Source organism: Lactobacillus sp. JM1 (genome assembly GCF_009834385.1).
In the GTDB taxonomy this organism is placed as follows: domain Bacteria; phylum Bacillota; class Bacilli; order Lactobacillales; family Lactobacillaceae; genus Lactobacillus; species Lactobacillus paragasseri.
In genome coordinates, this window is sequence record NZ_CP044412.1 from 863,116 (window position 1) to 920,786 (window position 57,671).

At 34.7% G+C, this 57,671-nt stretch carries 58 protein-coding genes (2 of these 58 only partly in view); 49 read left to right on the forward strand and 9 right to left on the reverse strand.

Annotation, left to right across the window (positions count from 1 at the left end):
- The 3 genes from F3I00_RS04450 to F3I00_RS04460 all read left to right on the forward strand — a co-directional run.
- A protein-coding gene (locus F3I00_RS04450; RefSeq protein WP_159311011.1) for an ABC-F family ATP-binding cassette domain-containing protein crosses the window boundary here: on the forward strand, positions 1-541 show its 3' portion. It extends 1,082 nt beyond the left edge of the window; only the last 541 of its 1,623 coding nucleotides appear in the window; its start codon lies beyond the left edge, outside the window; its stop codon occupies positions 539-541.
- Between the two features lie 99 nt (positions 542-640).
- A complete protein-coding gene (bsh, locus tag F3I00_RS04455) occupies positions 641-1,621 on the forward strand; it encodes a choloylglycine hydrolase (RefSeq protein ID WP_020806888.1) in 981 nt (326 codons plus the stop codon).
- 183 nt (positions 1,622-1,804) lie between these two features.
- Positions 1,805-2,854 carry an IS30-like element ISLga1 family transposase gene (locus tag F3I00_RS04460; protein WP_024272995.1) on the forward strand — a complete coding sequence of 350 codons (1,050 nt, stop codon included), beginning with the start codon at positions 1,805-1,807 and terminating at the stop codon, positions 2,852-2,854.
- Positions 2,855-2,872: 18 nt separating this feature from the next.
- Here the strand turns inward: F3I00_RS04460 and F3I00_RS04465 are convergent, their stop codons facing one another.
- The 3 genes from F3I00_RS04465 to F3I00_RS04475 form a co-directional block, all read right to left on the reverse strand.
- The gene (locus F3I00_RS04465; RefSeq protein WP_024273052.1) at positions 2,873-3,274 is read right to left on the reverse strand and encodes a helix-turn-helix domain-containing protein; all 402 of its coding nucleotides are present in this window, start codon (positions 3,272-3,274) and stop codon (positions 2,873-2,875) included.
- A gap of 229 nt (positions 3,275-3,503) precedes the next feature.
- Positions 3,504-4,355 (reverse strand): DNA/RNA non-specific endonuclease, encoded by an 852-nt coding sequence (locus tag F3I00_RS04470; RefSeq protein ID WP_020807341.1) that lies wholly within the window; start codon positions 4,353-4,355, stop codon positions 3,504-3,506.
- Positions 4,355-5,095: a hypothetical protein gene (locus F3I00_RS04475; protein WP_035425588.1), complete on the reverse strand. Its 741-nt coding sequence runs from the start codon at positions 5,093-5,095 to the stop codon at positions 4,355-4,357. The genes F3I00_RS04470 and F3I00_RS04475 overlap by 1 nt, the downstream gene beginning before the upstream one ends.
- 392 nt (positions 5,096-5,487) lie before the next feature.
- Between F3I00_RS04475 and F3I00_RS04480 the strand changes: the two genes are divergently transcribed.
- The 10 genes from F3I00_RS04480 (at position 5,488) to F3I00_RS04525 (ending at position 18,867) form a co-directional block, all read left to right on the forward strand.
- Positions 5,488-6,342, forward strand: a complete 855-nt coding sequence (locus F3I00_RS04480; protein ID WP_020807339.1) for a MetQ/NlpA family ABC transporter substrate-binding protein — start codon at positions 5,488-5,490, stop codon at positions 6,340-6,342.
- A gap of 16 nt (positions 6,343-6,358) precedes the next feature.
- Positions 6,359-7,408, forward strand: coding sequence for a methionine ABC transporter ATP-binding protein (locus F3I00_RS04485; protein ID WP_020807338.1), 1,050 nt, complete (start codon positions 6,359-6,361; stop codon positions 7,406-7,408).
- A complete protein-coding gene (locus F3I00_RS04490) occupies positions 7,401-8,102 on the forward strand; it encodes a methionine ABC transporter permease (RefSeq protein WP_003647450.1) in 702 nt (233 codons plus the stop codon). Before F3I00_RS04485 ends, F3I00_RS04490 begins: the two co-directional genes overlap by 8 nt.
- Before the next feature lie 138 nt (positions 8,103-8,240).
- Positions 8,241-9,647: a class II fumarate hydratase gene (locus tag F3I00_RS04495; protein WP_020807337.1), complete on the forward strand. Its 1,407-nt coding sequence runs from the start codon at positions 8,241-8,243 to the stop codon at positions 9,645-9,647.
- A 14-nt stretch (positions 9,648-9,661) separates the two neighbouring features.
- Complete coding sequence (locus F3I00_RS04500) at positions 9,662-11,035, forward strand: flavocytochrome c (RefSeq protein ID WP_159311012.1); 1,374 nt, start codon at positions 9,662-9,664, stop codon at positions 11,033-11,035.
- Positions 11,036-11,115: 80 nt separating this feature from the next.
- A complete protein-coding gene (locus tag F3I00_RS04505; protein WP_020807335.1) occupies positions 11,116-12,042 on the forward strand; it encodes an L-lactate dehydrogenase in 927 nt (308 codons plus the stop codon).
- A gap of 119 nt (positions 12,043-12,161) precedes the next feature.
- Positions 12,162-13,538, forward strand: coding sequence for a threonine/serine exporter ThrE family protein (locus F3I00_RS04510; RefSeq protein WP_020807334.1), 1,377 nt, complete (start codon positions 12,162-12,164; stop codon positions 13,536-13,538).
- Positions 13,539-13,637: 99 nt separating this feature from the next.
- Positions 13,638-14,654 carry an asparaginase gene (locus F3I00_RS04515; RefSeq protein WP_020807333.1) on the forward strand — a complete coding sequence of 339 codons (1,017 nt, stop codon included), beginning with the start codon at positions 13,638-13,640 and terminating at the stop codon, positions 14,652-14,654.
- 14 nt (positions 14,655-14,668) lie between these two features.
- Positions 14,669-17,095, forward strand: a complete 2,427-nt coding sequence (locus F3I00_RS04520; protein WP_159311013.1) for a cation-translocating P-type ATPase — start codon at positions 14,669-14,671, stop codon at positions 17,093-17,095.
- Positions 17,096-17,175: 80 nt separating this feature from the next.
- Positions 17,176-18,867: a hypothetical protein gene (locus F3I00_RS04525; protein ID WP_020807331.1), complete on the forward strand. Its 1,692-nt coding sequence runs from the start codon at positions 17,176-17,178 to the stop codon at positions 18,865-18,867.
- Positions 18,868-18,918: 51 nt separating this feature from the next.
- Here F3I00_RS04525 and ybaK read toward each other — a convergent pair whose 3' ends face one another.
- Positions 18,919-19,422, reverse strand: coding sequence for a Cys-tRNA(Pro) deacylase (gene ybaK / locus F3I00_RS04530; protein ID WP_020807330.1), 504 nt, complete (start codon positions 19,420-19,422; stop codon positions 18,919-18,921).
- Positions 19,423-19,483: 61 nt separating this feature from the next.
- On the opposite strand from ybaK, the gene prmA reads away from it, so the two are divergent.
- The 6 genes from prmA (at position 19,484) to aspS (ending at position 26,974) form a co-directional block, all read left to right on the forward strand.
- Positions 19,484-20,431: a 50S ribosomal protein L11 methyltransferase gene (gene prmA, locus F3I00_RS04535; RefSeq protein ID WP_020807329.1), complete on the forward strand. Its 948-nt coding sequence runs from the start codon at positions 19,484-19,486 to the stop codon at positions 20,429-20,431.
- Between the two features lie 30 nt (positions 20,432-20,461).
- A complete protein-coding gene (locus tag F3I00_RS04540; protein ID WP_003648989.1) occupies positions 20,462-20,842 on the forward strand; it encodes a hypothetical protein in 381 nt (126 codons plus the stop codon).
- Positions 20,843-20,859: 17 nt separating this feature from the next.
- Positions 20,860-23,112, forward strand: coding sequence for a bifunctional (p)ppGpp synthetase/guanosine-3',5'-bis(diphosphate) 3'-pyrophosphohydrolase (locus F3I00_RS04545; protein ID WP_020807328.1), 2,253 nt, complete (start codon positions 20,860-20,862; stop codon positions 23,110-23,112).
- Positions 23,112-23,549 (forward strand): D-aminoacyl-tRNA deacylase, encoded by a 438-nt coding sequence (dtd, locus tag F3I00_RS04550; protein WP_020807327.1) that lies wholly within the window; start codon positions 23,112-23,114, stop codon positions 23,547-23,549. The genes F3I00_RS04545 and dtd overlap by 1 nt, the downstream gene beginning before the upstream one ends.
- 279 nt (positions 23,550-23,828) lie before the next feature.
- The gene (gene hisS / locus F3I00_RS04555; protein WP_020807326.1) at positions 23,829-25,115 is read left to right on the forward strand and encodes a histidine--tRNA ligase; all 1,287 of its coding nucleotides are present in this window, start codon (positions 23,829-23,831) and stop codon (positions 25,113-25,115) included.
- Between the two features lie 5 nt (positions 25,116-25,120).
- Positions 25,121-26,974: an aspartate--tRNA ligase gene (aspS, locus tag F3I00_RS04560; protein ID WP_003648985.1), complete on the forward strand. Its 1,854-nt coding sequence runs from the start codon at positions 25,121-25,123 to the stop codon at positions 26,972-26,974.
- Between the two features lie 178 nt (positions 26,975-27,152).
- Here aspS and F3I00_RS04565 read toward each other — a convergent pair whose 3' ends face one another.
- Positions 27,153-28,337, reverse strand: coding sequence for an aminotransferase class I/II-fold pyridoxal phosphate-dependent enzyme (locus tag F3I00_RS04565; protein ID WP_020807325.1), 1,185 nt, complete (start codon positions 28,335-28,337; stop codon positions 27,153-27,155).
- A gap of 106 nt (positions 28,338-28,443) precedes the next feature.
- On the opposite strand from F3I00_RS04565, the gene msrB reads away from it, so the two are divergent.
- From msrB to F3I00_RS04585, 4 genes are all read left to right on the forward strand, one after another.
- Positions 28,444-28,875, forward strand: coding sequence for a peptide-methionine (R)-S-oxide reductase MsrB (gene msrB, locus F3I00_RS04570; protein WP_020807324.1), 432 nt, complete (start codon positions 28,444-28,446; stop codon positions 28,873-28,875).
- A gap of 3 nt (positions 28,876-28,878) precedes the next feature.
- Positions 28,879-29,640, forward strand: a complete 762-nt coding sequence (locus F3I00_RS04575; protein WP_020807323.1) for an SGNH/GDSL hydrolase family protein — start codon at positions 28,879-28,881, stop codon at positions 29,638-29,640.
- Positions 29,641-29,785: 145 nt separating this feature from the next.
- The gene (gene msrA / locus F3I00_RS04580; protein ID WP_020807322.1) at positions 29,786-30,343 is read left to right on the forward strand and encodes a peptide-methionine (S)-S-oxide reductase MsrA; all 558 of its coding nucleotides are present in this window, start codon (positions 29,786-29,788) and stop codon (positions 30,341-30,343) included.
- Positions 30,344-30,438: 95 nt separating this feature from the next.
- Complete coding sequence (locus tag F3I00_RS04585; protein WP_003647178.1) at positions 30,439-31,317, forward strand: YitT family protein; 879 nt, start codon at positions 30,439-30,441, stop codon at positions 31,315-31,317.
- A gap of 72 nt (positions 31,318-31,389) precedes the next feature.
- Here the strand turns inward: F3I00_RS04585 and F3I00_RS04590 are convergent, their stop codons facing one another.
- On the reverse strand, positions 31,390-32,232 hold the full coding sequence (locus F3I00_RS04590) for a pyruvate, water dikinase regulatory protein (protein WP_020807321.1): 843 nt from the start codon (positions 32,230-32,232) through the stop codon (positions 31,390-31,392).
- A 151-nt stretch (positions 32,233-32,383) separates the two neighbouring features.
- Between F3I00_RS04590 and rpsU the strand changes: the two genes are divergently transcribed.
- From rpsU to F3I00_RS04695, 21 genes are all read left to right on the forward strand, one after another.
- Positions 32,384-32,560 carry a 30S ribosomal protein S21 gene (gene rpsU, locus F3I00_RS04595; protein ID WP_003647180.1) on the forward strand — a complete coding sequence of 59 codons (177 nt, stop codon included), beginning with the start codon at positions 32,384-32,386 and terminating at the stop codon, positions 32,558-32,560.
- Between the two features lie 103 nt (positions 32,561-32,663).
- Positions 32,664-33,107 carry a GatB/YqeY domain-containing protein gene (locus F3I00_RS04600; RefSeq protein WP_020807320.1) on the forward strand — a complete coding sequence of 148 codons (444 nt, stop codon included), beginning with the start codon at positions 32,664-32,666 and terminating at the stop codon, positions 33,105-33,107.
- A gap of 81 nt (positions 33,108-33,188) precedes the next feature.
- Positions 33,189-34,097: a PhoH family protein gene (locus tag F3I00_RS04605; RefSeq protein ID WP_223225661.1), complete on the forward strand. Its 909-nt coding sequence runs from the start codon at positions 33,189-33,191 to the stop codon at positions 34,095-34,097.
- Between the two features lie 3 nt (positions 34,098-34,100).
- The gene (gene ybeY, locus F3I00_RS04610; protein WP_020807319.1) at positions 34,101-34,628 is read left to right on the forward strand and encodes an rRNA maturation RNase YbeY; all 528 of its coding nucleotides are present in this window, start codon (positions 34,101-34,103) and stop codon (positions 34,626-34,628) included.
- Positions 34,629-34,651: 23 nt separating this feature from the next.
- Entirely contained in the window at positions 34,652-35,563 is a 912-nt protein-coding gene (era, locus tag F3I00_RS04615) for a GTPase Era (protein ID WP_081275677.1), read from the forward strand.
- The gene (gene recO / locus F3I00_RS04620; RefSeq protein WP_065169751.1) at positions 35,564-36,316 is read left to right on the forward strand and encodes a DNA repair protein RecO; all 753 of its coding nucleotides are present in this window, start codon (positions 35,564-35,566) and stop codon (positions 36,314-36,316) included. It begins immediately after the preceding gene.
- A 294-nt stretch (positions 36,317-36,610) separates the two neighbouring features.
- A complete protein-coding gene (gene glyQ / locus F3I00_RS04625; protein WP_003648974.1) occupies positions 36,611-37,528 on the forward strand; it encodes a glycine--tRNA ligase subunit alpha in 918 nt (305 codons plus the stop codon).
- The gene (gene glyS, locus F3I00_RS04630) at positions 37,521-39,593 is read left to right on the forward strand and encodes a glycine--tRNA ligase subunit beta (protein WP_003648973.1); all 2,073 of its coding nucleotides are present in this window, start codon (positions 37,521-37,523) and stop codon (positions 39,591-39,593) included. The genes glyQ and glyS overlap by 8 nt, the downstream gene beginning before the upstream one ends.
- Positions 39,594-39,616: 23 nt before the next feature.
- Positions 39,617-41,431: a DNA primase gene (dnaG, locus tag F3I00_RS04635; RefSeq protein WP_020807316.1), complete on the forward strand. Its 1,815-nt coding sequence runs from the start codon at positions 39,617-39,619 to the stop codon at positions 41,429-41,431.
- 15 nt (positions 41,432-41,446) lie between these two features.
- Positions 41,447-42,568, forward strand: a complete 1,122-nt coding sequence (rpoD, locus tag F3I00_RS04640; RefSeq protein ID WP_003647189.1) for an RNA polymerase sigma factor RpoD — start codon at positions 41,447-41,449, stop codon at positions 42,566-42,568.
- A 172-nt stretch (positions 42,569-42,740) separates the two neighbouring features.
- Positions 42,741-43,400, forward strand: coding sequence for an amino acid ABC transporter permease (locus tag F3I00_RS04645; protein ID WP_159311014.1), 660 nt, complete (start codon positions 42,741-42,743; stop codon positions 43,398-43,400).
- Entirely contained in the window at positions 43,381-44,058 is a 678-nt protein-coding gene (locus F3I00_RS04650; RefSeq protein ID WP_020807314.1) for an amino acid ABC transporter permease, read from the forward strand. Before F3I00_RS04645 ends, F3I00_RS04650 begins: the two co-directional genes overlap by 20 nt.
- Before the next feature lie 3 nt (positions 44,059-44,061).
- Positions 44,062-44,802: an amino acid ABC transporter ATP-binding protein gene (locus F3I00_RS04655; RefSeq protein ID WP_020807313.1), complete on the forward strand. Its 741-nt coding sequence runs from the start codon at positions 44,062-44,064 to the stop codon at positions 44,800-44,802.
- Between the two features lie 11 nt (positions 44,803-44,813).
- Complete coding sequence (locus tag F3I00_RS04660) at positions 44,814-45,665, forward strand: transporter substrate-binding domain-containing protein (RefSeq protein WP_020807312.1); 852 nt, start codon at positions 44,814-44,816, stop codon at positions 45,663-45,665.
- Between the two features lie 85 nt (positions 45,666-45,750).
- A complete protein-coding gene (locus F3I00_RS04665; RefSeq protein WP_035425595.1) occupies positions 45,751-46,464 on the forward strand; it encodes a class I SAM-dependent methyltransferase in 714 nt (237 codons plus the stop codon).
- Positions 46,461-47,258: a Nif3-like dinuclear metal center hexameric protein gene (locus tag F3I00_RS04670; RefSeq protein ID WP_020807310.1), complete on the forward strand. Its 798-nt coding sequence runs from the start codon at positions 46,461-46,463 to the stop codon at positions 47,256-47,258. The genes F3I00_RS04665 and F3I00_RS04670 overlap by 4 nt, the downstream gene beginning before the upstream one ends.
- Positions 47,259-47,269: 11 nt before the next feature.
- Positions 47,270-48,517, forward strand: coding sequence for a peptidase T (gene pepT, locus F3I00_RS04675; RefSeq protein ID WP_020807309.1), 1,248 nt, complete (start codon positions 47,270-47,272; stop codon positions 48,515-48,517).
- 312 nt (positions 48,518-48,829) lie between these two features.
- Positions 48,830-49,198: a GntR family transcriptional regulator gene (locus F3I00_RS04680; RefSeq protein ID WP_003648968.1), complete on the forward strand. Its 369-nt coding sequence runs from the start codon at positions 48,830-48,832 to the stop codon at positions 49,196-49,198.
- A 1-nt stretch (position 49,199) separates the two neighbouring features.
- Entirely contained in the window at positions 49,200-49,907 is a 708-nt protein-coding gene (locus tag F3I00_RS04685) for an ABC transporter ATP-binding protein (protein ID WP_003648967.1), read from the forward strand.
- A 2-nt stretch (positions 49,908-49,909) separates the two neighbouring features.
- Positions 49,910-50,728 carry a hypothetical protein gene (locus F3I00_RS04690; RefSeq protein ID WP_020807308.1) on the forward strand — a complete coding sequence of 273 codons (819 nt, stop codon included), beginning with the start codon at positions 49,910-49,912 and terminating at the stop codon, positions 50,726-50,728.
- A 9-nt stretch (positions 50,729-50,737) separates the two neighbouring features.
- Positions 50,738-51,574 (forward strand): hypothetical protein, encoded by an 837-nt coding sequence (locus F3I00_RS04695; RefSeq protein ID WP_020807307.1) that lies wholly within the window; start codon positions 50,738-50,740, stop codon positions 51,572-51,574.
- A gap of 71 nt (positions 51,575-51,645) precedes the next feature.
- Here the strand turns inward: F3I00_RS04695 and F3I00_RS04700 are convergent, their stop codons facing one another.
- Entirely contained in the window at positions 51,646-51,831 is a 186-nt protein-coding gene (locus F3I00_RS04700) for an LBP_cg2779 family protein (protein WP_003648964.1), read from the reverse strand.
- A 27-nt stretch (positions 51,832-51,858) separates the two neighbouring features.
- Positions 51,859-52,431, reverse strand: coding sequence for a signal peptidase I (gene lepB / locus F3I00_RS04705; RefSeq protein ID WP_159311015.1), 573 nt, complete (start codon positions 52,429-52,431; stop codon positions 51,859-51,861).
- 90 nt (positions 52,432-52,521) lie between these two features.
- On the opposite strand from lepB, the gene F3I00_RS04710 reads away from it, so the two are divergent.
- Genes F3I00_RS04710 through F3I00_RS04720 form a run of 3 tightly spaced genes read left to right on the forward strand, consistent with a single transcriptional unit; the run spans position 52,522 to position 55,618 of the window.
- Entirely contained in the window at positions 52,522-53,250 is a 729-nt protein-coding gene (locus F3I00_RS04710) for a hypothetical protein (RefSeq protein ID WP_020807305.1), read from the forward strand.
- Positions 53,250-54,227 carry a hypothetical protein gene (locus F3I00_RS04715; RefSeq protein ID WP_159311016.1) on the forward strand — a complete coding sequence of 326 codons (978 nt, stop codon included), beginning with the start codon at positions 53,250-53,252 and terminating at the stop codon, positions 54,225-54,227. Before F3I00_RS04710 ends, F3I00_RS04715 begins: the two co-directional genes overlap by 1 nt.
- Positions 54,227-55,618, forward strand: a complete 1,392-nt coding sequence (locus F3I00_RS04720) for an RsmB/NOP family class I SAM-dependent RNA methyltransferase (RefSeq protein ID WP_020807303.1) — start codon at positions 54,227-54,229, stop codon at positions 55,616-55,618. Before F3I00_RS04715 ends, F3I00_RS04720 begins: the two co-directional genes overlap by 1 nt.
- 29 nt (positions 55,619-55,647) lie before the next feature.
- Here F3I00_RS04720 and F3I00_RS04725 read toward each other — a convergent pair whose 3' ends face one another.
- Entirely contained in the window at positions 55,648-55,974 is a 327-nt protein-coding gene (locus F3I00_RS04725; RefSeq protein ID WP_159311017.1) for a heavy metal-binding domain-containing protein, read from the reverse strand.
- A 129-nt stretch (positions 55,975-56,103) separates the two neighbouring features.
- Here F3I00_RS04725 and F3I00_RS04730 point away from each other — a divergent pair, with 129 nt between their 5' ends.
- Together F3I00_RS04730 and yidA are read left to right on the forward strand one after the other, a co-directional pair.
- Entirely contained in the window at positions 56,104-57,132 is a 1,029-nt protein-coding gene (locus F3I00_RS04730; RefSeq protein WP_020807302.1) for a YdcF family protein, read from the forward strand.
- 4 nt (positions 57,133-57,136) lie between these two features.
- Positions 57,137-57,671, forward strand: partial view of a sugar-phosphatase gene (gene yidA / locus F3I00_RS04735; protein ID WP_020807301.1) — the 5' portion only. The gene runs 287 nt beyond the window's last position; 535 of the gene's 822 nt are visible here — the first part of the coding sequence; its start codon is at positions 57,137-57,139; its stop codon lies off the right edge, out of view.

The window sequence follows — 57,671 nt, forward strand, 5'->3', positions numbered from 1 at the left end:
AATGGATATTATTGCTGGTAAAATAAAACCAGAAACTGGCACTGTGACATGGGGACAAACAACTGCTTTTAACTATATGTCTCGTGATTTGAACGCTAACTTTAACAATGATGAACTAACGATTTTAGATTGGCTACGTCAATATACTACTAAAGAACAGGATGATAATACTTTCCTGCGCGGCTTCTTAGGTCGAATGCTCTTTTCTGGAGAAGAAATTGAGAAGAAAATTAAGGTGCTTTCCGGTGGAGAAAAGGTGCGTTGCCAACTGTCTAGGATGATGTTAGAACCAGCTAATGTATTGGTAATGGATGATCCGACAAATCACTTGGACTTAGAGTCAATTACTTCTCTTAATGATGCATTGAAAGATTATCAAGGATCAATTCTGTTTACTTCCCATGATCATGAATTTATTCAAACGATTGCTGATCATATTGTAGAAGTTGGACCTAAAGGAATTGTTAGTCGAGCTGATACGAGTTATGATGAATTTCTAAACAGTCCAACAATTCAAGAACAAGTAGAAAATATTTATTAAAATATAAGAAAAAAGGAATTTTATTGTGAAAATTCCTTTTTATTTTGTCAAAAAAGAGTACTATAAAACTTGTGAGCTTTTTTAAGGAGGATTTGTAAAATGTGTACCTCAATTATTTATGATTCAAACGGTCAACATTATTTTGGGCGTAATTTAGATTTAGAAATTTCTTTTGGTGAACACCCAGTAATTACACCGAGAAATTATGTGTTCAAATATCGGAAGTTACCTAATAGAAAGGCAACCTATGCTATGATTGGGATGGCAATCGTTAAAGATAACTATCCTTTATATTTTGATGCAGCTAATGAGAAAGGGTTAGGAATTGCTGGACTTAATTTTGATGGTCCATGTCACTATTTCCCCGAATCAGCAGAAAAAGAAAATATGACTCCATTTGAATTAATCCCATATTTATTGAGTCAATATGCTTCAGTTGATGAGGTAAAAGATGCATTAGAAAATGTTAATTTGGTTGATATTAATTTTTCTAAAAAATTACAATTATCACCGCTACATTGGTTAATTGCTGATAAGACTGGTAAGTCAATTGTTGTAGAATCAACTGTAAGTGGCTTACATGTCTATGACAATCCAGTTCATGTTTTGACTAATAACCCGGAATTTCCAAGTCAATTAACCAATTTAGCAAATTACGCTAATATTTCTCCTGCACAACCTAAAAATACTGTGGTTCCTGATGCTGATATTAATCTTTATAGTAGAGGTTTAGGTACACATCACTTACCTGGAGGAATGGATTCAGCCAGTCGATTTGTTAAAGTTGCCTTTGTTCGAGCTCATGCACCTGAAGGCAAGGATGAGGCAAGTAGTATAACAAATTATTTCCATATTCTTCATTCTGTCGAACAACCAAAAGGAACAGATGAAGTAGGTCCAAATTCATATGAATATACTATTTACTCTGATGGAACTAATTTGGAGACTGGAACTTTCTATTATACCAACTATGAAAATAATCAAATTAATGCTATTAAATTAAGCAATGAAAATTTAGATAGTGACAAGTTAATTGATTATGAATTGCTTGAAAAGCAACATATTAACTATCAAAATTAAATTTTAAAAAGAAAAAACTTTGACAGATAGAATACAATTGTAATTCTAAATGTCAAAGTTTTTTATTTATCTTCTTTACGTTGATTGTAAAATCAAATTGAACACTTTAGAAAAATAAAAAGTCCATTCGGACCTGTTTGATAGAATGTTAATAACCACAAAAACTTTCTATTGGAGGTCAAAATGGACTCTTTACATTCTACCATGAATCGGCACGTTAAAGGAAAGCATTTATCATTTGAAGAGCGAGTTATTATTCAATTGCGTTTGAAAGATGGCTGCTCTTTGCGTGCAATTGCTCGTGAACTCAACTGTTCTCCTTCTACTATCAGTTATGAGGTTAAACGTGGCACTGTAAAACTGTATCATGGTAAAGTCAAAAGATACAAGGCTACTCAAGGACATGATGTATATCAAGCTCATCGTAAAAATTGTGGGCGTAAATCAGACTTTCTCAAAAAAAATCAATTTATTCACTATGTCCACAAACATTTCTTTAAAGACGGTTGGTCGCTTGATGTTTGCAGTAATCGTGCCACTGTTGCTGGCGAATTCTCTAGCAGCGATGTTGTCTGCACCAAAACTCTTTATAATTACGTTGATAAGGGCTTATTAGGCATTTATAATTACGACTTGCCTGAGAAGCTTAAACGCAATACCAAGCTTCATCGTGTTCGCAAAAACAAGAAAAAGCTTGGCAGAAGTATTGAAGAACGTCCAAAAGAAATTAGTGAACGTAATGAATTCGGTCATTGGGAATGCGATTTGGTCCTTGGACATAAGACTAAAGATGATGAAGTGCTGTTAACCTTATCTGAGCGCATGAGTCGTGAATTCTTAATTATTCGTATTCCCGACAAGACTTCTATCAGTGTCATGCAGGCCTTTAAAGAACTCCAAAGACAATACAGTGAACACTGGAATGATATTTTTAAAACTATTACCACTGATAATGGTTCAGAATTTGCGGATCTTTCCAACCTAGAAGAAGCATCCAATACACTGGTTTACTATGCCCATCCTTACACTTCTTGTGATAAGGGAACAGTTGAAAGACACAATGGTCTTATTCGCAGATTCATTCCTAAAGGAGAAGCAATAGCTAACTATTCTTTACAAAATATCATTGACATTGAAACCTGGTGCAACTCATTGCCAAGAAAGATCTTAGCTTATCATACACCAGATGAAATCTTTGAAAGAGAATTAGATCGAATCTATCAAGCAGCTTAACCAAAAGTGTTCAATTTATTATTGCAATTTACGTTTATCTTCTTTAGCAAAAGTATTAATTATAGTAATAAAACTCTTAGCTAAAGCTTCTTCCTGAGCGACAGGAAGCTTTTTCATGTCATTTGTAAGTTTGTCAAGAAAAACACGGTCATTACTTAACTTGTTTACAAATGTCTGTGATTTGGGAGTTTTTGAGGATTCATCAATTAAAGTAATTACGGATGTTTGTAGTGCTTTTGCAATCGCATCTAATTTTTGAATACTGATATTTTGGTTACCTGTTCTTTCAATCTTAGAGATGAAATTTACTGATAGACTACTGAATTCCGCAAGGTCCTCTTGAGTCATTCTCAAACTCCTGCGTCTTTTTTTGATCGCAGCTCCTAAGTTGTCTATCACTTCAATCACAATTCCTTTCACACAGATTTCTGCCTGCGCTTTTTAGAATAAAGTTAAACTGTAATTAAATGAAGAATTTATAATATTATCTTCCTTCATTTAGTATATTCATACACCAAAACCTGCTGGACAAACGCTAACCATATTGGTGTTATGAGCTATTAAAATTAATTTAAACTTAGGAAATTTGAGAGAGGCGAAAAGCAGTATAACAAATATCAAAATTTTAATGTAGTTATTTTATTAAATTTTAAGAAATTTTGCTGTTTCCAGTATTATAATCCAGGGTTACTCCATCTTGTACATTAAAAATATAAACATGAAAATGAACGTCATTTGAATTAATAGATTGTCCTTCCATTTCAACTCCGCGAGCGAGTAATTCATTATTTCTAAAAATTGGTGTTACTCGGTAGCGGACATAATTGGTCGGCGAAGATTTTAAGTAAGTGGCTACTTCATTTTCATACATTAGCATGTCAGGATCATTTAAGTGTCTAGTTCCTGTCATTAAGTTTTTCCAATTATTGTTTTGGCCAGTTAATTGGTAGCCAATTAAGTGTGAACGATTAAAGAGCCAATGATGATTTATCTTTTTATTATGCCAGCCAGTTGGGTTAACATGAAGCGCTTCTCTTTTAGTCTTGGGCATTAATGATTTGTTTAAAAGTGCATTAGCTGCTGTTACTCGATTTTGAGAATCAAGATCACCATATTTTTGCCAAGCGCCCTGGCTGGTATCCAAGTCTTCCTTTGAAAAATCAGGATTATTGTTATTAACATTAACAACGCTTTTACCTTCGTAATTGAGAGTAGACAATTTTTGTTTACTTAAAGACTCAACAGCATTGGGATTTGTGTAATGCTTTAATTGTTTTTGAAGATCAGCTATTTTTTTATCTAGAGAACTAATTTTCTTTTCAACTTTATGATTTTTATTTTTTAAACGACTAGCTTCTTTTTGATCACTATAGTCATACTTGTATTTTTTAACAATCTTAATAGCACTAGCTGAACTTATCTGAGAGGTATATGTTTGACCAGCTCCTAATGAAAACAAGAGGGCAGCGGCTAAAAATTGAGTAATTTTTTTATTTATCATTATCTTTTCGCCTTTCTATAACCAGCATTAATAGCATCTTGCTCACTATTAAAATAGACTGCATTGGCTGAATGCATGTGGTAGCCTGCTTGTCCGGGAACGTGGTAGATCTTTGAATTGCGATTGCCGACAATTGTACCCTGATTTGCAGTATATAGATCACCTTGACTTTGACTAGATGAGCCATTATTGTTTATTTCTTGATTTTGCTTAGCTTTTTTCTGTGCTTCTTCAATTTCTTTCTTTTTAGCAGCAGCTTCTTTTTGAGCTTGAGCTTCAGCAGCCTTTCTCTCCCGTTCAGCTTCTTGTTTTTGCTTTTCTTCTTTTGCTTGATAGTCATCAAGTTGATTTTTTAATTTATCATATTCAGCTTGCTTGTTTTTTTCTTCCTGCGTAAGAACTTTAGCTCTAGCTTTTTCTTTATTAAGTTCCGTCGTTCCTACTTTTTTAGTAATTGTCTTAGTAATAGTTTTGTGGGCTACTTTTTTACTTTTAGTTAAAGTAGTTTTTTGAGTAGACTGTTGGCTTGTATTGTGCGAACTAGGAGAGGTGACCAATCCTAATACGAAGAATAAGCCAATTGTGACACAGTTAGCCCAAAAAATTGGATGAGCGGCTTTTTTGAATAAAAACTTTTTAACAAGATAATATGGAATTAGGTAGAACCAAAAGAGGATCCACATAATTATTTTGACAACTTTATTTTTCATCTTACTTTCTCCATTCATAAATATCCTCATGTATCAGGATAATATAATGGTTTCGATAAGAAAATAAAAAATTAAAAAAAGACTTGACGAAAATTGATTAAGATTATAATATATTTTTAACAATTAACTTAAACATTTTGCTAGTTGAGTAAATTAGGGATGTTCTTTTAGAGAGTCTATGTGTGGTGGAAATAGATAGGACAGCTAATTGAAGATGGACTAGAAATTAAAATGGTGGTAATGAATTTTAATAATAAGTTACCAACGGAGTTGCGATCGTTAACAACGCAAGGTAATTCTTAATTAAGTTTAAGAGCTACTTACTAAGGTTATTTACGTGAGTAAATAGCAAATTAAAGGTGGTAACGCGAGCACTCGTCCTTTTTGGGATGAGTGCTTTTTTGTTTTAGGAGGAAAGCACGATGCATAAGAAAAGAATTAGAAATCGGATAATTTGGTCAGTGGTAGCAGTTTTAATCGTCACTGCTGGGTGGTTTAGTTTTGGCCCCACGAGTACTAATACAAAAGATCAAAAAGAAGTAGTTGTTGGGGTAGTTGGTCAAACCAAGCAAGACGCAGAGATTTGGAAAAGCGTCGCAGAAACTGCTAAAGAAGATTATGGTATAAAAATTAAAATTAAGAATTTTACTGATTATAACCAGCCAAATAAGGCTCTTCAAAATGGTGATATTGATCTAAATGCCTTTCAGCACTATACATTTTTAAACGCTTGGAATAAGGCAAATCATGGTTCATTGGTTGCAATTGGAAATACTTATATTGCTCCAATCAGATTATATTCAAAGAAATATAAGAATATTAATGAGTTGCCACAAGGAGCTACAATTGCAGTTCCAAATGATGCTTCTAATGAATCAAGAGCTTTATATGTATTAAAGAATGCAGGATTAATTAAATTAAGAAAAGGCGTTAAATTAGCTACAGTTGCCGATATTACTTCAAACCCTAAAGGATTAAAAATTAAAGAAGTTAGTGCTGAGCAAACAGCTAGAGTAATTGATGATGTTGATGCAAGTATTGTTAATAACACTTACGCGGTTCCAGCTAAATTAGGTGATAAGCAGACAATTTATATTGAGCCATTAAATAAAGATTCAGAACAATGGATTAATATTATTGTTGCTAACAAAAAGGATAAGAATAACAAGATCTACAAAGATCTAGTTAAGGCATATCAGACTGAAAAGACTAAGAAGTTATCTGAAAAGCTCTACGGTAAGACCGAAATTGCAGCTTGGGGATTGAAGTTGAAGTAAGAGAGGAGAAAGTCGAATGACAGCACAAATTAATTTAAAAGATATTACTGTTAAATTTGGAGAAAATAAGGCAGTTAATAATGTAAATTTAGAAATAAACAAGGGCGATATTTATGGTGTGATTGGCTTCTCTGGTGCAGGGAAATCTACCTTGGTTAGGACAATTAATTTACTGCAATATCCTTCTGCTGGTTCTGTAGAAGTTAATGGAACCATTTTGTTTAAAGAAGGTAAACTTCAAGTTTCTAAAAAGCAGCTTCAGGGAAAAAGACGAAAGATTGGAATGATTTTTCAGAATTTTAATCTTTTAAATGAAGAAACTGTGATTGAAAATGTCGCTTTTGCATTGCAGCATACGCATTTATCTGACAAGGAATTAGAAGAAAAATCACTTCATTTATTAGAATTAGTAGGTTTGAAAGATAAATCTGACTTTTATCCAGCACAATTATCTGGAGGTCAAAGACAGCGTGTAGCAATTGCCCGTGCCCTAGCTAATGATCCTGATATTTTGATTTCTGATGAAGCAACTAGTGCACTTGATCCCAAAACAACTAATCAAATTTTAGATTTGCTTTATGATTTAAATAAAAAATTAGGTTTAACAATTGTATTGATTACTCATGAAATGGATGCAGTAAAGCGAGTAGCAAATAAGATTGCTGTAATGGAAACGGGAAAAATAATTGAAAAAGGTGACTTACGAGAAGTATTTTTACATCCTCAAAAACAGCTTACACGTCAATTTGTGGGTGGAGCTTTGCAGGCTCAACATATTTTAAATACGTACAACTTTGATAAGCTAGCAGATAATGCAGAATTATATCAGTTAGTTTATAGCATTAATGATGTTACTAAGTCAGTAGTTGCTGATTTAGATGTTTCATTAAATACTAAAGCAAGTATTTTGTATGGAAATGTAGAAGTCTTAAGTGGTGAACCAATTGGAACACTTGCCATTTTATTGAACCTTGATGAGCAAAAACAAAAAGAAGCAATTAAATTTTTAGAAAGTAAAAATGTTGTAGTAACAAAATTAGATAAAGGAGTGCTGACTAATGATTAGTTTTTTGACTAAAAACTTTCCTAATGTTGTGGCCCTAGGGTGGGGCGGAGATGCTGGTTGGGGAACAGCTATTTTCCAAACCTTATTTATGACTTTTTGGTCAGCTATTTTTGGAGGAATTCTTGGTTTAGTTTTTGGTTTACTGCTCGTTTTGACAAAACCAAAAGGAATTTTAGCCAATAAAGTTGTTTATTGGATCGTTGATAAACTAGTATCTATTTTTAGAGCCGTTCCATTTATTATTTTACTGGCTTTTGTTGCTCCAGTTACTCAAAAAATTGTCGGCACTCAAATTGGGATGAAAGCTGCTTTAGTACCATTAACTTTAGGTGTTTTTCCATTTTTTGCTAGACAGGTTCAAGTTGCACTTGAAAGTGTCGATAATGGAAAGATTGAAGCAGCTGAAGCTTTAGGTGCATCAACCAAAGATATTATTTTTGATGTTTATTTAAGAGAAAGTAGATCCGAATTAGCTAGAGTTTCGACAGTAACTTTGATTAGTTTAATCGGCTTAACAGCAATGGCTGGTGCTGTTGGAGCTGGCGGTTTAGGTAATACAGCTATTTCTTATGGTTATAATCGATTTAATAATGACGTTACTCTAGTAGCAACATTATTGGTCTTATTGTTAGTGCTAATTGTACAAGTAGTTGGAGATTTAGTAGCAAAGAAATTGAATCACCAAGAACGTTAATCAGATGGCATTGAATAAGTATTTTTAGTATAATTTAATACAATTATATTAGCGAAGAATTATATTCTCCGCTTTTTGTATGCCCTTTCATTTAAATGTAGCTTATAATGAAGATAATGAAAACGGAGGACAAAAAATATGGTAAAAAAAGGTTATCGTGTTGAAAGTGATACATTAGGTCCAGTGGAAATTCCTGAAAAAGCATTATGGGGCCCACAAACTCAAAGAAGTAAAGACAATTTCCACACTGGAGCATTAATGCCAATTGGTATTATTCGGGCACTTCTTCAAATAAAACTAGCTGCTGCTCAAGCTAATATTGAAGCTGGTACTGAAACGGAAGAAAAGGGACGCGCAATTATTGAAGCAATTCATCAATTGCTCGATCTAAATAATGAAGAATTGCAACCATACTTTCCACTTCATGTTTACCAAACTGGATCTGGTACTCAGACTAATATGAACGTTAATGAGGTCGTAGCTAATTTAGCTAATCAGAATCATCCTGGGTTGAATGTTTTACCTAATGATGACGTGAATATGGGACAATCTTCAAACGATACTTTCCCGACTGCAATGAATTTAGTGGCTACGCAAGCTTTAGATGATTTAAAACCATCTGTCAAACACTTAATTAAAGAATTGAAGGTTAAGCAAGATGAATATTGGACTACAGTTAAAGTAGGTAGAACTCACTTACAAGATGCTGTTCCATTGACTTTTGGACAAGAACTATCAGGCTATATTGCTGCTCTAAATCATGATTTAGCTTATATTAATGAATTGGAAGAAACTTTATATGAATTGCCAATTGGAGGAACTGCTGTTGGTACTGGACTTAACGCAGCTCCGGGTATGGCTGAAGATATTGCTGAGCGTTTATCAAGAAAATATGGTCACCAATTTGATGTAAAAACTAATAAATTTTTCGGTTTAGCAAATCACTCAGGCTTGAATGTTGTTCATGGTGCTCTAAAAGCCTTAGCTGCCGATATGTTTAAGATCGCTCAAGATATTCGCTTCCTAGGTTCTGGACCCAGAGCTGGATTAGGAGAGTTAAATTTGCCAGCAAATGAACCTGGTTCCTCAATTATGCCAGGTAAAGTCAACCCTACTCAAGCAGAAGCGGTTACTATGGCATGCTTGAGAGTATTTGGAAATGACACGACAATCACAATGGCAGCTTCTCAAGGAAACTTTGAAATGAATGTCTTCAAACCTGTCATGATTGCAGCCTTCTTAGAATCCGCAAATGTTTTATCAGGAACTATTTCAAGCTTTGCTAATAAGATGATTCATGGTTTGACTGTAAACAAGGAAAGAATGGCAAAAGATGTCACTGATTCCTTAATGACTGTTACTGCGCTTTCACCTCATATTGGCTATCATGAAGCAGCTACAATTGCACAAACTGCAGCTAAAGAAAATACAACTTTACGAACAGCAGCCTTAAAGAGTGGATTAGTCACTAAAGAGCAATATGATAAATGGATGAAGCCAATCACAATGACCAATGCGATGAACACGAAACCAATTGATGATTAAAAGAAGGGAAAAGCATGGCATATAAATTTCCAACACAAACAGTAGATAACTTAAAGGAAGAATATGATGCAATTATCGTTGGTAGTGGCGGTACTGGGTTAGCAGCTGCAATTCAGGCGCATCAATATGGCCTAAATGTGGCTATTTTAGAAAAGAATAGCTTTTTAGGTGGAAATACTATGAGAGCCAGTTCAGGGATGAATGCAGCTGAAAGTATCGTTCAAGCTCGTCTAGGAATAAACGATAGTATGCAAAAATTTTATGATGAAACGCTAAAAGGCGGCGGTTATATGAATGACCGTGAAATGCTTCATTATTTTGTTGAGCATGCACCGCTAGCTATTGCTTGGCTTGAAGATTTAGGCATTAAGGTAGATGATTTAACTATTACAGGTGGTATGTCTAAAAAGAGAACTCACCGTCCATCTTCAATGGCTCCAATTGGTGCCTTTTTAGTTAATAATTTACTTAAGCTAGCAGATGAGCGTCACATTCCAATTTTTATAGATTCAAAGGTTACTAATCTGTTACAAGATAAAGATAAGAAAATTACTGGTGTAGAAGTTAATAAGGAACATCAAGTAAGAGCTAAAGCAGTTTTACTTGCTACTGGTGGTTTTGGTGCTGCTAAAGATTTAATTGCTAAATATCGTCCTGATTTGCGTGATTATAAAACAACCAATCAAACAGGTGCTACTGGAGACGGTTTGAAATTAGCTGATAAAGTTGGGGCACAATTAGAACAGTTGGAGTTAGTTCAGGTTCATCCAACTGTGCAGCAAGATACCGATCACGCATATCTGATTGGTGAAGCAGTGCGTGGAGAAGGAGCAATTTTGGTCGACCGCGATGGTGAGCGGTTTATTAATGAATTAAGTACTCGTAAGATTGTCTCTAATGCGATTACTGAAACGCCTGAACATTCTGCGTATTTAATTTTTGATCAAGGAGTTAGAGATAGAGTTAAAGCAATCGAATTCTATGACTCAATTAACTTGGTTGTTCATGGAAGTACAATTGAAGAATTAGCTGAAAATATTAAAGTTCCGGCTGCAAATCTGAAAAAAACTCTTCAAAGTTGGAATGAAGCAGTTAAAAAGAATAGTGACACAGAATTTGGACGAACAACTGGTATGGCTAGCTTAGATCATGCACCATATTATGCGATTCATATTGCACCTGCTATTCACTATACAATGGGCGGAATTCATATTGCGCCTGATACCAGAGTTTATGATACAAATGGCAATTTTATTGCAGGACTATATGCTGCTGGTGAAGTTAGTGGTGGTTTGCATGGAAATAATAGAATTGGCGGTAATTCAATTGCTGAAACGATTATTTTTGGACGTGAAGCAGGGAAAACCATGGCAAAGTTAATTAAATAAAGCGCTTTCAATAAATAGCTTATTTGTGTATACTTAAAGTGTAAAAATTAAGTTTTCATTCAAAGGAGTTATATATAAAAATGAGTCGTAGAAAAGTATTTTTAGTCGGTGACGGTCGTGTTGGCTCAACTTTTGCAAATGATTTATTACAAAATGTAAAAATTGATGAATTGGTAATTTGCGATGTAGTTAAGAAAATTACTGAAGGGGATGCGTTAGACTTAGAAGATCTAGCCCCATTTGTTGGTCAATGTACAGTAAAGAGCGGAGATTACAATGATGCTAAAGATGCAGATATTGCCGTAATTACTGCTGGTGCTGCAAGAAAACCGGGAATGACTAGATTAGATTTAGTAAATACTAATGTTAAAATCCTAGAATCCATTGTAAAGCCAATTGTCGATTCTGGCTTTAATGGTATTTTCGTTGTTTCTGCAAATCCAGTAGATATTTTAACTACTTTAACACAAAAATTATCTGGTTTTCCTAAGAATAAGGTTATTGGAACAGGGACATCTCTTGATACAGCACGTTTACGTGTAGCATTATCACACAAGACTGGTGTGAATGTTGATCACATTGATGCTTATGTTTTAGGTGAACATGGAGATACTTCTTTTGAAAACTTCGATGAAGCTATTATCGACCAAAAACCACTTCGTTCTTACAAAGAATTAGATGAACAAACATTAGTTGAATTGGAAACTGATGTACGCAAAAAAGGTGGCAAGATTATTGCTAACAAGGGTGCAACATTCTACGGCGTTGCAATGTGCTTAACTCAAATTTGTAAGGCAATTTTAGAAAATAATGCTCGCGTTATGCCGTTATCAGCTCCAATGACTGGAGAATATGGTATTCATGATCTTTATCTTGGAAGTCCAGCGGTTGTTACTGCAAACGGAATTAGTGATGTGATCGAGCTTCACTTATCAGAAGATGAGAAAAAGAAAATGACTTATTCAGCAACAAAGATGAAAGAAGTTGTTGATGGAATTGAGCTATAAACAATAGATCCTAAATAGAAAAAGGTTTTGCACTTACTTAAATTAAGAGTGCAAGGCCTTTTTTCTGTGATAAAATTTTAAAGGTATGATATTTAATCAAAGTTTGGGGACTATGAAAAGTGAAAAACAAGGAAAACAAAATTGAGCGTGTAAATCAATTACACCATAAGCATACTTTGTCGCATCACCATCATATGCGAATTCGTTGGCAAGAATTTTTTACGAGTGATAATATTACACCTGCTAAAAATGCTACTTTGGCTGAGCGTTCTGTGATTGTAGGTCATATTGGAATGATGCTTTTGTCATATGGGACAGGAGCTTGGCGAGTAAGATCTGCGATGAATACAATTGCTCGTTGCTTAGACATGACTTGTAGTACTGATATTGGTTTAGTATCAATTGAATATACTTGTGTTGATGCCGATGGGAAGAGCTATACTCAGGCCTTGAGCTTACCAACAACTGGCGTTAATACTACAAAATTAGACCGAATGGAAAATTTTGTTAATCAGTTTAAAGAAGATGATGGAAACTGGACTATTGGTCAAATTCATAATCATTTAGAAAAAATTTCAACTATGAAGTCACGGTATTCACCTTGGCAAGTTGGGTTAGCAGCTGGTTTAGCCTGTGGAGGATTTATCTTCTTACTTGGTGGTGGAATTTTCGAAGTTATTTGTGCCTTTTTTGGGGCTAGCTGCGGAAATTATGTTCGCCGTAAAATGGCAGACCGTCATCTCACTATTTTGGCTAATATTACTGTTGCCGTAGCGGTTGCCTGCGCAGTTTATGTAGGAAGTTTTTATTTAATCAGATTATTTTATCCAGTAAGTTTACATCATTTAGATGGCTATATTGGAGCAATGTTATTTGTAATTCCAGGATTTCCGTTTATTACATCAGGGCTTGACCTTTCTAAGCTGGATATGCGATCAGGTTTAGAAAGAATGGCTTATGCAATTATGATTATTGTTGTTGCCACAGCGGTTGGTTGGATAATGGCTTTAATTTTAAACTTGCATCCACAGAATTTTGAAAAGTTAAATTTAGCTCCACTAGTTTTGACTCTTTTAAGGTTAATAGCTAGTTTTTGCGGTGTCTTTGGTTTCTCAATTATGTTTAATTCTAAGATCTCAATGGCAACTGTAGCTGGTCTTTCAGGAGCTGTTGCCAATACCTTACGCTTAAGCTTAGTTAATTGGTCAAACGTACCTCCAGCAGTTGCTGCTTTTATTGGAGCTTTCGTAGCAGGGATGCTTGCGTCAATTATTAGACGTAAAATTGGTTTTCCAAGAATTGCAATCACTGTGCCCTCAATAGTAATCATGGTTCCAGGTTTGTATATGTATCGAGCAATGTTTAATTTGGGATTAACGTCATTAAATGCTGGTGCATTATGGATGGTGCAAGCCTTAATGATTGTTATTTGTTTACCATTAGGGTTGATAGCAGCTCGTATCTTAATGGATAAAGACTGGCGGCATGCAGGATAATTTTTTACAAAAAGTTGTCATAGAATTTAAACTATGGCAGCTTTTTTCGTATAATTAATAGAACAATAGAGAATAGAAAATAAAGAATGAGTGACGATTATGCAAAAGAAAATTTTATTGCTTTCTACTGGGGGAACGATTGCTTCTGTGGTTTCTGATGCGGGGTTAGTACCTAAAGAATCTGGAGAACAATTGATCAATATGTTGGGTGAGCTGCCATATGATATTACAGTTGAAGATATTCTGCAGTTAGATTCTTCTAATATTCAACCTGAAGAATGGAAGTTAATTGCAGAGAAAATTTTCGAAAACAGAAATAAATATGATGGTATTGTAGTTTCCCACGGTACTGATACAATGGCTTACACGGCATCGATGCTCGCCTTCATGCTGCAAAATATTAATATTCCAGTTGTTTTAACTGGAAGTCAGGTGCCGATTAACGTGGTTTTAAGTGATGCACCAGATAATTTAAGATTGGCCTTCGCAGCAGCAGCTAGTTGTTGTCCAAATATTTATTTAGCTTTTGATCGAAAAGTAATGCTGGGATGTCGTAGTGTAAAGGTTAGGACAATAAACTTTGATGCTTTTGAGAGCGTAAACGTGCCACCTGTTGCTAAGGTTACATCCGATGGTCTGGTTTTTTCTGAGCAAAATTTACCTATAAATACTAAAGAATGTACTTTAAATACGGAAATTAATCCCCATGTTTCACTAGTAAAATTATTCCCTGGCTTTGATCCTAAGTTGCTATTTGCGATGGTTGAGAGTGGATGTAAAGGAATCGTCATTGAAGCGTATGGCTTAGGCGGAATGAATTATATTAGAAGAAATATGGTAGGAGCAGTGGGTAAATTAATTCGCCATGGGATACCAGTGATTGCAAGTAGTCAATGTTTATATGAACGAAGCGACCTTACCAAGTACGAAGTAGGGAGAGAAGCCCTTCTTGAAGGCGCAATTAGTGCGCGTGATATGACATCAGAAAGTGCCATTACTAAGTTAATGTGGGGCTTAGGTCAAGGATGGGATGTACATCAAATTGCTGAATTTTTTAATACGGATGTAGTTGGTGAAGTAACAATAGAAAAAGACGATACACTTCGTGTGGATTAAATTTAGGAAAATAAATGAAAGATAATTTTAAGCAACCAATTGGGTTAACGAGTGCAGAGGTTGACCAAAGAACTAAAGAAGGTAAAGTAAACCGCGCTGTTAATGATCAAGCTAAAACAGCATGGCAAATCATTAAAGAAAACACTTTTACGTATTTCAACTTAATTTTTCTAGTGTTGTCTATCTTACTAGTAATTGTTGGTGAATATAAAGACTTAACTTTCTTACCAGTAATTATTGCGAATATGATTATTGGAATTGTTCAAGAATTACGGGCAAAAAGAGTTTTAGATAAGTTGAACGTAATGAATACAACAAAGATTGCCGTAATTCGCGATGGAAAAGAAGAAGTTATTCCTATTGAACATTTAGTTTTAGGAGATGTAATTGTTCTTCAGACTGGTGATCAAATCCCGGCTGATGGTCAGGTGATTTCTGGAACATTACGTGTAAATGAAGCCTTGTTAACTGGTGAAGCAGATGAAATAGAAAAAAGCGTTGGTACAGAATTAATGTCTGGAAGTTTCGTAGTATCTGGAAAAGCATACGCCCGCCTTGAAAAAGTTGGGAAGAATTCTTATGTTTCTAAGTTAACTTTAGAAGCTAAGGCAATGAATTCAAAAGAAGGATCAGAAATGGTCCGTTCAATTAATAAGTTAATTAAATGGGTTGGGATCATTATTATTCCATGTGGAATTGCGCTGTTTATTGTAGCTAGATATGTAAACCACTTGAATTTAGCTGATAGCGTAGTATCGATGGAAGCAGCAGTAATTGGGATGATTCCAGAAGGATTATATCTATTAACAACGATTGCATTAGCTTTAGCTGCTATGCGTTTGGCTCGTTCGCAAGTAATGCTTCATGATATGAAAAGTGTAGAAACTTTAGCCAGAGTTAATGTTTTATGCGTTGATAAAACTGGGACAATTACTGAACCAAAAATGGAAGTTGAAAAAATTATCCCGGTTAATACAAATAAAGATGATTTAGCAAAAAATATTTCTGTTTTTGCTCAAAATATGCCACATGATAATGCCACGATTAAGGCAGTAGCAAACGCTTTTAACCAAAAGGCTAATATTCAAGTAAAAAAAATCATTCCCTTCACATCAGTAAATAAGTATAGTGGAACCATTGTTGGTGAAAGCACGTTACTTATGGGTGCACCGGAGTTTGTATTACGTGGTCAATTTAAAGATTATGAAAAAGAAATCAATAAGTATACTAGTCAAGGCTATCGTGTTTTAGCTTTTGCAAAATATCCGGAAGCTTTAGAAGATGAAAAGCAGAAACTCTCTAAAGAAGTTGATTTACTCGGTTATATTTTGATTTCTAATCCCATTCGAAAAGAAGCTAGAAATACCTTTAAGTACTTTGAACGTCAAGGAGTAAATGTCAAAGTTATTTCAGGAGATAATCCTTTAACAGTAGCTAGAGTAGCTAAGCAGGCTGGAATTAAAGATGCTGATAAACTAATTGATGCTACTGAAATTGGTGAAGGTGACTACGAAGAAGTTGTCAGAAAATATAATGTTTTTGGTCGGGTAAAACCAGATCAAAAGAAGAAGTTGATCAAAGCACTTCAAAAAAATGGTAATACAGTTGCTATGACTGGCGACGGTGTCAATGATATTTTGGCAATGAAGAGTGCAGATTGTTCAATTGCAATGGCATCAGGAAATAGTGCAGCTGTTCAGGCGTCTCAAGTAGTATTGCTTGATTCTGACTTTGCGAGAATGCCAAAGGTTGTTGATGAAGGTAGAAAAGTAGTTAATAATATTGAAAGATCAGCTAGTTTATTCTTAGTTAAAAATATTTTTTCATTCTTGATGGCTATCTTTTCTCTAGCATTCGCAATGTCGTATCCATTAAGACCAGCACAGATTGCCTTAATCTCGGCGTTTACGATTGGGCTTCCTTCATTTTTACTTGCTCTTGAAAACAACTACAACCGTATTCGCGGAAAATTTATCCCGAATGTTTTATCCCGTGCAATTCCAGGTGGAATTACGGATATGCTCGCTGTGTCGATCTTGGTAGTTGCTGATATGGTTTTAGCTTTAGGACGACAAGAAGTGGCAACAACTGCTACGATGCTTTTAGTGGCTGTGGGGATGATGGTTCTGTACCATATTTCAAGACCTTTGAATAAATTTAGATGGACTGTGTTAGGTGGTTCCTTTTTAGCTTTAGTCTTGGCAGTTATTTTCTTCCATAATTTGTTTGCTCTTTCTCGTATTTCAGCAACAGCGGTATTCTTACTGCTAGTGTTGTTCTTTGCAGAAATTACGATTTTCAGATTCTTAAGTAAATTTGCGGACGGAGTAAGGGAAGTCTTAGTTGTTTATGACCAAAAAGGAAAAGATTTAACTTTAAATGACATCAAGCAGGCATATCGTAAGGGAAGAAACTTGGTAAATATGCCGATAGGAAAATGAAATTTAAAATAAGTATAATCTTTTAGCTAGTTGAATGATACAATTAAAAAGTCAAATAACTAGGTTATCAGAGGTTAAAAATGAAAAATAGTGATATAAAAAAATATAAGAGTAAAGTAATAGATTATCTTATCCCGATAATTTTAAGTTTAGTAATTGCAACTATCTTGATTTGGACGATATTGAGCACTCGATCAGGTCTTACTTTAGATGATACTGCTTTTCATTTTCATCGTTTTTATGATACAAATCAGCAAATTAAAAACCATAATTTTTCTTATTTTCAGATGAACTATGGAATGGGTGAAAGTGGTCGAATAGTTAATGCACTTTATGGTCCATTTTTTGCCTACATAATGGGATTTTTATTGCTATTTTGTAGTTCTTGGCTTCGCTTTCAAGTTGTAATAACTTATCTGATTTTTCTAGTTGGTGGTTTAGGAGTATATCATTTAAGTCGAAAGGTAAAGATGACAAGGACTGTTTCCTCAGTAATTACTGCTTTATTTTTGACAACAGGTTATATTGCTTACTGGTTACGGTCCAACGCTTTTAATTCTTGGGGTGCAGTTTTAATACCCTTTGTTTTAATTCAAGGAATTAATCTTTTAAATAATTATAAGAAGAGATTTAGCTGGATCAGTTTAGGCGTCGTGATGGCAATCGTGGCACAGGTTCACTTATTGAGCACATTCTTTTCTATCTTAGCCTTAATTCCTTTCTTTATTTATGGGTTAATTCTAAGTGAAAACAAACGTCAGATGTGGTTTGATGTCTTTAAGGCTGTGATGTTATTTGTTGTTTTAACAGCAAATGTGTGGGGAGCATTTTTGCTCCTTTATCCGACAAACCAAATGGCATCTCCAATTGATTTTTCACCCGTTCTTACTTCTGTCAATCTTTCACTTGCTGGTACAAGTACTATGTGGACGTCGATTACAGAAGTCACATTATTGCTATTTATTGTACAAATAATTTATGTAGCATTTAACTTTAAGTCTTCAAGAATCAATACTTTTGTTACTCTCGAAGGATTAGTATTCTTTTATTTAAGTTCTAATTTATTCCCGTGGCAGTTTGTTAAAGACAATTTTCCAGCTGTAACTGGATATTTACAATTTCCAAATCGATTTACTGTTGTAGCTTATCCTTTATTGTTTGTTGGGGTAGGTTTAACAATTACAGAACTAATTAAAAAACACGGCAAAAAGCTTGGCTTGCTAGCTAGTGGTTTGGCTATAGTAATAGTTCTATTTAATGTCAGAGCTGATTTTAATGAAATTAATAATAATATTTCTTATAATAAGGGAATCACTAATAGTTCAAGAGAGATGCAAGAGAAGGGGCTAGAAGCATATATTAATAAAATTGATATTAATACTCCTGATTATCTTCCCGTCCAGAAAAAAATTAAATCTGCTGATGTTACAGGAATGCTAATGAACATGGCACCACAAAGAAAAAACTTTAGTAAAAAAGTTTTATCAGGGGGACGACTTGAAATTAAGTGGAATGGAAAAACCGCTAAGTCAACTACGCTTCCAGTTTTTATTTACCATCAGTCTGAACTAACAGTAAATGGCAAAAAGGTAAATCCAAAACTCAATAAGATCGGAATGCCAATTGTTAAATCGAAACAAGGTCAAAATACTGCAATTCTTTCATTTAAGACACCAACATGGTTTACAATTCTGCTTTACATTTCAATTCTTGGTTGGGTAGTAATGTTGATTTATGGCGTGTTTAGATTAGTTAAAATAGTTAAAAAATAATGCAAAAAAACTTCCTTAAACTAGAAATTCTAGTCTGAGGAAGTTTTTTTACTACTCTAATAAATCAACAAAAGTTGCTTCAGTAACTTTTTGTAAATCCTCTGGATTAATCATAATACTGCGTCCAACTTCACCGCTTGAAACAGCAATTTGATCATGTTCTTTCATACTGCTGTCGAGATAAATTGGAAAATGATGTTTTTGATAAATTCCAATTGGTGTATTTGCACCGTGAACATAACCAGTTGTTGCAACTAGCTTCTTAAGAGGAAGCAATTCGCACTTTTTATTGTCAGAAGCTTTAGCGAGTTTTTTCATACTCAAATGCTCAGTAACGGGTACTACGCCAACTATTGGGCTATTTTTATTTCCTTCGCATACTAAGGTTTTGTAGACCAAAGCCTCTTCATCGTCTAAAATGGAAGTATCCATTTGTTTAACATCACCCTTTTGTATGGTGTTAAATGATAGTTGTTTATATGGAATTTTTTGTTGGTCGAGCATTTTTTCGACTAACGTCTTATTAAGTTTTTTCTTTTTATTTTTTTTCGACATTTTTCTCACCTTTTAATATCATAAACGTGGGAAATTAACATGTCAAAAGGGGACAAGATTAGTGAAATTATTAGCAGTAAAAGTTGAATGTAGTCATGAGTTGGAAGATGGATTAAGCTTTTTCATGCAAGATGAACTAGATGCACAAGGAATTGAAAGTCGTAAGCGAAGCGATTTTATTGCTGAGGGTCAAAAACATGATAGTAGCTTGGTTGAACTTGATGATATTGAAAATTTACCAAAGGATTTAGAGTTAACAGCATATTTTGATTATGAAAGTGCTGATAAAAAAGATCTAATTAAAAAGATTATGGATAAAATTGCGGAGATGAAGAGCTATGGCTTAGATACTGGCGAAGTTTCAATTAGCACTAAAGAAGTGGCAGATGAAGATTGGAATACAGCTTGGCAGAAATATTATCACGTAATTGATTTTTCTCGTCATCTGGCTATTGTTCCTGAATGGGAAGATTACCACCCAGCTTTTAGCGACCAAAAATTGATTCGTCTAGATCCAGGTCTAGCTTTTGGAACGGGTGGTCATACTACAACTCAACTTGTTTTGCTTGCAATGGAGCGAGCACTAGTCAAACCAATGTCGGTTTTGGATGTTGGAACTGGATCAGGCATTTTAGCCATTGCAGCTAGTAAATTAGGGGCAAACCATGTTTTAGGAACCGATATTTCTGATGAAGCAGTAACTGCCGCAAAAGAAAATATTGCGTTAAATGATGTCGATAATATTGATGTACGCAAGGCTAACCTATTAAAAGATATTGATGATAAATATGATTTGATTGTGGCCAATATTTTAGCCGATATTTTGTTAGAATTAATTCCGGACTTAGATAGTCATTTGAATAAAGAAGGAAAGGTTATTTTCTCAGGAATTGATTATTTACAACTGCCAAAGATTGAAAAATCACTTGCAGAAAATGGTTTTGAAATTAAGATGAAAATGCAAGAAGGACGCTGGATTGGTCTATTAATCGCTAGAAAACCAGACTAAAAATATATTAAAAGAAAAGGTAAGCAAAAAATGAAGAAAAATAGTGAAGAAAAGAAAAATTTTAATTTTAAGGCTTGGTGGAGTAAAATAAATGAAAAATCATTTATGCCACTAGTTTGGTTAACTTTGTTAGGAGTAATTGTCTGGATTATTTGTCCATTAGTCCATTTAAGCCGTGTTTGGCGAATTGGATTAGTATTCTTTATTTTTAATAGTTATTTAAGTTACCAAATTGGCCGCATTATGCAAATTAGAAAATTGAGCTATTGGTGGTTGCTTTTATTCCCAGTAGTGTTTGCAATCGCTGTTTTAATTCATTTTGCAAAATACAATTTTCTACTTTGCCTAGTATATTTAAGTTTTGAGTTGTTTGGACTCTGGCATGATGATTTTTACAAAGAAAAGAAATAAAGAATAGGTGATGCTTTATGTCAAAATATCGTGAGATGACTCATGAAGAAGTTCTTGCAGAATGCAAGAAATATATGAATGATGAACACTTAGCTTTTGTTGAATCGGCATATAAATTTGCTAAGAATGCTCATGAAGGTCAGTTTCGAGTTTCTGGACAACCCTATATAATTCACCCAACTCAAGTTGCGGGAACTTTAGCTACTTTACGTTTAGATCCCGATACGGTAGCAGCTGGTTATCTTCATGATACTGTAGAGGATACGCCGGTAACTAATGATGATATTAAGGAAAAGTTTGGAAAAGATGTCGCTTTTATTGTTGACGGTGTAACAAAGTTAAGCAAGATTCAATATAAGTCGAAGAGTCACGAAGAATATCTAGCAGATAATCACCGTAAAATGCTAATCGCAATGGCTAAAGATTTACGAGTAATTATGGTTAAGCTTGCTGACCGTTTGCACAATATGCACACTTTAGACCATTTACGTCCTGACAAGCAGAGAAGGATTGCTGATGAAACGCTAGACATTTATGCACCACTTGCAGACCGGTTAGGTATCGGAACTATTAAGTGGGAACTCGAAGACATGAGTTTGCACTATTTGAATCCTCAGCAATACTACCGAATTGTTAACTTGATGCAGTCTAAGCGAAGTGAGCGGGAAGGATACATTGCTGATGCAATTAAAACTTTAAAGCAAACGCTTGATAGCTTAGGAATTGAGTATGAGATTTATGGACGCCCTAAGCATATTTATTCTATCTACAAGAAGATGGTTAATAAGCACAAAGACTTTAGCGAAATTTATGATTTACTAGCAGTTCGTGTAATTGTGAAGTCTGTTCGTGATTGTTACGCCGTTTTAGGTGCTGTTCATACTAAATGGAAGCCAATGCCCGGCCGTTTTAAAGACTATATTGCTGTTCCAAAAGTTAACGGATACCAATCGTTACATACAACAATTATTGGACCTGGCGGCAAGCCACTTGAAATTCAGATTAGAACTGAAGCGATGCACCAGGTTGCTGAATACGGTGTTGCTGCACACTGGGCATATAAAGAAGGCGTTAAGGGCGAAGTTGAGCAAACTGATGCAAATAAGAAGCTTAACATGTTCCAAGAAATTCTTGAACTTCAAAATGAAACAAAAGACTCGCATGAATTTATGAAGAGTGTTAAGACTGATATCTTTTCAGATCGTGTTTATGTCTTTACTCCTAAAGGTGACGTTTATGAACTTCCAAAAGGCTCAGTACCATTAGATTTTGCATATATGGTTCACTCAGAAGTTGGTGCTCATTCAGTTGGTGCTAGAATTAATGGCAAGATTGTTCCATTGGACTATAAACTTAAAAATGGTGACGTAGTTGAAATGCTCACTCAGACTTCAGCTCGTCCATCCCGTGATTGGGTTAACTTAGTCAAGACTTCAAGAGCAAGAAATAAGATTAAGCGTTTCTTCAAGGCTGAAGATCGCGAGGAAAATATTGAAAAAGGTCAGAACTTTATTGAACAAGAATTACTTAACCGTGATTTAGCTCCAAAAGAGTTCATGGATAAAGAACACATTCAAAAGGTAATTGGTCATTTTAATTATCATAATGAAGAAGAAATGTTTGCAGCCGTTGGGTATGGAGAAATTTCTGCAGCTACTGTTGCTAATCGATTAACTGAAGACCTACGTAAGAAGGCTGAAGATGAAAAGCAGCGGCAACTTGAAGAAAAGATTATGAATGCTGGCCAACAAAGTTCAACTGAAGAAGATGATAGTTCTGATGCACCAGCTGATATTATGCGTGTTAAGCATAATAATGGCGTAATGGTCCAAGGTGTTTCTGACTTAATGCTTCACTTAGCTAAATGCTGTAATCCAGTTCCAGGAGATCCGATTATTGGCTACGTAACTAAGGGACGCGGGGTAACAATTCACCGTGCTGATTGTCCTAATATTACTGAAGAAGCTAAGAAACAAGGGCGATTAATCGATGTGGCTTGGGAAAACATTGCTAAAGATAAAGATAAAGAAAACTATAATGCAGATATTGAGATTTATGGTTTCAATCGTTCCCGTCTTTTAAGTGATGTAATCAATGCTTTAAATTCAAAGACAAAGAATATTGTTAATATTTCTGGAAAAGTAGATAGTAACAACATGGCACATATTTATGCTACTGTGTCAGTTAGAGATGCAGCACACCTAGAAGATATCCTGAGCCGGATGCGTGATGTGCCAAATGTTTATGAAGCAAAGAGGTCAATTAATTAATGCGTGTTGTTGTTCAAAGAGTGAATAAAGCCCAAGTTACCATTGATAATGAAGTTGTGGGTAAAATTAAACGTGGCTTTCTTCTGTTAGTTGGGTTACGTGAAGGCGATAAGCTAGATCAGGTAAAAAAGGCTGCTGATAAAATTGCTAAAATGCGTATTTTTGAAGATGAAGATGGAAAAACTAACTTGTCTTTAAAAGATGTTAATGGAGAAATTTTAAGCGTTAGTCAATTCACCCTGCTAGCTAATACTAAAAAAGGTAATCGTCCAAGTTTTGTAGAGGCAATGCGACCTCCTAAGTCAAAGGATCTTTGGGAAAATTTTAATAAAGAATTAGAAAATAGAGGCTTTCATGTTGAAACCGGCGAATTTGGAGCTGATATGCAGGTTAGTCTTGAGAATGATGGCCCATTTACAATTGTGCTAGATATTTAATTCTTTAAGTAAAGGCTTACAAAGGTTGACTTTACTGGCTGAAAAATATAAGCTAAAAAGGAATTATCGATGACAAAGAATGTAGATTAGCATGATCTATCTCAGAGACCGCTCGTTTGGTGAGAGAGCGGATAGGTTGCGATCTGTGACACCTTTAACAGATAATAGTTCGTTTCGCGAGCGTTAATCGCAGCAAGCAAAAGGTGGTACCGTGCTAATTTATTGCGCCCTTGATTAAGTTCAAGGGCGTTTTTTATTAATATATTAAAGGATGATTAAATGAAAGTTCAAAGACCAAAAGGTACAGTCGATATTTTGCCAGCAGATTCTGGTTCATGGGAAAAAGTTGAAACAATTGCAAGAAATTTCTTCAAACGTGCAAATTATCGTGAAATTCGGACACCAAGTTTTGAAAATTATGAAGTCTTTTCTCGTTCATCTGGTGAAAGTTCAGATGTTGTAGAAAAGGAAATGTATGACTTTAACGATAAAGGTGGTCGTCATATTGCACTTCGTCCTGAAGGAACAGCTGGTGTGGTTAGGGCATATGTTGAAAATAAATTATATGGTCCTGATGTAGTAAAGCCATTTAATGTTTACTATATTGACAATACTTTTAGATATGAAAGACCTCAAGCAGGTCGTCAACGTGAATTTCACCAAATTGGTGTTGAAAGCTTTGGCTCAAATAGTCCTCTAGCTGATGTTGAAACTATCATGATGGGGCACGATTTATTAGCTGAGTTAGGCGTTAAGAATTATGAATTGCACATTAATACTTTAGGTAATGCGCAAGTACGTAAAGATTATCATGATGCTTTAGTAAATTACTTCACGCCTCTTAAAGATCAACTTTCAGAGGATTCACAAAGACGTTTGTCTATGAACCCACTTCGTATTCTTGATTCAAAGGCTGATGAAGATAAGCAATTTTTACCTGACGCTCCAAGAATCGTTGATTACTTAGATGAAGACTCTAAGAAGAATTTTGAAACTATTACTGATATGCTTGAACAATTAGGCATTAATTATGTATTAGATGACGATTTAGTACGTGGACTTGATTACTATACTGGTGTAATCTTTGAATTTATGGTTGAAGATAAGAACTTATGGGAATCAGCAACCACAATTTTGGGTGGTGGACGCTACAACCACTTGGTAGAAGAATTTGACGGTCCAGAAACTCCAGCCGTTGGTTTTGGTATTGGAGAAGAGAGATTAATGCTTGTTCTTAAGGAACAAAATCCAGCTTTATTTAAAGATGAAGGTATTGATTTCTTCATCACTAATATTGGCGAAGGAACAGAAATGAAGGCTGTTGAAATTGCGCGTTCTCTTCGTAAGCAAGGCTTTAAAGCTCAATATGATGTTGATCAAAAGAAATTAAAACAACAATTTAGAAAAGCAGATCGTGTGCATGCCAAATTTGTAATTACCTTGGGTGCTAAAGAGCTTGAAAATGGCGTACTTAACATTAAACGTTTAGCTGATGGTAAGACTTTAGACTTAAGCTTAGAAGATCTAAATGATATGAAATCTGTAATGGAAAAGATAGAGGATTAAAAATTATGATGAATATGGAAAAAAGAACGGACTATGCTGGCAATATAACTAGCAAATACGAAGGACAAGAAGTAACCCTTTATGGTTGGGTACAACGCGTTCGTAACTTAGGTAACTTGGTATTTATTGACCTTCGTGACCGCGAAGGTATTGTTCAAGTTGTTGTTAACAAAGATTCTGGTAAAGAATTAATGGATATTGCGGATTCTCTTAACAACGAAGACGTAATTGAAGTTAAAGGTAAGGTTGTTAAACGCTCTAGCGTAAACCCGGATATGAAGACTGGTGAAGTTGAAGTTGATGCAACTGAAATTGATATTTTAAATAAGTCAAAGGTACCACCTTTTGAAATCAAAGATGATATTAATGCAGCCGAACAAACTAGATTGAAGTACCGCTACCTTGATCTTCGTCGTCCAACTTTGCAAAAGGCAATTATGCTTCGTTCAAAGATTTTAAAAGCAACTCACGAATATTTTGATGAACATGGTTTTATTGATATTGAAACTCCAATTTTAGGTAAGTCTTCTCCAGAAGGTGCTCGTGACTACCTTGTTCCGTCAAGAATTTACCCAGGTAGCTTTTATGCACTTCCTCAATCACCACAATTATTCAAGCAATTGTTAATGGGTGCAGGTTTTGATAAATATTACCAATTAGCACGCTGTTTCCGTGACGAAGATTTGCGTGGTGATCGTCAACCTGAATTTACCCAAATTGATATGGAAACATCATTTACTGATGAAAAACAAGTTCAAGACTATACTGAAGGTCTTTTGAAGAAGATCATGAAAGATGTAATGGGAATTGACTTGAAGACACCAATCAAGCGTATTACTTGGAATGAAGCAATGAATAAGTATGGCTCTGATAAGCCTGATACTCGTTACGAAATGTTTATTCATGACTTAAGTCCAATTTTCAAAGATTCTGACTTCAAGGTCTTCTCTGGTGCAATTGCTGATGGTGGCTACGTGAAGGGGATTGCTGTTAAGAATGGTGCTAAACAATATTCACGTAAGAAGATTGAAGAAAAGCAAGATTATATCAAACGTTACCATGCTAAAGGTTTGGCATGGGTTAAATATGAAGATGGTGAATTCTCAGGTCCTGTTTCTCGCTTCTTAACTGATGAAAATAAAGAAGCTTTGAAGAAAGAATTTGACCTTGAAGGTGGCGAATTAGTAGTATTCGTTGCTGATAAGTGGAAGGTTGTAACTGATTCTCTTGACCATTTACGTCGTGAATTCGCTAAAGAAACTGGAATTATTCCAGAAAATGTTTACGACTTTGTTTGGGTTGTTGATTGGCCACTATTTGAATATGACGAAGGTTTGGGTCGCTGGATTGCTGCTCACCACCCATTTACTATGCCAGATGATGAAGGAATTAAGTTGCTTGATACTGATCCACATAAGGCTCATGCTCGTTCATACGATATTGTTATGAATGGTGACGAAATGGGTGGTGGATCAATTCGTATCCACAAACGTTCAATTCAAGAAAAGATGTTCAAGGCACTTGGATTTACTAAGAAGCGTGCTTATGAACAATTTGGCTACTTACTTGATGCATTGGACATGGGATTCCCACCACATGCCGGTCTTGCAATTGGATTAGACAGATTTGCAATGATGTTAGCTCAAAAGGACAACATTCGTGACGTAACTGCCTTTCCAAAGAATGCTTCTGCTTCAGAGCCAATGATGCATGCTCCAGCACCTGTTGCTGATCAACAATTAGATGACATTGGTATTAAGGTAGAAGACAAGTATGAAGACAGCGTGAAGGAAATTGAAGCACGTCTTGAAAAGGAAGCTCAAGAAGACGCTGATAAGAATTCAACTTGGGATGAATAAAAAATTAGCTTAATAAATAAGAGTAAGGATTATTTTTGAGAGATGGTCCTTACTCTTTTTTTATTGGCTGAAACTAGATAATATTAAACTAGAAGATTGTTGAATATTAAAAATCATAATGTATAAAAAAGCACTGATAAGCTCAATTCAAGCTATCAGTGCTTTGTTTTTGTATAAGTTAAATATTTTCAACAAATTTTGCAATTCGTTTTAATGCTTCTTTTAATTGCTCAGTTGAAGAAGCATAAGACATTCTAACGTATCCTTGACCGCCATCACCGAAGTAGCGACCGGGAGTTACACCAACTTTTGCCTTGGTAGCTAGTTCATTTGCAAATGCCTCATCATCAGTACCAAAGGCATCTGGAATTTTAGCAAAAATGTAGAAAGCTCCTTGTGGGGTGGACATTTCAAAACCTAATTTTTCTAATCCAGCTTTCATGAATTTGAGTCGATCCTCGTAAATTTTTCTGGATTCAAGTGGATCAGCTTGGCCATTGTTTAGGGCTTCAATTGCTGCTGCTTGTACATTATCGGTAACTGAAGTGACTAAGAAAGCATTCACCTTTTGAATTGTTTTCATAATATCTGCGGGAGCAGCAATATATCCTAATCTCCATCCCGTCATTGCGTAGGCCTTTGACAAGCCAGAAATTAAAATATTTCTTTCAGGAATATATTGTGATAGAGAATGATGAACATTATTGTCATAAACTAATTCTCCATAAATTTCGTCAGTTACAGAAAATAAATGATATTTAGTAATAATTTCTGCTAGTGCCTTTAAAGTTTTTTCTGGATATACTCGCCCGGTAGGGTTTGATGGATCAGTTAAGATAATTGCCTTGGCACCTTTACCTTCATTTTGTAAAACTGTTTCAAGGTGTTCAGGAGTAAGAATAAAACCATCTTTTGAAGTATCCATTTGAACTGGGATAGCACCGGTTAATTTAATCAATTGGAAGTAAAGTGCCCAAACAGGAGTAGGGACTAAAATTTTGTCTCCTGGATTTAAAATTGACATAAATACATCATTTAAAGCGCCTGTCGCACCAACAGTTACACAAATTTCTGTTGCTGGCTCGTATTTTACATTAAGGCTACGGTTAAGGTATTTGCTAATTGCATCTTGCAATTCTGGTTTACCAGCTTGTGGAGCATAATGAGAGTCATTTGCTTTAATATCAGCAATTGCTGCTTCTTTAACATGATCTGGTGTATTTAAATCTGGCTCGCCAATTGTTAATTTAATAATTCCAGGAATTTGAGAGGCCTTTGCATCAAAAGCTCTTATTTTTGAAGGTCCTAAAGAATTTAGTCGTGTATTTTTCGTAAGTGATAAGTCATTTGCTAATTTTTGCATAATATAAATCCCTCCGTTAGTATTATAGATTATTGTATAGAAACAAAAATCATGAAACAACAATTTTCTATTAAAATTTGATATGTTTAAACAAGAAGGTGAGAAAATGTTTAATAAAGAAGAAGCACTGAAGAAATTAAACTCAGAGCAATATGAAGTTACTCAGCATGCTGCGACTGAATATCCTTTTACTGGAAAGTATGATAAATTTAACCAAAAAGGAATTTATGTTGATGTGGTATCTGGTGAGCCATTATTTTCTAGTGAAGACAAATACGATGCTGGTTGTGGTTGGCCAAGTTTTACTAAACCAATTGAAAAACTTGTTTATCATCGAGATCAATCGCATGGAATGGAACGAACCGAAGTAAAAAGTCCAATAGCTGACTCACATTTAGGGCACGTGTTTACAGATGGGCCTGTTGATCAAGGAGGCTTAAGATATTGTATTAATTCTGCTGCGTTAAAGTTCATTCCTTATGATAAGCTAGAGGAGGAAGGTTATAAAAATTATCAGAAGTTATTCAAAGGACGATAGAAAATGAATTTTGAAGAAGAACTTTATAACTTAGATGTACCTGAAGAACATATTCCTGAATTATTGAAATTCGGCAAGGATAATCCTGAATTTTTAACTAAGGTAATTAAAGCAGAAGGAAACGCTAAAAAATATAGTGTTGCCCAAACTAAGATGGAACCAAGTGATCTGATTAATAACCAAATTGCGTTTCTAGGAAGTTCAGTAACATATGGTGCTGGTGCTTTAGGTGAATCATTTGTTGACTATTTAAGTAAAAAAGACAATATTTGTGCTTTTAAGGATGCTGTTTCGGGAACAACGCTAGTTGATAATGACTCTAATTCATACATTAGTAGAATCGGAAGATTGCCAGTTTTAGAAAAGTTGACAGCATTTGTCTTGCAACTTTCAACTAATGATGCAATTAAAGGAAAAGAAGATCTAGGCGAAATCGCTACAGATGATAATTTTGATACACAGACAGTAACGGGTGCAATTGAATATATTTTAAATTATGTAAAGAAGAACTGGAATTGTCCTGTTTTGATTTTTAGTAATCCAAAATTTGATTCAGAATTCTATGGTCAGATGGTTGAAAGAGTTAAGGAATTACAAAATAAGTGGAATTTTAATTTTCTTAATTTGTGGGATGATGATTCTTTTAACTACAATGAAAAAGATAGAGAACTTTATATGCTTGATCCGATCCACCCAACGCGTGCAGGATATAAGTTAAGCTGGTTGCCGGTAATTGAAGAAGAGCTATTAAAGATAAAAAAATAGTAAAAATCAAGTAGATACTTTAAGCTAAGTAGTGAATTGATTATGAACTAAATAATTAATTCGCTATTTTTATATATAAAGCTATAACGAAAAAATAGTGAAAATAATCCAGAATTATTCAAATTTAGAAAGAAGTGCTAATAAAATGAAAGTAGCTAAAAACCTTGATAACACTAAAGAATTGCACTATGATACGGCTATCTTTGCCGGTGGATGTTTCTGGTGCATGGTTGAACCTTTTGACACTTACCCAGGCATCATTAGTGTTGTTTCTGGCTATACTGGTGGTCATGTTAAGAATCCAAGTTATGAAGAAGTTTGTACTGGGACAACAGGACACGTTGAGGCCGTAAAAATAACCTTTGATCCTAAAATTATTTCTTATCAAAAACTAGTTAATATTTATTGGCAAGTGACTGACCCAACTGATGCAATGGGACAGTTTCAGGATCGTGGTAGTCAATATCAACCGATAATTTTTTATAATTCTCCGCAGCAAAAGAAAATTGCCGAAGAATCTAAAAAACAACTTGAGGATTCGCACAAGTTTGATCAGCAAATTGTGACAAAAATTGAACCTGCTGAGCCTTTTTATCCTGCAGAAGAATATCATCAAGATTTTTATAAAAAAGACCCTTTGCGCTATCAAATTGAAGAAGCTGGTGGCAGATCACAATTTATTGAAAAGCACTGGAAAAAATAATAGCTAAATAGGCACTAGAATTAGCTTTATTTTTTAATAATGATTGTTAGAATAGATAGTGCAAAATATTATTTGATATAAAAAGGAAAATCAAGATGAGTCAATTAGAAAAGCTGTCTCGTAGACACTATCTAATTTCGAAATTATCTGCTGCCTTTCTTTATGCTTTGGCGGTTGCGGTTGCCCTGAACTTTTTCTGGGGACCTGGTAAGATTTACGCCTCTGGTATTACGGGATTTGCGCAGATTATTCAATCAGTGTCAGAACGATTCATGCCATTTACCTTATCGACCTCAGTGATGTACTTTGTTTTAAACATTCCGCTTTTTATCTTGGGATGGTGTAAAATAGGACATCGCTTTACAATTTTTACTATTATTGCCGTGTTACTTGGATCGATTATGATGCGAGTAATTGCTCCAATCAAGATTACTTACGATCCAATCATTTGTGCTTTATTTGGTGGCGTAATTAATGGTGTTGGAACAGGAATCGCCTTGAAATCAGGAATTTCTACAGGTGGTTTAGACGTTTTAGGCATTATTTTAAGAAAAAAGACTGGTAAAAGTTTCGGTCAAATTAACATTTTCTTTAATCTGATCATTGTTATCTGTGCTGGTTTTGTTTTTGGCTGGACGAGAGCTTTATATACGGCTTTGAACATTTTTGTTAATGGTAGAGTGATTGACGCTGTTTATACGCAACATCAAAAAATGCAAGTCTTTATCGTTACCGAACACCCGAAACATATTATTGAAGGAATTCAACGCAAGATGCACCGCGGTATTACAATCTTTCATGATGTTGAAGGTGCATATAGTCATACGGAAAAAACTGTTTTAATGACAATTATTGATCGTTATGATATGTTTGATATTTATAATATTGTTATTCAATCTGATCCTTATGCATTTATGAGCGTAAGCGAAGTTGATAAAGTATATGGACGCTTCAAGGAGCAGAAACCAGTTTAATAGCGTAAGTAAAAAAGGCTTAATCTACATAAGTTGTAGGTTAAGCCTTTTGAAATACATTCATAAAACTAATTATTTAGCATAGTCATCGATGCCGAGGTGTTCCATAATTAAAGCAGCTGTCTCTTCAATTGAACGGTGTGCAACATTAATTACGTAACAACCAAGTTTCTTATAAAGCTTATTAGCAGCGTCAAGTTCGGCATTGATAGAATCCATATTTGAGTAAGTTGTATCAGGATTTAAGCCGTAAGCAATCATTCTTTGGCGTCTAATTTCATTTAAGACAGATGGGTCATTAGTTAAGCCAATAATCTTTTTAGGATCAACTTTATAAATTTCATCTGGAATATGAGTTTGAGGGACAAGAGGTAAGTTAGCTACTTTCAAATTCTTGTTTGCTAAGAATAATGAGAGAGGGGTCTTCGAAGTTCTTGAAACTCCAAGCAAAACAACGTCTGCTTCTAAGAATCCTTTAGGATCTTTTCCATCATCATACATTACGGCAAATTCCATTGCAGAAATTCTGTCGAAATAGTTTTGTCCCATGTGGTGAACAGCACCGATTTCGTGTTTTGGTTCTTCACCGGTTAAGGAGTGAATGTTTTCAATTACACCTGAAAGTAAGTCTACATACTTCATATTATGTTCACGTGCGAATTTGATTGCGGCTAATTGTTCATCTTCGTGAATTAATGTAAACGCAATTAATACGTTTTCAAATTCTGTGATTTCGTCGAAAACTTTTTCTAGTTTTTCACGATTAGTAATAAATGGATAGCGACGGTAATTAAACTTCACATCTGGATATTGAACAGCACCAGCTTGCACCATGTTAAACGCAGTATCTCCAACAGAGTCAGAGATAATAATTAAGTTAACGATTTTTTGATTTTCTTTCTTTTCTTCAGTCATATATCTTCACCTCATTGTTTACCTAAATTATACCAAAATAAGTTAGAAAAATGTTAATCGACTATTGACCGACTTTTCTCGTTTAGCTATAATTTAACTATATTGTTGTGGCACATATTTGTGTGCCAAGAAATGGAAGGAGGGATCTCACATGGCTAAGACAATCGTTCACGAAAACGAGTCTATTGATGATGCTCTTCGTCGTTTCAAACGTTCCGTTTCTAGAAGTGGTACCTTGCAAGAATACCGCAAGCGTGAATTCTACGAAAAACCAAGCGTTAAGAGAAAGTTAAAATCCGAAGCTGCTCGTAAGCGTAGACATTATTAATATAAAGAAAGCTCTTGATAGAAATTCGCTCTATCAAGAGCTTTTTTTGTATAAAAAGTTTAAAATAGACTTTGTAAGTTTTGATTAAAGAGGAGAAAAATAAATGTCACTAAATGATACTTTAATGCAAGATATGAAATCAGCTATGAAGGCTAAAAATAAGGAAGCTTTAACAACTATTCGCTCACTTAAGGCTGCAGTAATGAATTATAAGATTAAAGTGGGACATGACCTAACTAGCGATGATGAATTAACAGTTTTGTCTAGTGCACTTAAGCAACGTAAAGAATCTTTAGAAGAATTTACTAAGGCAGGTAGAGACGATTTAATTGCTCAAACTAAAAAAGAAATGCAACTAATTGAAAAATATATGCCAAAACAAATGTCTAAAGAAGAGCTTGAACAAACAGTTGAGGAGACAATTAAAGAAGTCGGCGCAAGTTCTAAGAAAGACTTCGGTAAAGTTATGCAAGCTTTAATGCCAAAAATCAAAGGTAAGGCTGATGGCAAAGCCGCTTCTTCAATTGTTGGTAAGAAGCTTAACTAATCAATTGATATAATGGAGGTTCAATTTTAAGTGGGACAAACTATAGAAGCAACATTTACACCAACTAAACCTGAAACAATTATGAACTTAGTTGGGATTAACGATGCAAATTTGCGTTTAATTGAAGAATCTTACGATGTACAAGTTACTGATACTGGTAGTGAGATTGAAGTAACTGGGGAAGAAAGCCTTGTTAAGAAAATTATGCAAATTTTTACTGCTTTAGATAAGGTTGTTACCCGAGGAGTTACTATTACTGCAACTGATGTCGTAAGCGCAATTAAAATGGCCGACAAAGGAACTTTGGAGTTCTTTGGTGAGTTATACAATAAGATTTTAATTAGGGATGCTAAGGGACGCCCGGTTCGAGTTAAGAACATGGGGCAAAAGCGCTATATCGAAGCTATTCAAAAATATGACGTTGTTTTTGGAATTGGACCGGCTGGTACAGGGAAAACTTTTTTAGCAGTAGTTATGGCAATTGCGGCCTTTAAGAAAGGTGAGGTATCACGCATAATTCTAACCAGACCAGCTGTTGAAGCAGGAGAATCACTGGGATTTCTACCTGGAGATTTGAAGGAAAAAGTTGACCCATATTTAAGACCAATTTATGATTCTTTATATGCAATTTTAGGAGTTGAAACGACTAATCGGTTGATGGAGCGAGGAGTGATTGAAGTTGCACCTCTTGCTTATATGCGTGGTAGAACCTTAGATGATGCTTTTGTAATTCTGGATGAAGCACAAAACACGACTCAAGCTCAAATGAAGATGTTTTTAACTAGATTAGGTTTTAATTCTAAGATGGTTGTCAATGGTGACCAAACTCAAATTGACTTACCAGGAAAGGCAAAGAGTGGGTTATTGCAAGCTGAACATATACTTGCAAATATTGAACAAGTAAAATTCATTAATTTTACCTTCAATGATGTTGTTCGTCACCCAGTAGTAGCTAAAATTGTTAGAGCTTATGAAAAAGAAGGACACTAAAATTTGAATAACTTAGATATTTCTTTCAATGATGAAGTTAATTTCTTAGATAATGACGATAAAGATTGGATCCCTTGGATTACCAATCTGCTTTTGTCGGCCAAAAAAGAAATTAATAAGGAAAATGCTCAAGAAATGAGTATTAATTTTGTTTCTTCCGAAAAAATTCACGAAATCAATAAAAAATATCGTGGAAAAGATCGATCAACCGATGTGATTTCTTTTGCAATTGAAGATGGATTAGACGAAGACTTTATGTCTGCTTTTAATGATGATCCTGATTTTGTTGAAGATATTGGAGATCTATTTCTTTGTCCAGAAGTAATAAAAAGACATAGTGTCGAGTATGAAACTGGATTTAATCGTGAGTTTGGATATACACTAGTTCATGGATACTTGCATTTAAATGGTTTTGATCATATTGAAGATGATGAAGCTAAAGTAATGTTTGGTATCCAAGGCAAAGTTTTACGTGAATATGGGCTTCCGCTTCATCCGGATCAGGAAAATCACGGAAAGCAAATTCACTAAGACTTAAATAAAAGGATGTAACAATGATGGATGAAAAAAAGGACTATAAATCAGGCTTTGTAGCTTTAATTGGTAGACCCAATGTTGGTAAGTCGACACTTTTAAACTTTTTGGTAGGTCAAAAAGTAGCGATTATGTCACCACAGCCACAAACAACTAGAAGCAAAATATCTGGTATTTATACTGATGATCAAGAGCAAATTGTGTTTATCGATACTCCTGGGATTCATAAGCCTAAAAACAAGTTAGATGACTTTATGGATAAGTCGAGTTACTCGGCTTTAGATGAAGTAGACGTTGTTTTATTTATGGTTGAACCTGAACCAGCAGGTAAGGGAGACCAATATATTGCTGAACTTCTTAAGAAAATTAAAAAACCTGTACTTTTAGTGATAAATAAGATTGATAAAGTCCACCCAGATAAGTTATTATCTATTATAGATTCGTACAAGAATCTAGGCGATTTTGCTGAAATTGTTCCAATTTCTGCTTCTCAAGGAAATAATGTTTCCGAATTGATTAAAACAATTGCCAAGTATCTGCCAGAAGGTCCGCAATTTTATGATGCAGACCAATTGACTGATCGTCCAGAATATTTTATTGTGGCTGAATTAATTCGCGAGCAAGTTTTGAAGCTCACTCATGAAGAAGTCCCACATGCAACGGCCGTGGTAGTTGACCGAATGCGGGATCATGAAGGTGGTAAGCTTCAAATTGAGGCTACAATTTATGTTGAACGTCCAGGTCAAAAGGGCATTATAATTGGTAAAAAGGGTCAAATGCTGAAGCAGATTGGAATTGCTGCACGTCAAGAAATTGAAGCTTTATTAGGCGAAAAAGTTAATTTACGTCTATGGGTTAAGGTTCAAAAGAATTGGCGTTCTGATCCTGCCTTCCTTAAATCTATTGGATACAATGCCAAGGAATTAAGATAGATGGTACGTGAACTTTGTGAGGTTCAAGGATTAATTTTTAAAAGAAAAAAATATAAAGAAGCTGATGTTCTAGCCAAGATCATGACGAAAGATCATGGTATTTTTACAATAGATGTTAGAGGAGCACTGAGACCAAAGTCCAGATTAGGAGCTGCAACCCTTAACTTCTCTTATGGAAAATATATTGTAAATACAAATTGGAAGGGAATCAGTACGCTGCGAACTTTTAAGGATGTAAAGCAGTTAGACCAATTATATTTAGATTTAACTAAGAATGCGTATTCGAGTTATGTTTTAGACTTGCTTGACCATGCTTTTGTTGAATATAAGGATATTGGGAGCTTTTATGATTTGATTATGAAAGCGTTGCTGAAGATAAATTCTGGAGAAGATGCGGCAGTCATTACCCAAATGGTGCAATTGAAGTTGCTTAATGCATATGGAGTAGCACCGCAGTTAGATCGATGTTTAATTTGCGGGAAGGTGCAAGGCACGTTTGACTATTCGTTGGAATTAGGTGGAATTATTTGTAGTGATCACTTTAATAGTGTCAGTCAAAGGATGCATCTAGATCCTAAAGTAGTTGCTTTGATACGGACTCTAGCTTTAGTTGATATTGATCGTTTAGGAAAAGTAAAAATTAATCCGCAATTAAAAAAGAATTCTGGCAAGGTTATTGATCGGATGTATGCTAACTATTTAGATCTTAACTTGAAAACTAAAAAGTTTCTTGATGAATTGGCGCTTTTTTAGCTGTTGACTTTTTATATTCGTTTAAAGACTAGTGAGGTTTCTTACTAGTCTTTTTTTATAAAAGATGATAAAATATAAACGTATTTTGACAACTATAAAGGAATAGAAAAGTACCAAGACAGCGAGTGCAGAATGGTGGAAGTGCATTTGGGAAAAGGCACCTTTTAGTCAAAGTTGTTAATTAAGGGCAGGAAGAATATTTTCCTGAATTAGGGTGGAACCGCGAAGTAAATCGTCCCTATGCAATTTTTGCATAGGCTTTTTTTATGCCTATGTTGTGAGGAGAGAGTATAGATGTCAGAAAAACTGAATATCCAGAATATGATTTTTAAATTGGAACAGTTCTGGGCCTCTAAAGGTTGTATGATTATGCCTTCATATGATGAGCAAAAAGGTGCCGGGACAATGAGTCCATATACATTTTTACGTGCTGTTGGGCCAGAACCTTGGGCAGCTTGTTATGTTGAGCCTTCAAGAAGACCTGCTGATGGTCGATATGGTGATAACCCTAACCGTTTATACCAACACCATCAATTCCAAGTTGTTATTAAGCCTGCACCAAAAGACATTCAACAATATTACTTAGATAGTTTAAGAGTTTTAGGAATCGAACCTCTTGAGCATGATATTAGATTCGTTGAAGATAACTGGGCAAATCCATCTATGGGTTGTGCCGGTGTTGGTTGGGAAGTATGGCTTGATGGAATGGAAGTTTCTCAATTTACTTACTTCCAAGTTGTTGGCGAACTTGATGTAAAACCAACAATGAGTGAGATTACATATGGTGTTGAACGCCTTGCTTCTTATATTCAAGATGTCAATTCAGTCTTTGACCTTGAATGGGGTGATGGCGTCAAGTATCGTGATATTTTCAAGCAACCAGAATATGAACATTCTAAGTATGCCTTTGAAGAAAGCGACCAAGACCAGTTGCTTAAGTTCTTTGATATTTATGAAGCAACCGCTAAACGTTTGTTGAGTCAAAACTTGATTCACCCAGCTTACGATTATATTTTGAAGTGTAGCCATACATTTAACTTGCTTGATGCACGTGGTGCTGTTTCAGTTACTGAGAGAGCAGGTTACTTATCAAGAATTAGAAACTTGGCTCACCTTGCTGCGAAGGGATTTGTTGAAGAACGTGAAAAGCGTGGCTTCCCATTATTGAAACACCAAGAAGAAACTAAGAAAGCGGGGCAAAACAATGACTAAAGATTATTTATTTGAAATTGGTACTGAAGAAATGCCAGCTCACGTTGTTTCTAGAAGTGTTAAGCAATTAGCTGATCGTACTAAAAAGTATCTTAAGGAAAATGGCCTTTCTTTTAAAGACATTAAGACTTATTCAACTCCACGTCGCTTGACTATTTTGGTTGAAGACTTGGCTGAAAAGCAAGATGATATTGATGAAGTAAAAAAAGGTCCTGCTAAGAAAATTGCTCAAGATAAAGATGGCAATTGGACGAAAGCTGCTCAAGGTTTTGCTCGTGGTCAAGGGATGACGACTGACGATATTTACTTTGAAGAGCTTAAAGGAACTGAATATGCTTATGTTCATGTTCAAAAAGAAGGTAAAAAAGCTTCTGACATTTTAATGGGCATGAGCGATATCATTAAAGCCATGACTTTCCCAACTAAAATGCGTTGGGACAGCAATGATTTTGAGTTTGTACGTCCAATTCATTGGATGGTTTCTTTACTTGGTAGTGAAGTTGTACCAGTTAAATTGCTTGACGTAGTTGCTGGTCGCAAAACTCAAGGCCACCGCTTTTTAGGTGATAGCGTTGTACTTGCAAATGCAGATGATTATGAAGAAGCATTGAAGAGCCAATATGTGATTGCCGATGCTGATGAACGTAAGGGCATGATTCTTAATCAAATTCAAGAATTAGTTGCTCAGCATAACTGGAAAGTAAACATTGATAAGGGATTACTTGAAGAAGTTACCAACTTAGTTGAATATCCAACTGTTTTTGCTGGTTCTTTTGATGAAAAGTACTTGAATATCCCAGATGAAGTTTTAATTACTTCAATGAAAGATAATCAAAGATACTTTGAAGTTTATGATGAAAATGGCAAGTTGATTAATCACTTTATTGCTGTTAGAAATGGTAACAGTGAATACTTAGATAACGTAATTGCCGGTAATGAAAAAGTTCTTGTTGCACGTTTAGATGATGCTCAATTCTTCTATGACGAAGATAAGAAATACCCATTGGCGCACTTTGTTGACAAGCTTAAGAATGTTTCTTTCCACGACAAGATTGGTTCTGTTGCTGAACATATGGCACGTGTCCAAATTATTGGTGACTACCTTGGTAAGAAATTCAATATTTCAGAAACTGAAATGAAGGATTTTGATCGAGTTAGTGATATTTACAAATTTGACCTTGTTACCTCAATGGTTGGTGAATTTGCCGAATTACAAGGTGTAATGGGAATGCATTATGCTCGTTTAACGGGTGAAGATGAAAATGTTAGTGTAGCAATTAAAGAAAGCTACATGCCAACAAGTGCTGAAGGAGATTTGCCAAGTACAACTGTGGGTTCTCTTCTTTCAATTGCTGATAAATTAGATACAATTATTTCATTCTTCGGTGCAGGCATGATCCCTTCATCATCTAATGACCCATATGCTTTAAGAAGAAACGCTTACGGAATTGTAAGAATTTTGTTGAACGAAGGTTGGTCACTTCCTGTCAAAGATGTTTTACCAGAATTAATTCAATTATTGTCTGGTAAAACTGCAGCTAAATTACCTAAGGATGCTGAAGCTGAGAATGAAATTGCTGACTTTATCCGTGACCGTGTAAAGCAACAATTGCAAGTTGAAAAGTATGATTACGATGTTATCGATGCGGTACTTGCATCTAGCCAACAAGATCCAATTCAAATTTTAGCAGCAGCTAAGACTTTACAAATGCACCACGATGATGCTGACTTTAAGCCAGTAGTTGAAAGTTTGACTAGAATTACTAACATTTTGAAGAAGGCAAAATATAGAAATGCTGCTAAAGTTGATGAAAGTCTTTTCCAAGATGTAAGTGAAGAAGAACTAAACGCTGGTGTAAATGCACTAGAAGAAAATACTGATTTGAGTATTGCCGATCTATACAAAGGTTTTGTTGAATTACAACCTGTAATTAACAATTACTTTGAAAGTAATATGATTCTTGATAAGGACGAAAAAGTAAAGAATAATCGTTTGGCACAATTATTAAAGGTTAATAACTTGGCTGATCGAATGGGTGACTTAAGTAAATTAGTAATTAAATAATAGTTGATTGGGATGATCCATTGATGGCAGGACGTATTCCTGAACAATTTATCGATGAAGTTCGCAATTCTGTCGATATTGTTGATGTAATAAGTCAATATGTTTCTTTAGAAAAAAAGGGTAAAGACTATCTAGGACTTTGTCCCTTCCACCAAGAAAAAACGCCATCTTTTACTGTTAGTGAAGGTAAGCAGTTTTTTAAGTGCTTTGGATGCGGCAAAGGCGGAAATGTATTTAAGTTTTTAATGTATCAGGATCATCTTACTTTTCCTGAAAGTGTTAAAAAGGTGGCTGAATTGGCGCATCTTCAGATGCCAGAAGGTTACGGAGAAGCGGCCAAGCCACTTAGTCCATTAAAGAAGATGTATCGGCAGGCAACGGAATTTTACCAACATATTCTGCTAACTACTAAAGTTGGTGAAAGAGCGCTTAAATATGCCAGAAAGCGTGAATTAACCGATGACTTGCTAAAGCATTTTAAGGTAGGGTATGCACCAGATAGTGATAATATTCTCCTTACTTATCTAAAACAGAAAGATTACACTGATGATGATCTAAGAGAAAGTGGGTTATTTGTTGAATCGCAAGATGGTCAATTGTTTGACCGCTTTCGTGATCGTTTGATGTTTCCTTTAGGGGATGAATCAGGCTATACAGTTGGTTTTTCTGGTCGAAGAATTAGCAATGATAAAACTATTGCTAAATATATGAATAGTCCAGAAACTGAGATTTTTAATAAATCTAAACTGTTATTTCATTTTGCTGAAGCAAAAAAAGCAGCTAGAAGTGAAAAACATTTGATTCTTTATGAAGGCTACATGGATGTTATTGCTGCTTATAAAGCTGGCATTCAGTCTGGTGTAGCTTCAATGGGAACCAGTTTAACGACCGAGCAAGTTTATATGCTAAGGCGAATTACACCTAATATTTTGGTTAACTATGATGGAGATCCACCTGGTATTCATGCTGCTGAACGTGCAACAAAATTATTTGGGCAAGTTCAAGGCTTTAATTTAGGAATAATTGTTTTACCAGAAAATCTTGATCCAGATGAATATGTAAAAAAATATGGAAAAGAAAAGTATCGTGCAGAAGTTGCAGGTGCTCTTAGTTCAACAGATTTTTTACTTGAAAGATTAGCAAATCAGTATAATTTGCATAATGATCGAGAAAAACTAGCTTATATAACAGCAGCTGTCCAAATGATTGCAGGATTAAATGATCCTGTAGCTGCTGATTTGTATCTTGATAAATTGGCACGTCAAACTGGCGTAACTCGTGAATCTCTTAAAGTGACTTTTGTACGTGAGAGACGAAAATTACAAAGAGCTAGAAATCATCAGCAAGCTTATCAAGCATCTACATTAATGGAGAATGTAAGTGAATCAGCAGAGCCTAAAGAGGCTCAAGCAGGAACTGATAGTGAAACTAGAAATCCAGCTTTAGATCGCTTACTGTACCTATTTATACATAGTGATGAAGCAAGAGATTACCTTTTAAGTCAGCAGTTTTTATTCCCGGATGAGCGTTATGCAAAATTAGCAGAATTTTGGCTAAAATATCATCAAACCCATGATGAAGCAGAAGTGAAGGGTTTTATTGATTTTATTCCTGAGGAACTTCAAGGTATAATTATTAATATGGAAATGATTCCGATGCCTCCTGATTATTCTAAACGTGAGTTAGATGATCAATTAAGGGCATTGGAAAAGAGCAAGATTGATGAGCAATTAAACGACTTGCTTAGTCAATTAAAGGAAGCTCAAAGAAAACAAGATAATAGTTTGGAGCTTGAAATAGCGCAAAAAGTAATTGCGTTAAGAAGAAAGAAGTTTTAGAGGGGGCTTTTTTACATGGCAGAGAGTAAGACTACCAAAAAAGAAGCAACAATGACACTTGATAAGAAAGTCAAGGAAGTTGTTAAGGAAGTTAAAAAAGATAAACAAATCACTGAAAAAGAATTTACTGCTCAACTAATTAAGCCATATAATCTTCAAGGAAAAGCGGTAGATCAACTTGTTCAAGAATTTGAAGACAATGGAATTAGTATCGTTGATGAAAAAGGCGAACCTTCTAAATTAGCTTTAAAGAAGCAAAAAGATGTTGAAAAAGCTGAATTAAAGGATATGTCTGCACCTTCAAGTGTAAGAATGAACGATCCAGTGCGGATGTATTTGAAAGAAATTGGACGTGTTTCGTTGTTGAATGCGGACCAAGAAATTGCCTTAGCTAAGCGAATTGAAGCTGGCGACGAAGAAGCGAAGCAAGAACTTGCTGAAGCTAACTTACGTTTGGTTGTTTCTATTGCCAAGCGTTATGTTGGTCGTGGAATGTCCTTCTTAGACTTAATTCAAGAAGGTAACATGGGCTTAATGAAAGCTGTTGATAAGTTTGACTATCGTTTAGGATTCAAGTTCTCAACTTATGCAACTTGGTGGATTAGACAAGCAATTACTCGTGCAATTGCTGACCAAGCTAGAACTATTCGTATTCCAGTTCACATGGTTGAAACAATCAACAAGTTGATTAGAATTCAAAGACAACTTTTGCAAGATTTAGGTAGAGAACCAACTCCAGAAGAAATTGGTGCTGAAATGGACATGCCAACTGATAAGGTTCGTGAAATCTTGAAGATCGCACAAGAACCTGTTTCTCTTGAAACTCCAATTGGTGAAGAGGATGATTCTCACTTGGGTGACTTTATCGAAGATAAAGATGCAACTAGTCCTGAGCAACATGCTTCTTATGAACTATTAAAGGAGCAACTTGAAGAAGTTCTTGATACTTTAACTGACCGTGAAGAGAATGTTTTACGTTTACGCTTTGGTCTAGATGACGGACGTACTCGTACATTAGAAGAAGTTGGTAAAGTATTCGGGGTAACTCGTGAACGTATCAGACAGATTGAAGCTAAAGCTTTGCGTAAGTTACGTCACCCAAGTCGTTCAAATCAATTGAAAGATTTCTTAGACTAGTATTTTAAATATAATAAAAGCCTTGTAGTAATGTAATATTGCTGCAAGGCTTTTTCAGTATAAATAATATGTATAGTAGTATATATAAATTTAATATGCTTACCTATTGTAACTGACTTAAAGTAAGTCTATAATACTAACAGTTACTTACTTTTAGGAAAGAAGGGAAAATATGAGTTGGGCAATTATTCAACAAAGTTTGCCACAATTTATCAAAGGTTTTCAGACAACAGTATGGATGTCCTTTGTTGGAATTATTGGAGCGATGGTGGTTGGGCTCTGTTGTAGCTTGATTCAATATTTTCATGTTCCAATAATTGATAAGATTACAAGTGCATATGTTGAGCTTGCTAGATATACACCATTATTGATTCAGCTTTTCTTTTTATACTATGCTTTTCCAGTAATTGGATTAAAGATGAGCGCAGTAACTTGTGGCTTGATTGGATTAGTATTTTTAGGTGGAGCTTATATGGCAGAAGGCTTTACAGGAGGATTTGATGGAATTAGTAAAAATCAAATTGAATCTGGTGAAGCGATTGGAATGTCAAAATGGCAATTAGCGCGCTATGTAGTTTTTCCTCAAGGATTTGCGCTTAGTGTTCCAGCTATTGCAGCAAATATAATTTTCTTAATTAAGGAAACTTCTATTTTTTCTGTAATTGCGATTCCTGAACTAACGAACACAGCCTTAGACTTGATTGGCTTATACTACCATTCAAATGAATATTTATTTGTTTTAGTAATTGCATATGCAATAATTCTTATTCCGTTATCTTTACTGTTAACTTGGCTTGAAAGGAGAGTACGTTATGGGACATTCGGGGATTAATGTTTTATTTGAAGGAAGAAACTTTACCCGTTTACTTAGTGGTCTTTGGACAAGTGTTTGGATTGCAGTACTTTCTTTAATAATTGGATTAGCACTTGGAGCTTTATTCGGCGTTTTAAGAACTTCTAAAAGTCGACTTGTGAAAGTAATATTTAGACTATATTTAGAGTTTTTCCGGATAGTTCCGACAGTAGTTTTATTATTCTTGTTCTACTATATTTTACCAAGACAATTTAATTTAAATTGGTCTGCTTCAGTCATGGCAGTAATTGCATTTTCACTGTGGGTTTCAGCTGAATTTAGTGATATTGTTCGCGGTGCTTTAATATCAGTAACAAAGATTCAAAAAGAATCAGGTTTAGCCTTGGGATTAAATAAGTGGCAATTATTTATTTATGTTTTACTACCGCAAGCTTTTCAATTAGAACTTCCAGCAACAATAAATTTAGCAACAAGAGTGATTAAAACTACTTCTCTATTAATGATGATTAGTGTAATGGATGTAATCAACGTTGGACAACAAATCGTTGAAGCAAATAATCAAACTAATCCAAATGGTGTGTTTTGGGTATATGGATTGATTTTCTTCTTGTACTTCATTGTTGATTATCCTCTATCACTGTGGGCAAAGCGATTAAACAAGAGAAGTGAGGCGTAATATATGGCTGAAAAAATATTAGAAGTTGAAAATTTAAACAAGTTTTATGGAGATAAACAAGTACTGCATGATATTTCTTTCTATTTAAATAAGGGAGAAGTGTTAACTTTGCTTGGTCCATCAGGTTCCGGAAAAAGTACATTGTTACGCTGTTTAAATGGTCTAGAAGAATTCAAAAATGGGACTATTGTCTTTGAAGGAAAGAAAATTATTCCCAATGCCAAAAATTGGCAACAAATTCGTCAAAAGATTGGAATGGTCTTTCAGAGTTATGATCTTTTTCCAAATATGACTGTAATGGAAAATATCTTACTTGGTCCAGTCAAAGTACAGAAACGCTCAAAGGCCGAAGTTGAGCAAGAGGCCAAAGCATTGTTAAAGAGAGTGCACTTGGAGCAATATGCCGATTCTTATCCACGTCAGTTATCTGGAGGGCAAAAACAAAGAATTGCAATTATTCGAGCTTTAGCACTTCATCCTGACTTAATGTTATTTGACGAAGTTACTGCCTCACTTGACCCAGAAATGGTTAGAGGCGTTTTGGAATTGATTAAGCAATTATCTGATGATGACCATATGACAATGATTATTGTTACGCATGAGATGAATTTTGCTAAACAAATTGCGGATCAAGTTTTGTTCTTAGAAAATGGAAAGATCGTTGAAAATACCCCTGGGAAAGAATTCTTTGAACATCCAAAAACAAAGAGAGCAGAAGAATTTTTAGAGAGTATGGAATTTTAGGAGAGTAAAAAATGAAACATAAATTTATTAAAAAGTTAATTGCGGCAGTTGGAATTTTAGCAGTTGGAGCTGTTGCGTTAACTGCATGCTCAAATAGCTCAAGTAGTAGCAATTCAAGCAACAATCCTAGTTCAGTTGCCGCTATTAAGAAACGTGGTACTTTGAAAGTCGCTGTCTTTGGTGATTTACCTCCATATGGTTGGGTAAATAAAGATGGTAAGCGAGTTGGATATGACGTTCGTTTAGCTCGAGAATTAGCTAAGGAAATGGGAGTTAAGGTTAAGTTTGTTCAAGTAAATGCTAATAACCGTGTTGATACTTTGAATGCTAATAAGGCTGACCTTGTTTTAGCTAATTTCACTGTTACCTCAGAAAGAAAACAAGTGGTAGATTTTGCTAAACCATATATGAAGGTGTCAGTTGGTGTTGTTTCACCAAAATCTAAGCCAATTACTAATGTGAACCAATTAAAGGGTAAGAAAGTTATCGTAACTAAGGGTACCACTGCTGAAAACTACTTTACCAGCAAGCAACCTGATGTTGATCTTTTGAAGTTTGATTCTAAGACTCAACAATTTAATGCAATGAAGAATGGTCGTGCTGCAGCTTTAGCAGACGATAATTCATACTTGTATGCTTGGGCAAAGAACAATCCTAAGTATACTGTTGGAATTAAGCACTTAGGACCAAATTCATACATTGCTCCTGCAGTTAAGAAGGGAAACAAGTCACTTCTTGATTGGACTAACAAGCACATCAATAAGCTTAATAAGGATGGATTCTTTGTAAATGATTACAACCAAGAATTGAAGCCTTACTTTGGTGATGATGTTAAACCATCTGACATTATTATGAATAAATAAAATGATTTTAAAGCAACAGAAATTTAATTGATCTTCTGTTGCTTTTTTTGTTAAAAAATATTTTCAAGTAAGTTTTAAGCCATCTATGCTAAAATTTTTAGTAAGAGGTGAGAGTGTGTTAGAAGAAAGACTAGCTCAAATTGGTAAAATGGTAGATCCTGAAAGCCGATTGGCTGATATTGGTACCGACCATGCGTATTTGCCAATTGCATTAGTAAAAGAAGGAAAAATATATTTTGCGATTGCAAGCGACGTTGCTGCAGGTCCTTTAAATAATGCAAAACAAGATATTGAACAAGCAGGTTTAGAAAATAAAATTGAAACAAGATTAGGATCGGGCTTAGAGACTTTAAAGGCTGAAGATCGAATTGATACCGTGGTAATCGCGGGAATGGGCGGAAAGCTGATGACTAATCTTTTAGAAACGGCTTATCAAGAAGGTAAAAAATATCCAACCTTAATTTTGGAGGCTAATATTGGTGAATCACTAGTAAGAAAGTGGTTGATGGATCATCAATATGAAATTGTAGCTGAGAAAATTATTGAGGTAGCTGGCCATATTTATGAAATAATTAAGGCAGAAATTAAGACAAACAAGCATGATTTATCTGAGCAGAAATTGGCATTTGGCCCATTTTTATTAAAAGAAAAAAATCCTGTTTTTATTAAAAAGTGGACTAATCAACTTAGATATTATCAAAATTTAAAGGCTAATTTGAATAAGGCTAAGAATAAAGATGAGGATAAGATTAATAAAATAAATAACTTAATTAAAATGATTGAGGAAGTGTTGAAATGACAAAAGTAGCAGATATTGTAAATCGTTTAAGGAAAGATTTTCCAGAAGAAATTGCCTCTGAAGGTGATCCAGTTGGAATGCAAATTGGATCGATGGAGGCTGAAGTTACTAAAGTAATGACCACCTTAGATGTTCGCCCTCAAGTAGTAGATGAAGCAATTGAAAGGGGCGTTGATTTGATCATTAGTCATCATCCGGTAATGTTTAGACCAGCAAAAAATTTGGACTTTTCTGATCCTCAAAATGCAATGTATGGCAAACTGATTGCAAATGGAATTACCGTGTACTCAATTCATACTAATTCTGATAAGGCTCAAAATGGATCAGCAGACTGGCAAGCAGAGGAGCTTGGACTAAAGGATGTTGAACCTTTTGCTTTAGATTCAGATGGAATTGCGATTGGTAGAAAAGGTAAACTACCTAAAGAAATGACTGCTAAAGACTTTGCATACTATGTCAAAGATAAGATGCATATTAAAATGGCCCGTTTGATTACAGCAGATAATGACAAGATGATTTCAACAGTTGCCTTTATTTGCGGCGATGGTGGTAAATTTTGGCGTCAAGCCTTAGTTGATGGCGTTGATGCCTTTATTACTGGCGATGTTTATTATCATGTTGGCCATGATATGATCTCAAGTGGCTTAACTGTAGTTGATCCTGGACACTATACTGAAAAGCTCTTTAAATATAAAGTAGGCGAGCGTCTTGAAAAGTGGAATAAGGACTATAATTGGAATGTGCCTGTAGTAATATCAGAAGTATCTACTAATCCATTTCAAGATTTATTTTAGGGGAGATTAAAATGACAGAATATCCAACTTTACTACCAAGATTTTTAAAATACGTTAAAGTAAACTCACGATCTGATGAGCATTCAGACCGTTTTCCATCAACTGAAAGAGAAGAAAACTTTCAAAAGAATGTAATTATGAAGGACCTAGAAGAATTAGGCCTTAAAGATGTTCATTATAATCAAAAAAGTGGCTGTGTAATTGCTACTATTCCGTCAAATATTGACTATAAGGTGCCAACATTTGGCTTGTTAGCACACTGTGATACAGCTGATTTTAATTCAGTTGATGTGAAACCACAAATTACTGAAAATTATGACGGTAAATCCAAGATTCAACTAGGTAATAGTGAGTTTTACTTAGATCCTGAAGTCTTTCCGCATTTAAAAAATTATAAGGGTCAAACTATTATTTCAGCTTCTGGCGATACTTTACTTGGTGGGGATGACAAGTGTGGTATTTCAGAACTTATGACTTTTGCGGAATACTTGATGGAACATCCCGAAGAAAAACACGGTGAAATTAAATTAGCTTTTACTCCAGATGAAGAAATTGGAACCGGAGCAGAACATTTTGATGTTGAAGAATTTGGAGCAGATTTTGCTTATACAGTTGATGGTGAAGCACCAGGAAAACTTGACTGGGGTACGTTTTCAGCAGCTCAATTTGGCTTAGATATTCAAGGAGTAAATGTTCACCCAGCAGTAGCAAAGGGACAAATGATCAACGCAATTCAGGTTGGGATTGATTTCCATAATCAATTACCTGAACATGATCGTCCAGAACACACTGATGGTCGAGAAGGATTTTTCCACTTAATGAATTTTGATGGAACTGTTGATTCAGCACATATGGATTATATTATTCGTGATTTTGAACGCGATGGACTTGAAAGAAGAAAGAATCTGGTTAAAGACATCGTTAAGAAGATGAATGACGAATTTGGCAGTGAGAGAATTAAGCTTAAGATGTGGGATCAATATTACAATATGGCTGATGAATTAGAAAAGCATATGGAGATTGTTGATTTAGCTAGAGATGCTTATAAGGCTGAAGGTCTTACTGTCAATGAAGATCCAGTTCGTGGCGGTACTGATGGTTCACAATTAACTTATATGGGCTTGCCTTGTCCAAATCTTTTTGCTGGTGAAGAAAACATGCATGGTAGATATGAATATACTGTCCTCGAAAGTATGTGGAAAGCTGTGGATGTTTTACGTAAGATCAATCAATTGAATGTTGAGAGAAATAAGAAATAAATAGTAAGTGAAACAATTTTTAACTATTTTTGATTAAATTTATTAACTTTTACTTTCTTTTGATGTTAGTTAAATACTTTTATATCAACATGTATAAATTAATTAAAAATTAAAAATAGTTTTACACTGATACTATTAACCTGCTAAATAGCAGATAAAAAGCTTGAAATATAAGCATTTTGTCTGCTATTTTTTATTAAAAAATATAATTTTAAAACTGTGAAACAAAAATATAACTTGTATTTAAAAATAGATGTTGGTATTATATTAGTGTAATAGATAAACCATACACTAGTGAAGAAGGTGTAAAGATTGCAATTCCAAGATAATATTCCAATTTATGTTCAAATTGAAAAGTATCTTTACCGACAAATCGCTCTGGGCAAAATAAAGCCAGGAGAGAAAGTTCCTTCAGTGCGCCAATTAGCCGTTGATCTAACTGTAAATGTAAATACTGTTCAACGAGCACTTAACCAAATGAATACTGAAGGTATTCTTGAAGTTCGAAGAGGACTGGGATCATTCGTTACAACGGATACAGAGCTGATTTTACAAAAGCGTAGAGAGCTAATTAAGGACACAATGAGCGAATTTCTAGAAAGCACAGCACAATTGGGCCTAACTCCAGAAAAGACGCTTGAGGAGCTTAAAAAGTTCATAGAAGAGAAGAAGGGAGATTAAAATGAGTAAACTACTTGAGGTAAAAGGATTAACATATCGCAAAAATTTAAAAACTATTCTTGAAGATGTAAATTTAGACGTTGATTCTGGTAAGATTATTGCGCTTTTGGGTGAAAATGGTGCCGGTAAGACTACTTTGATGAGAGTGATTGTAGGAATTGCCAAACATTATCAAGGAGAAGTACTTCTTAATGGCGATGGCAGTGAAGTTTACCGCAAGGCTAACATTGCTATGACAGATAACCTAAAAGGTTTAAGCGATTCTACTAAGGTTGGCGAGGTAGAAGAATTTTATCAAAAATTATTTGTTGATTTTGATAGTAGTAAATTTGAACAGCTACGTTCATTTATGAAACTCAACAACGATATGAAGTTAGGACAATTATCACGTGGTATGCGCGAAAAACTTGAAATTGCGCTAACTTTGAGTCGAGAAGCAAAATTATACTTACTTGATGAACCGTTTTCTGGAATTGATCCAATGGCTAGAAAAAGAATTATTAATTCAATCTTACTTTGGAAGAGCCCAGATAGCACTATTGTTATTTCTGATCACTTCGTAAATGAAATTACGACGATTTTAGATGAAGTTGTAATTGTAAAAGATAAGAAAATCGCTAGTCATCTCTCAGCAGATGATATTAGAGCAAAGGGACATAGTATTGAGGAATACTATGAAAGCTTATATGCAGATGAAGGAGCTGAATAAACATGACTACTTTTAAAGCATTATTTAATCAAATGGGTAAAAAGAAACGTCGCAGCGTTTATTTACTGGCTCTCTTGCAATTGGTAGCAGCCTCCGTTTTCGCACTCTGGGCATTATTTTCAAATGGCGGTGCATTTTCTAATCAAGATAAACCAATAGCCTGGTTTGTAATGGTCTTCACTTTTGCCCCTTTGGCAGATATGGCTTATGTAGTGCTTTCTGCTTGGCAGAATGAAAAGGAATATAGTTCGCAAACTTGGCGTCTGGTTCCAGTTTCATCTAGTAAGTTTTACTTAGCTAATATATTATCAGCTATTGTTAACGGACTTTACTTAGTTTTAATCCAAATTGGAATGGGCGTTGTTACATTTTTACCAGCGTTAATAAGTAATGATGTAAGAACCAATATCTGGGAAATTAATCAAGCTATCTCTAAGTCAAGCCAGGCAGGTGACTTTTGGCAAAAGCTCTCTGATTCATTTCCAATCGGAGAAATGCTAAGTGCATTATTAGCATTTTTATTATTTGCAATTTTAGTTTATAGCATTGTAACAACACTTAATCTTTCAAGTAGAACAATCACTGATTTTCTTCCTGATAAGCATAGTAAGTTAATTCGTTTCGTGATTATGATCGTTTTGATTTTTATCTTTATTGTATTAACAAACAATTTAGGCAGTTTACTAAATCAATTACGTTGGGGCGAAACAAGTAATGGGCTAGTTGCATTTGCTGAAGGTAATTTAATGATGGCCTTAATTGATATTATCTTAGGTTCAATTAATATCTGGCTTTTGAAGGATTTCCATGAGGGAAAGTAGGGATGCCTAATGACGTCTTTTTCATCAATATTTAAAGAATTAACTAAAAATAAGGTACGACTAGTTCGGCGTCTTGTATTTTTACAAATAGTAGTTGGTATTCTGCTTGGTTTTTGGGCACTATTTTATTCTGCTTTTGAAGGTGAAAGTAAGGCATATTTCCTAATTTCGTTTATTACTATTACACCTTTGTTTGATGTAGCTTACTTATTTCTATCAAGTAGAAAAAATGAACAAGTTTATGCCTCTCAGACTTGGCGTTTAGCACCAATCAAGGAAAGTACCTTGCTACTTGCAAATTTGTTTTCTGCAATTGTTGATGGCTTATATTTAGTAGTTATTCAATTAGCAATGATATTAATTGCAGGTTTACCAATAATTGGCACAAACGAGTTTTGGAAAACGACATTTAAAAATTTCGGCTCAATTGGTGAAGAAAAGTTATGGCAAGATATCCATATAACAGATTTGATTTCAGTTATTGTTTTGCTGATTTTAATTGGAATTTTTATTTATCTTGCGGTTAGTTTAATTAACTTTACTGGAAAAATAGTTAGCGATTTCTTGCCAGAAAAGATAAGTAAACTAGTTTACTTCCTTGTAGTTGTTTCGCTAACTTGCATCGGATTAATATTCTTAATTAATGTTTATTGGTTCGTCATGGATTCAGTGACAGGATTTTTACAAAATGGAATGTTTTTAACAACTTTAGGTAAAGATGCTATTGACGTTAGGTCTGATCTAACTGGTAATTATCTGACCATGGCAGTTGTTTTAGCAGTTGATATAATTTTGATTGCAATTAATGTCGTACTTCTGCGTAAGTATCATGAAGCGAAGATATAAGAAAAAGGAATAAGATTTTGAAAATTTGTTTTCAAAACCCTATTCCTTTTTTTGCTGCCAGTAATTTTAAATTAAGAATTAGCTTGAATATAATCTAAAACTTGTTCAGCTTCTTCCATTGTGTACTTAGCTTCGCCAGTCTTCATCGCATGCAATTTTTCTACAGATAGGTGACTTGAGAAAGCAAGCGCTGTATCGTTGACATTATTTTTAACTTCAAACTCAATAATTGCATCGGATAATTCTTCAGGACTCATTTTATAATTCACACTTTCTAAAAAAATCTATTTAAACCATTGTATTTGATCAAATGGGAAATATCGTAATTTGACCTCACCAACAATATCTTTTTTCTTGATAAAGCCAAACATCCGTGAATCTTTTGAAACAATCCGGTGATCGCCCATTACGAAATAACAGCCTTTTGGCACTCGCTTTACATGATAAAGCTGCTGCAGGCTGAAATTATTGGTGTATAGTTGACCTTTAGCAAGCTTTTTCTTGTATTCTGTTAAGTACGGCTCTTTGATTGGCTTTCCATTAATATACATTACATCATTTTTTGATTTAATGCTGTCTCCAGGCACTCCGATAATTCTCTTAATATAAAGTGCGCCTGGTTGATCTGGCGCTCGTAAAATCACAATATCACCACGTGAGAGCTTAGAATGTCTTACTGCAATGATTCGATCATTATTCTCAAAGGTTGACTGCATTGATGGTCCAGTGATAGTTTCATTAGCAAGTAATACGCGGAACATAAAAATATATAAACCAAAAATTACAATTGCTAGAATGAATACCTGCAGGAGCCAATGACCAAGCGATTCAGCCGATTCAGCTTTATGTTTTGACATAATTTTTGCTCCTTAATGCTTACATCACTTTTATTATACCTGTTTTTATTAATTTTGAATGGTAAAATCATTTCATAGGGAATGTATCAAATGAAACAGTATCAAATTAAACTCAATCAATTAGACAGAGAACTGAATTATTTACCTCTTCATAGACAAGTTAACATAATTAATAATATAATTGCCAATATTCAGCAAAAAAAGATTTTACCAAAATCACCTAATTCACTTGGATTTTTACCTGATAGCTTAGATATAATGATAGATAATATCGGGAATAAAGATAAAGTCCAAGAAGCAAATAATTTACTTAATAATTTTCGAAGTTTTCTTTCAAGAGAATATGGAGTTTGGTCTTTGCCAAACTTAGAAACAGCTAGGTTAATTAAGCAAGAGTATCATGTTAAATCAAGCTTAGAAATTATGGCAGGAAATGCATATTGGTCGAAGGCTTTAAGTCAGGTGGGGATAAAGGCAACAGCAAGTGATTCTTTTTCTTGGGCTAAAAGTTCAACAACCGGAGAAGCTCCAATTTTTGCAACAGAGAATCTGGATGCCTTAAGTGCAATTAAAAAGCATCCTGAAGTTGATCTGATCATTTGCTCCTGGGCGCCTAATTTTGGCGAAGATGATTTAAAGATTCTTGATTTATATCGTAGTCTTGATCATCAACCAGTGTTATTGTTTATTGGCGAAAAAAATGGTGCTACAAATTCTACTTCTTTTTGGCAGAAAGCAAAATGTAGGACTAATACGAAAATTAATCACAGCTTTCAAAGCTTTGATTTTATTAACGAAAAGGTTTTTGAAATAAAATAATGAAAATAAAACGACTTATTCTTTTAATAATTTCTTTTGTAACCTTTTTGGGATTAGGGATGATTTTATCTCGCCAGCAATCTCAAAGAGCTGACCAAGTTTTGAATAATAATGGTTTGTCGAGTACATATTATGTTTTTAAATCTAAGAAAAAGCATAATATTAAGCAGTTATTAAACTATGTAAATAAAAATTTCGCTCATGATAAAGTGCAGATTCATTTTGAATCAGATTATATTCCAGATCGAGTATTAATTTGGGCTAATTATAATTTAAAGAGTCAACCATTGGCCAAAGGAAGCTCACGTTACTTTACTAAAAGCGACTTTGATGGATCAATTCCTTTTGCAGTTATTTCAGCGGATACCAAAAGTAAAGTTGTAACTTTACAAAATAATCATTATCTAAAGGAAAATAATGATTATGTAACCATTATTGGTGAATTAAAGAGAAATAACGAAAGTCAAAATGGACAAGCAGTTTATTATCTTTCAACAGGGATTAATCAGCCCACTGCCAAAGAGTCAATTACTAATTATAAGATCGTAGTAGATGGTTTAAACAAAAACGAAGCTAATTCTATGCATGCGTATTCAAAAGGAAACATGCAGACTAAAGATTTCAGTAAAACTTACAATAGACAGCATGGAATTAGTCCTACTAAGAAACTAATTGCAGCTATCTTGTATGTGGTAATTGCTCTTGTAGTTGCAGCTATAGCTGCTGTTTTAGCTGAAAATCCGGTAAACCTAAAATTTGTACCTGGAAAAATCTGGGCTCACTTATTGGCTGATTCTGGACTACGTTTTTTCTTGGCAAACGGAATTGTAGTTTTGTTAACTAGTTTAGGATTACAGACTTGGAAGTTTTATTCTAACCATAGTCAACTTTATATTTTATTTTTAGTTGTATTTGCTATGCAGATTATTACATACGTGTTGATGCTACTTGCGATAAAAATTAAGAAGGAAAAATAATGTTATTACCAGTTGAATTTATTAAGAAATATCAAAATTTGCTTGGAGAAGAAGAGAGCAATAAATTTTTTGCAGCAATTGATAGTTCTAGTAAGAAGGGCTTTCGATTAAATCCTTTAAAGAATAATTATCACGATGTCCAATATAGTCTTGCTGACCCCATTGAATTTACTAGTGATGGTTATTATGGTGGAATTTCGGGACGTGACAGTGAGTGGACTAGCGGTTATGTTTATTCTCAAGACCCATCAGCGATGTATCCAGCCGTTGCCCTTAATGTAAAACCTGGAGAAAAGGTACTTGATTTATGTGCTGCACCCGGTGGTAAGTCAACTGCACTAGCAAGTTTTTTAGAAAATAAAGGACTTTTAGTGGCTAATGAAATTTCAAAGAGTCGAGCTAAAGATTTACGTGAAAATTTAGAGCGGTGGGGAGCTACAAATGTTGTAGTTACAAATGAGAGTCCTGAACGTTTATCAAAAAAGTTACCCAATTTTTTTGATAAGATTCTGGTTGATGCACCTTGTTCTGGTGAAGGAATGTTTAGAAAAGATCCTGCAGCAATGCAGTACTGGTCTCCAGAATATGTCTTAACTTGTCAGGCAAGACAGAAAGAAATTCTGACACAAGCAATGAAGATGTTAAAGGCAGGCGGTGAATTGGTTTATTCTACTTGTACCTATTCTCCAGAAGAAGATGAAGAAATAGTTGCTTGGTTAGTTGAAAACTACCATTTAAAAATCGAACCTTTAAAGTTATATCCAGGAATGTCAATGGGTAAATCAGATTGGTCAAAGTCTAATTTGCCTGAATTAAAAGATACAGTTAGACTTTGGTTTCAGAATGGAGTTGGTGAAGGTCAGTTTATAGCCCATTTAAGAAGTACTGAAGCAGTTGAAGATGCTTCAGGTAAAGTTAAGAAGAGAAAGAAAAAACATCAGAAAAAGAGCTCTATTACGCGTTTAACTAAGGATGAAATTACAACAGTAGCAAAAGTTTTAGATGATTTTGTACTGCCAGATGGTTTAGAAAATTGGCAGAAAACAGTTTTACAAAGTAATGGTCATGTTTTTGTCCCAGCTGTTGATCCAGAATTATTAAATGAATTACACATTTTAAATAATGGTGTTGAATTAGGCCTACTTAAGAAAAAACGCTTTGAACCTAGTCATCAGTTAGCTGAAGTTTTAGGTCAAAAAGAGCAAAAGCAATTGCTCAATTTGAAAAATGAAACTGATTATGAACATTATCTACATGGTGAAACTATTAAGGTAAATAGTGAATTGCGAGGTTTTGTTTTAGTCGCATATCAAAATCACATCTTTAGTTTTGGAAAAATCGGTAATGATCAAATTTTGAAGAATTTCTACCCTAAAGGCTTAAGAAAATAAAAAAGACTGACTAATGTCAGTCTTTTTAGCTAATCAATAAATTTAACAGCAGTTCCGTAAGCAACTACTGATTGCATATCGCCTGCAATAGATCCTGAGTCAAACCGCATCATTACTACAGCATCTGCTCCCAAATCTGCAGCATTCTGGCGAAGACGATTAATTGCTTGATCTCTTGATTCAGTTAGCATAGATGTGTAGGCTTTGATTTCACCACCAACAATACTTTTCAATCCAGCACCAGAATCGCGAATAGCATTCTTTGATTGAGTAGTTACACCGAAAACTTCACCAATAATTTCGTATTTTTGGTTGGGAATATTTTCAGTGGTTGTTACTAAAAGTTGATCTGTCATATTGATTCCTCCCTAAAAATATTTTCTTAATTATACCGGAGCAAACGTATCAGTACAATTTATTTTGTATAATTAAGAAAAGGGTACATCTAGAGATATTTACGTTACATTAAGGTGGTGAAATGATAAGTGATCTTATCATTTTCAATTGTATTAATTTCGTTTTTACTGGCTTTAGCAACCTTTGTTTGGGTATTGACCCATGAAAGACGAAGTCTGTGGTCAGGGATGACGTTAGTTTGGACAATAATAACTTTCGGTTTACTCACAGCAGTTAGCTTAATGATTGCAGCAGAGGTTTTTCCAATTACACACCAATTTGTTTTACTTGTTTTTGCAGTGATTTTAATTGCATTGATGGTTTTGGTCTTTGCCTTTATTGCAGTTTTAATAGTGATGTTTATTTATAATGGAATTAAAATTTTAATTCGGGAAGGTAATCGCTGGACTAACTTTTTATCATTAGCAATGGGAATTGGAATTATTGCTTACTTATTCTTATTCCCTGTAGTTGGACGATTAACGCGCAATAATTTTGGTACCTACTTGTATTTATTTGTTAATTTGACCATCATTTATTTAATTTTTATTATGATGATGTATACTTTGACTTCATGGATTAATCTGATTAATTTTAAGATAAAAAAATTAAATTATATCGTAGTTTTAGGTGCTGGTTTAATTGGAAAAAAAGTGACACCGCTGCTTGCCGCTAGAATTAACCGTGGAATTGAGATTTACCGCAATAATCCAGGTTCAAAAATTATTATGTCAGGTGGACAAGGACCAGGAGAAGAAATTCCTGAAGCAGCTGCAATGGCAAAGTATGCCGAAGAAAAGGGAATCTCTAAACAAGATATTATTGTTGAAGATAAGTCAAAGACAACTAGACAAAATTTAGCTTTTTCGCATAAGTTAATGAAAGCTGATTCACGTTTTGCAATTGTCACAAATTCTTATCATGTGTATCGCGCATTAGTTTTAGCTAAGAGAATGGGGCTAGATTGCATTGGCTATGGAGCTAAAACCAAATGGTATTTTACTCTAAATGCATTTGTGCGGGAGTTTATTGCTTATTTAACGATTACTTGGCGTTTACAGTTGAGTGTGGTTGGTTGTATTGGCTTAGTTGTTTTGTTAGGAGCTTTGTTGAGGTAAGAGAATGAATGAAATTAAGGTAATTGCAATTGATGTTGATGGAACTTTGTTGAATTCTCAAAAACAGCTGACCAGGGGAGTGAAGAATGCAATTTTAAAGGCGAGAAAAGCTGGAATTAAGATTGTGATTGCAACTGGAAGGCCATTAAGCGGTGTAAAGCAAATTTTGCATGAATTAAACTTGGCTAATCAAAATGACGAATATGTCGTTTGCTTTGGAGGCGGCGTAGTTGAAACAACTTCTGGCAATGTTTTATTTGAAAAGAAATTGACCTATGACAATTACCTTGATTTAGAAACAATAGCTTTAAAATTAGGGCTGCATTTTCATGCTTCTGCTCCAAATCGTATTTATACAGCCGATCGAGATATCGGAGACTTTACGCTATACGAAGCTAATTTGGTTAATTTAGGCATTTCTTATCGGACTCCTGCTGAGATGAAAGATGTGCCAATTATTAAGTGCATGTACGTTGATGAACAAAAATACTTGGATAAAAAAATTGCAGATCATACGCCATTTGCGCATTTAGATGATA

Coding starts and splice junctions, on each gene's coding strand:
- F3I00_RS04480 (WP_020807339.1), top strand. CDS start 5,488: ATGCATAAGAAAAGAATTAGAAATCGGATAATTTGGTCAGTGGTAGCA.
- F3I00_RS04690 (WP_020807308.1), top strand. CDS start 49,910: ATGACTACTTTTAAAGCATTATTTAATCAAATGGGTAAAAAGAAACGT.
- F3I00_RS04655 (WP_020807313.1), top strand. CDS start 44,062: ATGGCTGAAAAAATATTAGAAGTTGAAAATTTAAACAAGTTTTATGGA.
- F3I00_RS04460 (WP_024272995.1), top strand. CDS start 1,805: ATGGACTCTTTACATTCTACCATGAATCGGCACGTTAAAGGAAAGCAT.
- era (WP_081275677.1), top strand. CDS start 34,652: ATGATGGATGAAAAAAAGGACTATAAATCAGGCTTTGTAGCTTTAATT.
- F3I00_RS04520 (WP_159311013.1), top strand. CDS start 14,669: ATGAAAGATAATTTTAAGCAACCAATTGGGTTAACGAGTGCAGAGGTT.
- F3I00_RS04500 (WP_159311012.1), top strand. CDS start 9,662: ATGGCATATAAATTTCCAACACAAACAGTAGATAACTTAAAGGAAGAA.
- F3I00_RS04670 (WP_020807310.1), top strand. CDS start 46,461: ATGACAAAAGTAGCAGATATTGTAAATCGTTTAAGGAAAGATTTTCCA.
- F3I00_RS04525 (WP_020807331.1), top strand. CDS start 17,176: ATGAAAAATAGTGATATAAAAAAATATAAGAGTAAAGTAATAGATTAT.
- F3I00_RS04650 (WP_020807314.1), top strand. CDS start 43,381: ATGGGACATTCGGGGATTAATGTTTTATTTGAAGGAAGAAACTTTACC.
- F3I00_RS04565 (WP_020807325.1), bottom strand. CDS start 28,337: ATGCAAAAATTAGCAAATGACTTATCACTTACGAAAAATACACGACTA.
- lepB (WP_159311015.1), bottom strand. CDS start 52,431: ATGTCAAAACATAAAGCTGAATCGGCTGAATCGCTTGGTCATTGGCTC.
- F3I00_RS04485 (WP_020807338.1), top strand. CDS start 6,359: ATGACAGCACAAATTAATTTAAAAGATATTACTGTTAAATTTGGAGAA.
- rpoD (WP_003647189.1), top strand. CDS start 41,447: ATGGCAGAGAGTAAGACTACCAAAAAAGAAGCAACAATGACACTTGAT.
- glyS (WP_003648973.1), top strand. CDS start 37,521: ATGACTAAAGATTATTTATTTGAAATTGGTACTGAAGAAATGCCAGCT.
- F3I00_RS04665 (WP_035425595.1), top strand. CDS start 45,751: ATGCTAAAATTTTTAGTAAGAGGTGAGAGTGTGTTAGAAGAAAGACTA.
- F3I00_RS04575 (WP_020807323.1), top strand. CDS start 28,879: ATGAATTTTGAAGAAGAACTTTATAACTTAGATGTACCTGAAGAACAT.
- F3I00_RS04645 (WP_159311014.1), top strand. CDS start 42,741: ATGAGTTGGGCAATTATTCAACAAAGTTTGCCACAATTTATCAAAGGT.
- F3I00_RS04545 (WP_020807328.1), top strand. CDS start 20,860: ATGTCAAAATATCGTGAGATGACTCATGAAGAAGTTCTTGCAGAATGC.
- ybaK (WP_020807330.1), bottom strand. CDS start 19,422: ATGTCGAAAAAAAATAAAAAGAAAAAACTTAATAAGACGTTAGTCGAA.
- pepT (WP_020807309.1), top strand. CDS start 47,270: ATGACAGAATATCCAACTTTACTACCAAGATTTTTAAAATACGTTAAA.
- aspS (WP_003648985.1), top strand. CDS start 25,121: ATGATGAATATGGAAAAAAGAACGGACTATGCTGGCAATATAACTAGC.
- dnaG (WP_020807316.1), top strand. CDS start 39,617: ATGGCAGGACGTATTCCTGAACAATTTATCGATGAAGTTCGCAATTCT.
- F3I00_RS04495 (WP_020807337.1), top strand. CDS start 8,241: ATGGTAAAAAAAGGTTATCGTGTTGAAAGTGATACATTAGGTCCAGTG.
- F3I00_RS04515 (WP_020807333.1), top strand. CDS start 13,638: ATGCAAAAGAAAATTTTATTGCTTTCTACTGGGGGAACGATTGCTTCT.
- F3I00_RS04715 (WP_159311016.1), top strand. CDS start 53,250: ATGAAAATAAAACGACTTATTCTTTTAATAATTTCTTTTGTAACCTTT.
- recO (WP_065169751.1), top strand. CDS start 35,564: ATGGTACGTGAACTTTGTGAGGTTCAAGGATTAATTTTTAAAAGAAAA.
- F3I00_RS04590 (WP_020807321.1), bottom strand. CDS start 32,232: ATGACTGAAGAAAAGAAAGAAAATCAAAAAATCGTTAACTTAATTATT.
- F3I00_RS04725 (WP_159311017.1), bottom strand. CDS start 55,974: ATGACAGATCAACTTTTAGTAACAACCACTGAAAATATTCCCAACCAA.
- F3I00_RS04720 (WP_020807303.1), top strand. CDS start 54,227: ATGTTATTACCAGTTGAATTTATTAAGAAATATCAAAATTTGCTTGGA.
- dtd (WP_020807327.1), top strand. CDS start 23,112: ATGCGTGTTGTTGTTCAAAGAGTGAATAAAGCCCAAGTTACCATTGAT.
- F3I00_RS04585 (WP_003647178.1), top strand. CDS start 30,439: ATGAGTCAATTAGAAAAGCTGTCTCGTAGACACTATCTAATTTCGAAA.
- msrB (WP_020807324.1), top strand. CDS start 28,444: ATGTTTAATAAAGAAGAAGCACTGAAGAAATTAAACTCAGAGCAATAT.
- F3I00_RS04470 (WP_020807341.1), bottom strand. CDS start 4,355: ATGATAAATAAAAAAATTACTCAATTTTTAGCCGCTGCCCTCTTGTTT.
- F3I00_RS04600 (WP_020807320.1), top strand. CDS start 32,664: ATGTCACTAAATGATACTTTAATGCAAGATATGAAATCAGCTATGAAG.
- F3I00_RS04605 (WP_223225661.1), top strand. CDS start 33,189: ATGAACTTAGTTGGGATTAACGATGCAAATTTGCGTTTAATTGAAGAA.
- F3I00_RS04505 (WP_020807335.1), top strand. CDS start 11,116: ATGAGTCGTAGAAAAGTATTTTTAGTCGGTGACGGTCGTGTTGGCTCA.
- F3I00_RS04660 (WP_020807312.1), top strand. CDS start 44,814: ATGAAACATAAATTTATTAAAAAGTTAATTGCGGCAGTTGGAATTTTA.
- glyQ (WP_003648974.1), top strand. CDS start 36,611: ATGTCAGAAAAACTGAATATCCAGAATATGATTTTTAAATTGGAACAG.
- rpsU (WP_003647180.1), top strand. CDS start 32,384: ATGGCTAAGACAATCGTTCACGAAAACGAGTCTATTGATGATGCTCTT.
- hisS (WP_020807326.1), top strand. CDS start 23,829: ATGAAAGTTCAAAGACCAAAAGGTACAGTCGATATTTTGCCAGCAGAT.
- F3I00_RS04685 (WP_003648967.1), top strand. CDS start 49,200: ATGAGTAAACTACTTGAGGTAAAAGGATTAACATATCGCAAAAATTTA.
- F3I00_RS04475 (WP_035425588.1), bottom strand. CDS start 5,095: ATGAGGATATTTATGAATGGAGAAAGTAAGATGAAAAATAAAGTTGTC.
- F3I00_RS04710 (WP_020807305.1), top strand. CDS start 52,522: ATGAAACAGTATCAAATTAAACTCAATCAATTAGACAGAGAACTGAAT.
- bsh (WP_020806888.1), top strand. CDS start 641: ATGTGTACCTCAATTATTTATGATTCAAACGGTCAACATTATTTTGGG.
- F3I00_RS04695 (WP_020807307.1), top strand. CDS start 50,738: ATGACGTCTTTTTCATCAATATTTAAAGAATTAACTAAAAATAAGGTA.
- F3I00_RS04490 (WP_003647450.1), top strand. CDS start 7,401: ATGATTAGTTTTTTGACTAAAAACTTTCCTAATGTTGTGGCCCTAGGG.
- msrA (WP_020807322.1), top strand. CDS start 29,786: ATGAAAGTAGCTAAAAACCTTGATAACACTAAAGAATTGCACTATGAT.
- F3I00_RS04540 (WP_003648989.1), top strand. CDS start 20,462: ATGAAGAAAAATAGTGAAGAAAAGAAAAATTTTAATTTTAAGGCTTGG.
- F3I00_RS04700 (WP_003648964.1), bottom strand. CDS start 51,831: ATGAGTCCTGAAGAATTATCCGATGCAATTATTGAGTTTGAAGTTAAA.